Source organism: Streptomyces sp. NPDC007917, from assembly GCF_042959105.1.
Lineage (GTDB): Bacteria > Actinomycetota > Actinomycetes > Streptomycetales > Streptomycetaceae > Streptomyces.
Genome location: NZ_JBIBKK010000019.1, coordinates 1 through 56,029, shown reverse-complemented (window position 1 = coordinate 56,029; position 56,029 = coordinate 1). Strand labels below are relative to the sequence as shown.

General features: G+C 68.8%; 56 protein-coding genes, 1 tRNA gene and 1 pseudogene (1 of these 58 cut by a window edge). 23 read left to right on the top strand and 35 right to left on the bottom strand.

What is annotated here, in order from left to right; genetic code table 11:
* Positions 1–433, top strand: the 3' portion of a protein-coding gene (locus tag ACFZDL_RS31225) for a hypothetical protein (RefSeq protein WP_353593976.1). The gene continues 761 nt to the left of window position 1, outside the view; 433 of the gene's 1,194 nt are visible here — the last part of the coding sequence; its start codon lies beyond the left edge, outside the window; its stop codon occupies positions 431–433.
* A gap of 59 nt (positions 434–492) precedes the next feature.
* Here ACFZDL_RS31225 and ACFZDL_RS31220 read toward each other — a convergent pair whose 3' ends face one another.
* On the bottom strand, positions 493–1,029 hold the full coding sequence (locus tag ACFZDL_RS31220) for a YbjN domain-containing protein (RefSeq protein WP_311729158.1): 537 nt from the start codon (positions 1,027–1,029) through the stop codon (positions 493–495).
* Between the two features lie 168 nt (positions 1,030–1,197).
* Entirely contained in the window at positions 1,198–3,789 is a 2,592-nt protein-coding gene (clpB, locus tag ACFZDL_RS31215) for an ATP-dependent chaperone ClpB (RefSeq protein WP_353593977.1), read from the bottom strand.
* A gap of 146 nt (positions 3,790–3,935) precedes the next feature.
* Here clpB and ACFZDL_RS31210 point away from each other — a divergent pair, with 146 nt between their 5' ends.
* Positions 3,936–4,340 (top strand): TIGR03618 family F420-dependent PPOX class oxidoreductase, encoded by a 405-nt coding sequence (locus ACFZDL_RS31210; protein ID WP_353593978.1) that lies wholly within the window; start codon positions 3,936–3,938, stop codon positions 4,338–4,340.
* A gap of 55 nt (positions 4,341–4,395) precedes the next feature.
* Here ACFZDL_RS31210 and ACFZDL_RS31205 read toward each other — a convergent pair whose 3' ends face one another.
* Entirely contained in the window at positions 4,396–4,764 is a 369-nt protein-coding gene (locus ACFZDL_RS31205; RefSeq protein ID WP_353593979.1) for a cupin domain-containing protein, read from the bottom strand.
* 78 nt (positions 4,765–4,842) lie between these two features.
* Positions 4,843–6,375, bottom strand: coding sequence for a glycine betaine/L-proline transporter ProP (proP, locus tag ACFZDL_RS31200; protein WP_353594023.1), 1,533 nt, complete (start codon positions 6,373–6,375; stop codon positions 4,843–4,845).
* 268 nt (positions 6,376–6,643) lie between these two features.
* Between proP and ACFZDL_RS31195 the strand changes: the two genes are divergently transcribed.
* Positions 6,644–7,000 (top strand): YciI family protein, encoded by a 357-nt coding sequence (locus tag ACFZDL_RS31195; protein ID WP_352141886.1) that lies wholly within the window; start codon positions 6,644–6,646, stop codon positions 6,998–7,000.
* Between the two features lie 47 nt (positions 7,001–7,047).
* A complete protein-coding gene (locus ACFZDL_RS31190; protein ID WP_353593980.1) occupies positions 7,048–8,313 on the top strand; it encodes an RNA polymerase sigma factor in 1,266 nt (421 codons plus the stop codon).
* Here ACFZDL_RS31190 and ACFZDL_RS31185 read toward each other — a convergent pair whose 3' ends face one another.
* The 6 genes from ACFZDL_RS31185 to ACFZDL_RS31160 form a co-directional block, all read right to left on the bottom strand.
* Positions 8,314–9,204 (bottom strand): RNA polymerase sigma-70 factor, encoded by an 891-nt coding sequence (locus ACFZDL_RS31185; protein WP_353593981.1) that lies wholly within the window; start codon positions 9,202–9,204, stop codon positions 8,314–8,316. It lies immediately after the preceding gene.
* Between the two features lie 13 nt (positions 9,205–9,217).
* The gene (locus ACFZDL_RS31180) at positions 9,218–10,429 is read right to left on the bottom strand and encodes an FAD-dependent oxidoreductase (protein WP_353593982.1); all 1,212 of its coding nucleotides are present in this window, start codon (positions 10,427–10,429) and stop codon (positions 9,218–9,220) included.
* 192 nt (positions 10,430–10,621) lie between these two features.
* Complete coding sequence (locus tag ACFZDL_RS31175) at positions 10,622–11,290, bottom strand: class I SAM-dependent methyltransferase (protein ID WP_353593983.1); 669 nt, start codon at positions 11,288–11,290, stop codon at positions 10,622–10,624.
* Positions 11,291–11,511: 221 nt separating this feature from the next.
* Positions 11,512–12,474 carry a type IV toxin-antitoxin system AbiEi family antitoxin domain-containing protein gene (locus tag ACFZDL_RS31170; RefSeq protein WP_353593984.1) on the bottom strand — a complete coding sequence of 321 codons (963 nt, stop codon included), beginning with the start codon at positions 12,472–12,474 and terminating at the stop codon, positions 11,512–11,514.
* 115 nt (positions 12,475–12,589) lie between these two features.
* The gene (locus tag ACFZDL_RS31165; RefSeq protein ID WP_353593985.1) at positions 12,590–12,784 is read right to left on the bottom strand and encodes a DUF397 domain-containing protein; all 195 of its coding nucleotides are present in this window, start codon (positions 12,782–12,784) and stop codon (positions 12,590–12,592) included.
* Between the two features lie 10 nt (positions 12,785–12,794).
* Positions 12,795–13,643 (bottom strand): helix-turn-helix transcriptional regulator, encoded by an 849-nt coding sequence (locus ACFZDL_RS31160; RefSeq protein WP_353593986.1) that lies wholly within the window; start codon positions 13,641–13,643, stop codon positions 12,795–12,797.
* A 195-nt stretch (positions 13,644–13,838) separates the two neighbouring features.
* On the opposite strand from ACFZDL_RS31160, the gene ACFZDL_RS31155 reads away from it, so the two are divergent.
* Positions 13,839–14,273, top strand: coding sequence for an ATP-binding protein (locus tag ACFZDL_RS31155; protein WP_353593987.1), 435 nt, complete (start codon positions 13,839–13,841; stop codon positions 14,271–14,273).
* A 6-nt stretch (positions 14,274–14,279) separates the two neighbouring features.
* On the opposite strand, the gene ACFZDL_RS31150 is transcribed toward ACFZDL_RS31155, so the two are convergent.
* The 7 genes from ACFZDL_RS31150 to dnaK all read right to left on the bottom strand — a co-directional run bounded on the left by ACFZDL_RS31150 (position 14,280) and on the right by dnaK (position 23,106).
* Positions 14,280–14,555 carry a hypothetical protein gene (locus ACFZDL_RS31150; RefSeq protein ID WP_353593988.1) on the bottom strand — a complete coding sequence of 92 codons (276 nt, stop codon included), beginning with the start codon at positions 14,553–14,555 and terminating at the stop codon, positions 14,280–14,282.
* A 99-nt stretch (positions 14,556–14,654) separates the two neighbouring features.
* Entirely contained in the window at positions 14,655–15,869 is a 1,215-nt protein-coding gene (locus ACFZDL_RS31145; protein ID WP_353593989.1) for an FAD-dependent monooxygenase, read from the bottom strand.
* A gap of 35 nt (positions 15,870–15,904) precedes the next feature.
* A complete protein-coding gene (locus ACFZDL_RS31140) occupies positions 15,905–18,772 on the bottom strand; it encodes a BTAD domain-containing putative transcriptional regulator (protein WP_353593990.1) in 2,868 nt (955 codons plus the stop codon).
* Between the two features lie 95 nt (positions 18,773–18,867).
* Entirely contained in the window at positions 18,868–19,320 is a 453-nt protein-coding gene (locus ACFZDL_RS31135; protein ID WP_353593991.1) for a heat shock protein transcriptional repressor HspR, read from the bottom strand.
* 46 nt (positions 19,321–19,366) lie between these two features.
* Positions 19,367–20,548 carry a molecular chaperone DnaJ gene (gene dnaJ, locus ACFZDL_RS31130; protein ID WP_353593992.1) on the bottom strand — a complete coding sequence of 394 codons (1,182 nt, stop codon included), beginning with the start codon at positions 20,546–20,548 and terminating at the stop codon, positions 19,367–19,369.
* Between the two features lie 45 nt (positions 20,549–20,593).
* Entirely contained in the window at positions 20,594–21,241 is a 648-nt protein-coding gene (grpE, locus tag ACFZDL_RS31125; RefSeq protein WP_353593993.1) for a nucleotide exchange factor GrpE, read from the bottom strand.
* Positions 21,238–23,106 carry a molecular chaperone DnaK gene (gene dnaK, locus ACFZDL_RS31120; RefSeq protein ID WP_353593994.1) on the bottom strand — a complete coding sequence of 623 codons (1,869 nt, stop codon included), beginning with the start codon at positions 23,104–23,106 and terminating at the stop codon, positions 21,238–21,240. Before dnaK ends, grpE begins: the two co-directional genes overlap by 4 nt.
* A gap of 293 nt (positions 23,107–23,399) precedes the next feature.
* On the opposite strand from dnaK, the gene ACFZDL_RS31115 reads away from it, so the two are divergent.
* Positions 23,400–25,688 carry a (Fe-S)-binding protein gene (locus ACFZDL_RS31115; RefSeq protein WP_353593995.1) on the top strand — a complete coding sequence of 763 codons (2,289 nt, stop codon included), beginning with the start codon at positions 23,400–23,402 and terminating at the stop codon, positions 25,686–25,688.
* A 147-nt stretch (positions 25,689–25,835) separates the two neighbouring features.
* On the opposite strand, the gene ACFZDL_RS31110 is transcribed toward ACFZDL_RS31115, so the two are convergent.
* Complete coding sequence (locus ACFZDL_RS31110; RefSeq protein ID WP_391193129.1) at positions 25,836–28,457, bottom strand: SpoIIE family protein phosphatase; 2,622 nt, start codon at positions 28,455–28,457, stop codon at positions 25,836–25,838.
* Positions 28,458–28,491: 34 nt separating this feature from the next.
* On the opposite strand from ACFZDL_RS31110, the gene ACFZDL_RS31105 reads away from it, so the two are divergent.
* From ACFZDL_RS31105 to ACFZDL_RS31095, 3 genes are all read left to right on the top strand, one after another.
* On the top strand, positions 28,492–28,827 hold the full coding sequence (locus ACFZDL_RS31105; protein WP_391193065.1) for a pentapeptide repeat-containing protein: 336 nt from the start codon (positions 28,492–28,494) through the stop codon (positions 28,825–28,827).
* Between the two features lie 922 nt (positions 28,828–29,749).
* Positions 29,750–31,369 (top strand): VCBS repeat-containing protein, encoded by a 1,620-nt coding sequence (locus tag ACFZDL_RS31100; protein ID WP_353593998.1) that lies wholly within the window; start codon positions 29,750–29,752, stop codon positions 31,367–31,369.
* A gap of 131 nt (positions 31,370–31,500) precedes the next feature.
* Positions 31,501–32,439 (top strand): Yip1 family protein, encoded by a 939-nt coding sequence (locus tag ACFZDL_RS31095; RefSeq protein ID WP_353594024.1) that lies wholly within the window; start codon positions 31,501–31,503, stop codon positions 32,437–32,439.
* 39 nt (positions 32,440–32,478) lie between these two features.
* Here ACFZDL_RS31095 and ACFZDL_RS31090 read toward each other — a convergent pair whose 3' ends face one another.
* From ACFZDL_RS31090 to ACFZDL_RS31075, 4 genes are all read right to left on the bottom strand, one after another.
* On the bottom strand, positions 32,479–33,690 hold the full coding sequence (locus ACFZDL_RS31090; protein ID WP_353593999.1) for a PP2C family protein-serine/threonine phosphatase: 1,212 nt from the start codon (positions 33,688–33,690) through the stop codon (positions 32,479–32,481).
* Between the two features lie 159 nt (positions 33,691–33,849).
* Positions 33,850–34,359 (bottom strand): phosphoribosyltransferase, encoded by a 510-nt coding sequence (locus ACFZDL_RS31085; RefSeq protein WP_353594000.1) that lies wholly within the window; start codon positions 34,357–34,359, stop codon positions 33,850–33,852.
* A 4-nt stretch (positions 34,360–34,363) separates the two neighbouring features.
* Complete coding sequence (dcd, locus tag ACFZDL_RS31080) at positions 34,364–34,939, bottom strand: dCTP deaminase (RefSeq protein ID WP_353594001.1); 576 nt, start codon at positions 34,937–34,939, stop codon at positions 34,364–34,366.
* Positions 34,940–35,051: 112 nt separating this feature from the next.
* Positions 35,052–35,216, bottom strand: coding sequence for a hypothetical protein (locus tag ACFZDL_RS31075; RefSeq protein ID WP_014178225.1), 165 nt, complete (start codon positions 35,214–35,216; stop codon positions 35,052–35,054).
* Between the two features lie 253 nt (positions 35,217–35,469).
* On the opposite strand from ACFZDL_RS31075, the gene ACFZDL_RS31070 reads away from it, so the two are divergent.
* Positions 35,470–35,543, top strand: a tRNA-Gly gene (locus tag ACFZDL_RS31070).
* 51 nt (positions 35,544–35,594) lie between these two features.
* Here ACFZDL_RS31070 and ACFZDL_RS31065 read toward each other — a convergent pair.
* The 11 genes from ACFZDL_RS31065 to ACFZDL_RS31015 all read right to left on the bottom strand — a co-directional run bounded on the left by ACFZDL_RS31065 (position 35,595) and on the right by ACFZDL_RS31015 (position 42,783).
* Positions 35,595–36,752 carry a tyrosine-type recombinase/integrase gene (locus tag ACFZDL_RS31065; protein ID WP_353594002.1) on the bottom strand — a complete coding sequence of 386 codons (1,158 nt, stop codon included), beginning with the start codon at positions 36,750–36,752 and terminating at the stop codon, positions 35,595–35,597.
* Positions 36,752–36,964, bottom strand: coding sequence for an excisionase family DNA-binding protein (locus tag ACFZDL_RS31060; RefSeq protein WP_089504727.1), 213 nt, complete (start codon positions 36,962–36,964; stop codon positions 36,752–36,754). Before ACFZDL_RS31060 ends, ACFZDL_RS31065 begins: the two co-directional genes overlap by 1 nt.
* Positions 36,957–38,249, bottom strand: a complete 1,293-nt coding sequence (locus ACFZDL_RS31055; protein ID WP_353594003.1) for a replication initiator — start codon at positions 38,247–38,249, stop codon at positions 36,957–36,959. The genes ACFZDL_RS31060 and ACFZDL_RS31055 overlap by 8 nt, the downstream gene beginning before the upstream one ends.
* A 161-nt stretch (positions 38,250–38,410) precedes the next feature.
* Positions 38,411–38,707: a hypothetical protein gene (locus tag ACFZDL_RS31050; protein ID WP_353594004.1), complete on the bottom strand. Its 297-nt coding sequence runs from the start codon at positions 38,705–38,707 to the stop codon at positions 38,411–38,413.
* A 39-nt stretch (positions 38,708–38,746) separates the two neighbouring features.
* Positions 38,747–38,932, bottom strand: coding sequence for a hypothetical protein (locus ACFZDL_RS31045; RefSeq protein WP_311729190.1), 186 nt, complete (start codon positions 38,930–38,932; stop codon positions 38,747–38,749).
* Positions 38,933–38,945: 13 nt separating this feature from the next.
* Positions 38,946–39,134 (bottom strand): mobile element transfer protein, encoded by a 189-nt coding sequence (locus tag ACFZDL_RS31040; RefSeq protein WP_353594005.1) that lies wholly within the window; start codon positions 39,132–39,134, stop codon positions 38,946–38,948.
* Positions 39,135–39,144: 10 nt separating this feature from the next.
* Positions 39,145–39,765, bottom strand: coding sequence for a DUF2637 domain-containing protein (locus ACFZDL_RS31035; protein WP_353594006.1), 621 nt, complete (start codon positions 39,763–39,765; stop codon positions 39,145–39,147).
* Between the two features lie 15 nt (positions 39,766–39,780).
* Complete coding sequence (locus tag ACFZDL_RS31030) at positions 39,781–39,990, bottom strand: hypothetical protein (protein WP_353594007.1); 210 nt, start codon at positions 39,988–39,990, stop codon at positions 39,781–39,783.
* A gap of 80 nt (positions 39,991–40,070) precedes the next feature.
* The gene (locus ACFZDL_RS31025; protein ID WP_353594008.1) at positions 40,071–41,447 is read right to left on the bottom strand and encodes an FtsK/SpoIIIE domain-containing protein; all 1,377 of its coding nucleotides are present in this window, start codon (positions 41,445–41,447) and stop codon (positions 40,071–40,073) included.
* Positions 41,448–41,452: 5 nt separating this feature from the next.
* Positions 41,453–41,803, bottom strand: coding sequence for a hypothetical protein (locus ACFZDL_RS31020; protein ID WP_353594009.1), 351 nt, complete (start codon positions 41,801–41,803; stop codon positions 41,453–41,455).
* A 194-nt stretch (positions 41,804–41,997) separates the two neighbouring features.
* On the bottom strand, positions 41,998–42,783 hold the full coding sequence (locus ACFZDL_RS31015; RefSeq protein WP_065962457.1) for a GntR family transcriptional regulator: 786 nt from the start codon (positions 42,781–42,783) through the stop codon (positions 41,998–42,000).
* 112 nt (positions 42,784–42,895) lie between these two features.
* Between ACFZDL_RS31015 and ACFZDL_RS31010 the strand changes: the two genes are divergently transcribed.
* The 3 genes from ACFZDL_RS31010 to ACFZDL_RS31000 are packed head-to-tail and all read left to right on the top strand — an operon-like array spanning position 42,896 to position 44,080.
* On the top strand, positions 42,896–43,303 hold the full coding sequence (locus ACFZDL_RS31010) for an NUDIX hydrolase (protein ID WP_353594025.1): 408 nt from the start codon (positions 42,896–42,898) through the stop codon (positions 43,301–43,303).
* A gap of 46 nt (positions 43,304–43,349) precedes the next feature.
* Positions 43,350–43,790 carry an ATP-binding protein gene (locus tag ACFZDL_RS31005; protein WP_353594026.1) on the top strand — a complete coding sequence of 147 codons (441 nt, stop codon included), beginning with the start codon at positions 43,350–43,352 and terminating at the stop codon, positions 43,788–43,790.
* Positions 43,787–44,080, top strand: a complete 294-nt coding sequence (locus ACFZDL_RS31000) for a hypothetical protein (protein WP_353594010.1) — start codon at positions 43,787–43,789, stop codon at positions 44,078–44,080. The genes ACFZDL_RS31005 and ACFZDL_RS31000 overlap by 4 nt, the downstream gene beginning before the upstream one ends.
* A 437-nt stretch (positions 44,081–44,517) precedes the next feature.
* Here the strand turns inward: ACFZDL_RS31000 and ACFZDL_RS30995 are convergent, their stop codons facing one another.
* Both ACFZDL_RS30995 and ACFZDL_RS30990 read right to left on the bottom strand, forming a co-directional pair.
* The gene (locus ACFZDL_RS30995) at positions 44,518–45,600 is read right to left on the bottom strand and encodes a hypothetical protein (protein ID WP_353594011.1); all 1,083 of its coding nucleotides are present in this window, start codon (positions 45,598–45,600) and stop codon (positions 44,518–44,520) included.
* A 139-nt stretch (positions 45,601–45,739) separates the two neighbouring features.
* Complete coding sequence (locus tag ACFZDL_RS30990; protein WP_245738062.1) at positions 45,740–46,255, bottom strand: DUF4365 domain-containing protein; 516 nt, start codon at positions 46,253–46,255, stop codon at positions 45,740–45,742.
* Positions 46,256–46,717: 462 nt separating this feature from the next.
* On the opposite strand from ACFZDL_RS30990, the gene ACFZDL_RS30985 reads away from it, so the two are divergent.
* The 10 genes and pseudogenes from ACFZDL_RS30985 to ACFZDL_RS30940 all read left to right on the top strand — a co-directional run.
* Positions 46,718–47,011 (top strand): hypothetical protein, encoded by a 294-nt coding sequence (locus ACFZDL_RS30985; protein WP_353594012.1) that lies wholly within the window; start codon positions 46,718–46,720, stop codon positions 47,009–47,011.
* Positions 47,012–47,282: 271 nt separating this feature from the next.
* Positions 47,283–47,702 carry a hypothetical protein gene (locus ACFZDL_RS30980; protein ID WP_353594013.1) on the top strand — a complete coding sequence of 140 codons (420 nt, stop codon included), beginning with the start codon at positions 47,283–47,285 and terminating at the stop codon, positions 47,700–47,702.
* Positions 47,699–50,188 (top strand): tetratricopeptide repeat protein, encoded by a 2,490-nt coding sequence (locus tag ACFZDL_RS30975; protein ID WP_353594014.1) that lies wholly within the window; start codon positions 47,699–47,701, stop codon positions 50,186–50,188. Before ACFZDL_RS30980 ends, ACFZDL_RS30975 begins: the two co-directional genes overlap by 4 nt.
* Before the next feature lie 643 nt (positions 50,189–50,831).
* Positions 50,832–51,455: a hypothetical protein gene (locus ACFZDL_RS30970; RefSeq protein WP_353594015.1), complete on the top strand. Its 624-nt coding sequence runs from the start codon at positions 50,832–50,834 to the stop codon at positions 51,453–51,455.
* A gap of 126 nt (positions 51,456–51,581) precedes the next feature.
* Complete coding sequence (locus tag ACFZDL_RS30965) at positions 51,582–53,003, top strand: DUF234 domain-containing protein (protein ID WP_353594027.1); 1,422 nt, start codon at positions 51,582–51,584, stop codon at positions 53,001–53,003.
* 516 nt (positions 53,004–53,519) lie between these two features.
* The gene (locus ACFZDL_RS30960; protein WP_346174583.1) at positions 53,520–53,873 is read left to right on the top strand and encodes a DUF6247 family protein; all 354 of its coding nucleotides are present in this window, start codon (positions 53,520–53,522) and stop codon (positions 53,871–53,873) included.
* 250 nt (positions 53,874–54,123) lie between these two features.
* A complete protein-coding gene (locus ACFZDL_RS30955; RefSeq protein ID WP_353594016.1) occupies positions 54,124–54,453 on the top strand; it encodes a hypothetical protein in 330 nt (109 codons plus the stop codon).
* Positions 54,454–54,678: 225 nt separating this feature from the next.
* Positions 54,679–55,080, top strand: a complete 402-nt coding sequence (locus ACFZDL_RS30950) for a DUF6247 family protein (protein WP_353594017.1) — start codon at positions 54,679–54,681, stop codon at positions 55,078–55,080.
* Complete coding sequence (locus ACFZDL_RS30945; RefSeq protein ID WP_089504746.1) at positions 55,077–55,367, top strand: hypothetical protein; 291 nt, start codon at positions 55,077–55,079, stop codon at positions 55,365–55,367. The genes ACFZDL_RS30950 and ACFZDL_RS30945 overlap by 4 nt, the downstream gene beginning before the upstream one ends.
* A 434-nt stretch (positions 55,368–55,801) precedes the next feature.
* Positions 55,802–56,029, top strand: a pseudogene (locus tag ACFZDL_RS30940) (hypothetical protein); the annotation flags it as partial.

Sequence of the window (56,029 nt, the reverse complement as noted above, 5' to 3'; positions counted from 1 at the left end):
GGTGGGCTACCGGCGCGGCAGCTGGCGCGGTTACTTCGCCGTCCAGGACGAGTGGGGGTCCCGGTTCGACTTCGGCGCGAATGCCCTCCGGTTCGTCCGGCACCTGCTCATCGGCAGGGCGGCGTTCGCGTACTTCGTGGCGCTGGCGATCCTGGGGGTCGCGCTCCTGCTCTTCGCGCTGCTCACGGCCGACCGGCCACCGCTGCCCCTGCTGGTCTACACGCTGGTGCTGCTCGTCATCACCCTCGGCGGCAGCGGCTACTTCGCCTCCAAGCCGCGCTTCCTGCTGCCCGCCTTCCCGCTGCTGCTCCCGCTGGCGGTGGGGATGGCGAGAGCCCGGCCGCGCACCGCCGTACTGACCGGCGGCGCGCTGGCCGGGCTCTCCTTCGTCTATGGGACGTATCTGCTGACCGTGGCCCGCATCCCGATGTGAGCAGCGCTCAGCCAGGCCACGACGGGCTGGCTCGGCCAGGCCGGGACGGCCCAGGGCCGTCAGGCCTCGTCGTCGCCCGGCTTCTCGTCGCCGTCGGACTCGATGTCGGCCTCCAGGCCCAGCTGCTCGACCAGCCACTTGTCGAACTCGATCGAGGCCCGCACCCAGCTGACCGTGCTGGAGACAAAGTGCTCCAGGCTGACGCCGGTGCCGATCAGCATCTGCGCCTCACCGATCAGCCGGACCGTGCCGTCGTCGTTGGTGTGGCTGTAGACCTTCGGCCACAGCGTGCGACGGTTCCAGTCGTCGATCGCTTCGAGCAGGCGCGGCTTCTCGTCGATCTCATGCGGCCGGTCGTAGAAGGTCCGGACCGAGAAGACCTGCTGCTCCTCCTCACCACGGAACATGAAGTAGGTGCGGAACTGCTCCCACGGCGCGGCGAGGTCACCCTCCTCGTCGACGACGTACTTCAGCTCCATCTGCTCCAGCAGCTGCTTGACCAGGTCCTGGTCGGGCAGCACGGGGCCCGTCGGACCCGTCGGTTGCGGCTCGGGCTGGCCCCCGAAATTCGGAATCGAGGACGGGTCGATGCTCACCGTGGATTTCCCTTCGTCTGGATACCGCCATCCTCCCTCACACCCGCCCCCGGCGTGCAAGCCCGGGCGGACTGTTCCCGCATCCAATCCGCGGCGGCCCGCCGGAAGCGTGCGGGCGGCCCGCGGCGGGATCACCGCCGCGGGCCGCCCGGAGGCCGTCTGCCGCCGTTACTGCGCCGGGCCCACCAGCAGGTCGTCGCCGACCCGGTCCACCCGGACCGTGTCGCCGTCCCTGACCTCGCCCGCCAGGATCTCCTTGGCCAGCCGGTCGCCGATCGCCGTCTGGACCAGCCGGCGCAGCGGCCGCGCCCCGTACGCCGGGTCGTTGCCCTCCTCCGCGAGCCAGGCCAGCGCGGCCGACGTGACGTCCAGCTTCAGCTGCCGCTCGGCCAGCCGCTCGGCGAGCCGGTCGATCTGCAGCTCGGCGATGCGGGCCAGCTCGGGGCCGCTGAGCGCGGTGAAGACCACCAGGTCGTCCAGCCGGTTCAGGAACTCCGGCTTGAAGGAGGTCCGCACGGTCTCCAGCACGCTCTGCTTCTTCTCCTCCTCGCTGAGCAGCGGGTCCACCAGGTACTGGCTGCCGAGGTTGGAGGTGAGGACCAGGATGGTGTTCCGGAAGTCCACGGTCCGGCCCTGGCCGTCGGTGAGCCGCCCGTCGTCGAGGACCTGCAGCAGGATGTCGAAGACCTCGGGGTGGGCCTTCTCGACCTCGTCCAGCAGCACCACGCTGTACGGGCGGCGGCGCACCGCCTCGGTCAGCTGGCCGCCCTCCTCGTAGCCGACGTAGCCGGGGGGCGCGCCGACCAGCCGGGCGACGCTGTGCTTCTCGCCGTACTCGCTCATGTCGATGCGGACCATGGCCCGCTCGTCGTCGAAGAGGAAGTCGGCGAGCGCCTTGGCCAGCTCGGTCTTGCCGACACCGGTCGGGCCGAGGAAGAGGAACGATCCGGTCGGCCGGTCCGGGTCGGCGATGCCGGCCCGGGTGCGGCGCACCGCGTCGGAGACGGCCCGTACGGCCTCGGTCTGGCCGATCAGCCGCTTGCCGAGCTCGTCCTCCATGCGCAGCAGCTTCTGCGTCTCGCCCTCCAGCAGCCGCCCGGCGGGAATCCCGGTCCAGGACGCGACCACATCGGCGACGTCGTCGGGGCCGACCTCCTCCTTGACCATCGTGCCGCGGCCCTCCTGGACCTCGGCCTCGGCCTCGGAGGCCTCGTCCAGCTCCCGCTCCAGCGCCGGGATCTCCCCGTACAGCAGCTTGGACGCGGTGTCGAAGTCCCCGTCGCGCTGGGCCCGCTCGGCCTGGCCGCGCAGCTCGTCGAGGGTCTCCTTCAGCTCACCGACCCGGTTGAGGCCCTGCTTCTCCTTCTCCCAGCGCGCGGTCAGCCCGCGCAGCTCCTCCTCCTTGTCGGCGAGGTCGCGGCGCAGCTTCTCCAGCCGCTGCCTGCTGGCCTCGTCGGTCTCCCGGGCGAGCGCCATCTCCTCCATCTTCATCCGGTCGACCGAGCGCTGGAGCTCGTCGATCTCGACGGGCGAGGAGTCGATCTCCATGCGCAGCCGGGAGGCCGCCTCGTCGACCAGGTCGATGGCCTTGTCGGGGAGGAAGCGGGAGGTGATGTAGCGGTCGGACAGGGTCGCGGCGGCGACCAGCGCGCCGTCAGCGATCTGCACCTTGTGGTGGGCCTCGTAGCGGCCCTTGAGCCCGCGCAGGATGGCGACGGTGTCCTCGACGGTCGGCTCGGCGACCAGCACCTGCTGGAAGCGGCGCTCCAGCGCGGCGTCCTTCTCGATCCGCTCGCGGTACTCGTCGAGCGTGGTGGCGCCCACCATGCGCAGCTCGCCGCGGGCCAGCATCGGCTTGAGCATGTTGCCCGCGTCCATCGCCGAGTCGCCGCCGGCGCCCGCGCCGACCACGGTGTGCAGCTCGTCGATGAAGGTGATGATCTGCCCGTCGCTGGACTTGATCTCGGCCAGGACGGTCTTCAGCCGCTCCTCGAACTCACCGCGGTACTTGGCGCCCGCGACCATCGCGCCCAGGTCCAGCGCCACCAGCCGCTTGTTCCGCAGGCTCTCGGGCACATCGCCCTTGACGATCCGCTGCGCCAGGCCCTCGACGACGGCCGTCTTGCCGACGCCGGGCTCGCCGATCAGCACCGGGTTGTTCTTGGTGCGCCGCGACAGCACCTGCACGACGCGGCGGATCTCCTGGTCCCGGCCGATGACCGGGTCGAGCTTGCCGTCGCGCGCGGCGGCGGTGAAGTCGGTGCCGAACTTCTCCAGGGCCTTGTACGTGCCCTCCGGGTCCGGGTTGGTCACCCGCGCTCCGCCCCTCGCCTTCTCGAACGCGGCGAGCAGCTTCTTGGCGCTCGCCCCCTGCTCCGCCAGCAGCTCCCCGGCCCGGCCGCCCTTGGCGGCGATGCCGATCAGCAGGTGCTCGGTGGAGACGTAGTCGTCGCCCAGGTCCTTGGCGCGCTGCCCGGCGTCCGCGAGCACCGCCAGCAGCTCGCGGTTCGGCTGCGGCGGGGCGACGGTCGACCCGCGCACACTGGCCAGCCCGGCCAGCAGCCGCTCCGCGCCGTCGCGCACGACGGCCAGGTCGGCGTCCACGGCGGCCAGCAGGTCCATCAGATTCTCGTTGTCCTGGCCCTGCAGCAGGGCCAGCAGCAGATGCGCGGGCGTCAGGTCCGCGTGCCCCGCGGAGACGGCCCGGTCATTGGCGGCGCTCACCGCCGCCCGGCTCTTGTTGGTCAGCTCGGCGTCCACGTCCCCGTGCTCCTCCTCATCGCGCTTGGCGGCACTCAATCCCTGCCGTGCCCAACATCCGTAAAGTTGAGTCTATTCCACTCAAGTGTGAAGGGTCGAGAGAGGGAGCCGTCGCGGCCCGCCGCACAGTCGATAGATTGGCCGTCATGGCCCTCGACCCCCGCCACCCCGACCCCGCCTACCTCGCCTTCTGGCGCGAGCGCCATGTGTGCACGCTGACCACACCGCGCCCCGACGGCACGCCGCACGTGGTCCCCGTCGGTGTCACATACGACCCGGCGGCCGGAATCGCTCGCATCATCACCAACAAGCACAGCCGCAAGGTCGCCCACATCCAGGCGGCCGGCCCCTCCGGCGCGCCCGTCGCCGTCTGCCAGTTCGCCGGGAAGCGGTGGGCGACGCTCGAGGGCCGGGCGGTGATCCGTACCGAGAACGAGCTCATCGAGGACGCGGTGCGGCGCTACGCCGAGCGCTACGAACGCACCCCCTCCCCCAATCCGGACCGGGTCCTGATCGAGATCACGCTCACCAGGGCGCTGGGCCGGGCGTGAGCACGAGAGGCGCCGCCGGGTCTCGCCCGGCGACGCCCGCGTCCCCCATCGCCACTCAGCTCTGACCTTTGGCCTTCGCGTAATCGGTGGCCATCTCGCCGCCGATGTCGTACAGCACGACGGCCTCGTCACCGACCACCCGGGCCTCATGCCCCGGCGAGACGGCGAAGACATCGCCGGGTCCGATCTCGGACTCGGCCCCGTCGTCCATCCGGATGCGCATCCGCCCCCGGACCACGATCCCGCGGTGATCCACCTCGCAGCTGTCCGTCCCGGCTATCTCCTTGACGGATTCCGTCCAGTTCCAGCCGGGCTCGAAGGTGCCGACGGCGAAATCGAGACCGCTCAGGTGCAGGACCTCGATGTGGCCCCGGGGAAAGTCACGCCGCTCGTCGGGCTTTTCGATCGTCTTGACTTCCAACATTGCGGTACCTCCTGTGCCGTACTTCCATCGTGCGCCTTGCGGCCCCGTGCACGCACATCCGGACAAACCCCCCGCGGCTCACCGCTCATCGCCGTCGTCGTGGTGCCGGTGCGCCGCCCGCGGATGACGCAGCCTGATCCACACGTCCCGCGCCCGCCGCCCGGCCCGGGCCCGGCTCACCGCCACCAGCCGCCTGGCCTCCTCGACGGTCTCCACCATGGGCCCCGAGCCGCGCAGCGGCCTGCCCGCCGTCTCGTGCAGGAACAGCGCGGAGACCAGCCCGACCAGGCCCGCGGCCATCAGGTAGTACGCCGGCACCAGCTGGTCGCCGGTGATGGCGACCAGCCAGGAGGCGACCAGCGGGGTGGTGCCGCCGAACAGCGACACCGAGATGTTGAACGAGATCGACAGCGCGCCGTAGCGCAGCCGGGTCGGGAACAGCGCGGGCAGCGTGGCCGCACTGGTCCCCGCGAAGATCACCAGCAGCAGCCCGAGGATCACACAGCCCACCGCGGGCATCAGGATTCCGCCCGCCTGGATCAGCAGCACCGCCGGAATGGCGAGCGCGATCATCCCCACGCTGCCGGCCATGAACATCGGCCGCCGCCCCCACCGGTCGGAGGAGCGGCCCACGAGGGTGATCGTCAGCGCGACGAGGAGCATGGTGGCGAGCACCAGCACCTGGGCCGTGGTGGCGTCCTGGCCCAGCGTGGAGGTCATGTACGTCGGCAGGTAGGACGTGACCATGTAGTTGGTGACGTTGTAGAGCAGCACAAGCCCCATGCAGATCAGCACGGCCTGCCAGTGCCGGGTGAAGATCTCCTTCAGCCTGCCCTTGCCGGACTGGCGCGCCTCCTCCACCGGGTCCACGTCCCCGCGCCCGGCGCCCACCGCCTCGGCCGCCCGCTCCGCCTCCTGCTGGAACGCCGGGGTCTCCTCCAGCCGCAGCCGCATGTACAGCCCGATCAGCCCGAGCGGCCCCGCGATCAGGAACGGCACCCGCCAGCCCCAGTCCACCATCCCCCGCTCGCCGAGCACCGCGGTCAACACTGTGACCACCCCGGACCCCAGCGAGTAGCCGACGAACGTGCCGAAATCCAGCCAGCTGCCCAGGAAGCCGCGGCGCCGGTCCGGGGCGAACTCGGCGATGTACGTGGTCGCCCCCGCGTACTCGCCCCCGGTCGAGAACCCCTGCACCACCCGGCACGCCAGCAACAGCAGGGGGGCCGCGATGCCGACGGACGCGTACCCCGGCAGCAGCCCCACCGCGAAGGTGCCGATCGCCATCATGATCATGGTGGTCGAGAGCACCCGCCGCCGCCCGATACGGTCCCCCAGCGGCCCGAAGACCAGCCCGCCCAGCGGGCGCACCAGGAACGCGACCGCGAAGGTGGCGAAGGTGGAGACCACCTGCGTCGCCGGAGAGTCCGAGGGGAAGAAGACCTTGCCGAGGGTGACCGCGACATACGCGTAGACGCCGAAGTCGAACCACTCCATCGTGTTGCCCACCGCCGTCGCGGCGACCGCCCGGCGCAGCCGCGGCCGGTCGACGACCGTGACGTCCGAGATGGTCAGCGGCTGCTTGCGGCGGCGCAGCAGCGTCCGCAGCATCCGATCCGTGCGCTCGCTCCCGCCGCCGCGCACCGCCCGGCGGGCGCGGCGCAGGGGATGACGGGGTGGTGGGCGACCGGTACTCATCCTCTTCCCTGCCGATCCCTGCCGACGTTCCTCCCATCGTGCGCCCGAGCGCGCGGGGCCGCACGGGCGCAGGGGCGGAAAATTGTTCCAAGATTTTTTGCCGGGGCTGTCGATCCGGCCGTCTCCCGTTCGACGCAGGGGTGACAGCAGGAAACACAAGGCGAGGAACCAAGGAGACACCATGCCGCGCTTCATGACGCTGATCCGCATCGACGAGCAGAACGCCCCCGCCGAGGGCCCCAGCCCCGAGCTCCAGGAGCGCATGGGCGCGCTGCTGGAGGAGATCACCAAGGCCGGGGTGATGCTGGACACCGCCGGGCTCGCCCCGACCTCCGAGGGCACCCGGGTCACCTGGTCCGGCGGCAAGCTCAGCTACACCGACGGGCCCTTCACCGAGAGCAAGGAGGTCATCGGCGGCTACTCGATCGTCCAGGCCAAGGACAAGGCCGAGGCGCTGGAGTGGACCAAGCGGTTCCTGCAGACCCACGAGGACTACTGGACCATCACCGCCGAGGTCCGCGAGATCGCCGAGGGCTGATCGGCCGCGCTTGCCCCGTTGTGGCGCGGCTGCTCTGATGGGTGGACGTGACGGGAGCAAGCTCTGAAACGGTCCAGGCGACCCAGGCGACCCAGGCGATCGAGACGGTCTTCAGAATCGAGTCCGCGCGGATCATCGCTGGTGTCACCCGCATCGTGCGGGACATAGGGCTGGCCGAAGAGCTCGCGCAGGACGCTCTGGTCGCCGCGCTGGAGCAGTGGCCGGAGTCGGGCGTCCCGGACAAGCCGGGCGCCTGGCTCATGGCCACCGCCAAGCACCGCGCGATCGACCTCGTACGCCGCAAGGAGACCTACGCGCGCAAGCTGGCCGAGGTCGGCCGGGCCCTCACGGACACCTCCCCGCCCGAGTACTCCGAGGACGCCGCCGAGGACATCGACGACGACCTGCTGCGGCTGATCTTCACCGCCTGCCACCCCGTGCTGTCGACCGAGGCCCGCGTCGCGCTCACCCTGCGGCTGCTGGGCGGGCTGACCACCCAGGAGATCGCCCGCGCCTTCCTCGCCCCCGAGCCGACCGTCGCCCAGCGGATCGTCCGCGCCAAACGCGCGCTCGCCAAGGCCGACGTCCCCTTCGAGGTCCCGTACGGAGCCGACCGCGCCGCCCGCCTCGCCTCGGTCCTCGAAGTCATCTACCTCGTCTTCAACGAGGGCTACTCCGCCACCGCCGGAGACGACCTGGTCCGCCCCGCCCTGTGCGAGGACGCCCTCCGCCTGGCCCGCGTCCTGGCCGGTCTGATGCCGGGGGAACCCGAGGTCCACGGCCTCGCCGCGCTCCTGGAGTTCCAGGCCTCCCGCATCCCGGCCCGCACCGGCCCCGACGGCGAACCCGTACTCCTCGCCGACCAGAACCGCGCCAAATGGAACCGCCTCCTCATCCACCGCGGCGTCGAAGCCCTCCACCGCGCCGGCCACGGCCCGTACTCCCTCCAGGCCGCCATCGCCGCCTGCCACACCCAGGCGGTCCGCTACGAGGACACCGACTGGGCCACCATCGCCACCCTCTACGGCCGGCTGATGGCCCTGACCCCCTCCCCCGTGGTCGAGCTCAACCGTGCCGTCGCCGTCTCCATGTCCCAGGGCCCCGAGGCCGCCCTCCCCCTGGTCGACGCCCTCGCCGACGACCCGGCCATGAAGGACTACCACCTGCTCCCCAGCGTCCGCGGCGACCTCCTGGAACGCCTGGGCCGCGCCGCGGAGGCCCGCGCCGAGTTCGAGCGGGCCGCCACCCAGACCCACAACGCCCGCGAACGCCACTTGCTGCTGGAACGGGCCGCCCGGTGCGTGTCCGAGTGACTAGCGCAGGGTGAGCGGGGTCTCGGACCCGACGCGGGTCAGCTTCTCGGGGTTGCGGACGTAGTAGAGGCCGACGATCCGGTCGTCCTCGAAACGGATCGCGATGACACCGTCCGTCTCACCGTCCACCCGCAGAACGAGCCCCGGGCTGCCGTTGACCACGGTGGGCTCACCGGTGAGCGTGACTCCGGCCGAGCCGCCGACGATGTAACGGGCCACCTTGTCGGCGCCGACGACCGGCCGCCGCGCGGCCTGCTTGACGCCGCCGCCGTCGGTCATCAGGACGACCTCGGGGGCGAGTACGTCGAGCAGACCCTGGATGTCCCCGGTGGCGAGCGCCCGCTGGAACGACTCCAGAGCCGCCTGAGTCCTGCTCGCGGAGACCGCCGTACGAGGGCGGCGGGCATCCACGTGCCGACGGGCGCGGTGCGCGATCTGGCGCACCGCCGCGGGGCTCTTGTCGACGGCGGCCGCGATCTCGTCGTAGCTGACGTCGAAGACCTCGCGCAGCACGAAGACGGCGCGCTCCGTCGGCGACAGCGTCTCCAGCACGAGCATGAGCGCCATCGACACACTCTCGGCGAGCTCGACGTCCCCGGCCACGTCCGGCGAGGTCAGCAGCGGCTCGGGCAGCCAGGGTCCGACATACGCCTCCTTACGGCGCGTCATGGTGCGCAGCCGGTTGAGCGCCTGGCGGGTCGTCATCCGCACCAGATACGCGCGCTGGTCCTGCACCTGCCCCAGGTCGACCTCGATCCAGCGCAGCCAGGTCTCCTGGAGGACGTCTTCGGCGTCGGCGGCCGAACCGAGCATCTCGTAGGCGACGGTGAAGAGCAGGTTGCGGTAGCCGACGAAGGCCTCGGTGGCTTCGTTGACGGAGTGGTCACTCATATGTTGCTCCTGGTCAGGCTGCCGGTTCGGCGTTCAGGGTGGCCGCCGCCGCACCACGCTTGGCCTGCAGCAGCTGCTGGCGCTTGTCGCCCTTGGGCCAGTGGTGCGAACCGGGCTTGCGCGCCTCGACCGCCAAATGCTTGACGCTGAAGTTGCAGGAGACCTCCTTGAGCTTCGCGCCCGGGCGGCCGCCAATGTAGAGCCTTATCGCGATGTCGTCCTTGTTGGCGAGCTGGAAGACACCGGCGCCACGCCCCAGGCCGACGCACATGGCCGGGAACGACAGGTTGATGGGCGCGGGCCGCTTGTCCGCGATCCGGTTGAGCACCGTGTCGGCGGCGTGTGCGCCCAGACAACCCGCGCCATAGGCGCTCATCCGGAACGGCAGGTCCGACGGCGCCGCCGAATCCCCGGCCGCGACGATGCGCTCGTCGTCGACGCTGGTCAACGTCTCGTCCGTGAGCAGACGTCCCAGGGCATCGGTGCTCAGCCCGCTCCGCGCGGCCAGGTCCGGCACGCCGAATCCGACGGTCCAGACGGTGATCTCACTCGGGAGCTCGCGGCCATCGCCGAGCCGCACGGCATCGCGCGTCACGGCCGTCACCTTCGTGTCCGGTCCGTCGAGCACGGTCACCCCGAGCTTGGCGAGCCGCTTGGCGACCGCGCGTCGCCCCCGAGGGTGCAGATACGGACCGAGCAGACCTCCGCAGACCAGAGTCACCCGGCGCCCCTGCTCCGCCAGCTCCGCGGCGGTCTCGATGCCGCTCGGACCGGCCCCGACAACGGTCACCGCGGCCGAGGCGGAGGCGGCGTCGAGAACCGGCCGCAGCCGCTGCGCCTCCTCCAGGGTGGCGATCGGGTAGCCGAACTCGGCCGCCCCGGGCACGCGCGGGGCAGCGCTGCCACTGCCCACCGCGTAGATCAGGTAGTCGTAGCCGATACTGTCGCCGGTCGCCAAGGTCACGCTGCGCTCGGAAGCGTTGATCTGTGCCACGGTGTCGACGACCAGCCGGATGCCCTTGCCCAGGATGTCCTGGTAGTTGACGACCGCGTCATGGGTCCCGGCCACCCGCTGGTGCAGGCGGAGCCGTGCGACGAAGTTCGGGCGCGGGTTGATCAGGGTCACTGTCACGTCGTCGCGCTGCGTCATGCGGTTGGCCGCCATGACGCCGGCGTATCCGCCGCCGATCACGATCACATTGGTGTTCTCGGTGTTCTCAGCCATGGTGTCTCCTCCGTTGCGAGGGTTCGGCCTCAAGACACCGGGTCATCGATCGCTGTGACAGTTTGTGAGGCAGGTCACTCCCCGCGCCGTCTGATGCTCACCGCACGTGGTCGAACGCTCCGCTGCGCTGCGCGTTGGGCCGGTGGAGCCTGGCCCGGCACGGGATCCTGTGCCGCTTCCGGCGCCGGATTCTCAGCCGGGCCGCTTCGCCATGACGACCAGACCCGGCCCGCTGTACTCCTCCGGCGGGAGCCTGAGTTCGGCGACCGGTTGCAGGCCGGCCTGCTCGATCAGAGCCACGAGCTGTTCCGGCCGCCATTTGTGTGTCGTCCAGCGAACGGGTACGCCTCCGTATGCCTCGGTGCGCACCGCGTCTTCGTCGCCGACGTGTGTTGCGGTGATGAAGTGTCCGCCTGGCTTCAGGGCGCGCGCGAACAGGGCGAGAACCTGAGGAAGGACATCACGGGGGAGGTTGAACAGTGACCACCACCCGAGCACACCGCCAAGGGACCCTTCATCAAGGTCGAGGTCGGTGGCAGAAGCGACGCTGAAGCGGCATTGCGGATGAAGACGGCGCGCGTTCTCGATCATACGAGGGGAGAGATCCACCCCGGACACGTCCAGTCCGCGCTCGGCGAGGTAGGCCGTCACCGTTCCGGGCCCGCAGCCGACATCGAGGACGGGCCCGAGCTCGCCCACGGTGTCGGCGAAGGCATCGATTGAAGCCTTGAGCCATGGATGACGACGGATGTCGCCGACTCCCGTCGTTACCACCATGTCGGCGTAGTTGTCGGCCACACGGTCATAGGACTCACGAACCACGTCCAGATCAGCCGGGCGATCGATAGGGTGCGCGCGCATCCGCCGATGATAGGACTGCGCAACGGCCTACAGACTGGCTTGCGCCATCAGCTCTCACCAGCCCTCCGCAGGGTCCAGCCTGTTGATGCCCACCAGTGGTCCCCGGACGCCTGTCGGCCCCAGCTGCCTACAGCCCGCTTTGCGGGCGGCCGGCCTGGCCCCGACCAGTTCCGTGGCCTCGTCCTGGAGGGCCGCCAGGCCGCCCCGCAAGTCCGTAGCCGCTACGAAACTGGCTGACCGCCGGACAGGTCGGCCAAGGCGCCCCGGATATCGCGGATCATCTTTCGGGGCCACCGGTACACGTCACTTGCCGTGAATCTCAACAGCCGTCGGACCTCAGGGCAGGCCAGCACCTCGTTGAAGCGGGCTGCGTCCCTTTGGTGCTGGGCCCTGCTGCCGTGCCACCGGTAGCCCTCGATCTCCACGGCCAGCCCCTGCTCCCGGAACAGGAAGTCAGGGAAGACCCGCCGCCCCGAAGGGGTGATGAGCGGGACCTGTGACTCCGGATAAAGCCCCGCGTCGTTCATCCGCAGCCGGGCGATCGTCTCCGCAGGCGACCCGGCCTTCGGATCTGCCATCGCCAGCCATTCGCGTGCCACCCTCGTGCCCTGAAGCGCGGCGCCGCTTTCCAATGCGCGGGCGATCTCCGCAAGCGTGGTGCACGGCCCCCGCCGCCCCGCCGCGTCCGGGGACCGGCCGGGACGTCGGCTCACGGCGGACTCCACCGCCACCAGGGCCTCGTCCCGCTCCCCAGCCCGCAGCAGGTCCGCCATCGTGCGCGCCACGGTCGTGGTCCTCAGCCCGGCCACGGTGGTGATCTCATCCGTGCCCAACGACAGCTGATGCAGCACTCCGCTGTGCACCGTGGGTGTACATCCACGAGGCGCGATGAACTCCACGCGCTCCGCCCGCGTTTCGATGTCGTGCAGAACAGCAGCTGCCGTGTGGCTCACCACCAACTGTGGGTGCGCCAGCTGGTTTGCCCACAGCAGCGTCATCCCATCCACCACCTGCCCCGGCTCGGCCCAGACCCCCCGGCCGATCCGTGTCCACCCCTCGCTCAGCAGGCGTCTATTCAGCTGCCGCCGATCCCACCCGCCGACCAGAGCCTGAGCCGTCAGCACCACACCGCCCTGGGCGCCGGCCAGCCCGGTCAGCGAGACCGCGTCCCCCGTCCTCGTCATCCCCTCAGGGTGCCGCCTACCTCCGGCGGCCGCCTGGGCCTGTGGACAACCCGGTTTGTAGTGAGTATGAGACAGCGACACGCCGACGGCATGGTGTGTCGCTGTCTCATACTCACTACAAGTTGTCGAGCTCCCCCGCCTTGGCCGCCCGGATGAAGGCCGCGAGCGGGCGCGGGTCGGTGCGTATGGCTGTGCCCGGGGTCTCGCTCTCGCGGAGGTGTATCGCGCCGTCGAAGGCGGCGAGTTCCAGGCATTCGTTGTTCACCCCGTTGCCGGAGAAGCTTGACTTGCGCCAGGGGATGTCGTGCATCTTCAACCCTTCAGAGTTCTCGTGCGATGTGGTGGATAAAGTCTCGCGATTCCTCGGAGCTGAGCGCCACGCGCTCTGCGACGCTCAAGCGGTGTCGGTAATGCTCGAGTTGCGCTTCCCCATCCAGGAAGGCGCTGCCATGCACCTGGTCGATCTGCACCGTGTCCAGTCGGGGCAGTGGCCCCGTCGCGTAGAGCACGGAGTCCCCCATGCCCGCAAAGCCCTCAGCAGCGAAGGGAATCACTCGCACGGTGACACTGGGGAGTTCGGACCTCTCCAGGATGTACTCCAGCTGCTCCCTCGCAACCCCCCGGTCGCCAACCTGCATGCGCAGCGCCGCCTCATGGATGATCGCCGCGTACTCCGGCGGATCGTCACGGTCGAGCACTTCTCGGCGCCGCAGCCGGAAGTCGATCAGCTCCTCGATGTGATCGGAGACCGCCGATCGCGCGTAGGTGAACAGTGCCCGCATATGCGATTCCACCTGCAGCAGCCCAGGGATATGGACGACTCGCAGTGTCCGCATCCCATGGGCGTGCCACTCCAGGGCAGCGATGTCCAACAATTCCGATCCGAGCAAGCCCCGGTGCTTCTCCCACCACCCCCGTACCCGCTCTACCGCCATAGCGATCAGTGCGTCGATCAGCTCGGCGTCCGTGCAGCGGTAGTTGTCGGCCAGCCGTCGCAGCCGTTCCTCGCTGACCCCGATGCGCCCTGCCTCGATATGGCTGATCTGGATGGGGCCGGTGCCCAGCAGCTCACCCGCCTCGCGCACGGTCATGCCCGCGCGCTCCCGCATCTTGCGTAGCTCGGCGGCCAACCGCATCTGGCGCGCCGTGGGGTTGGTTCTCGGCGGCATGCGCTTTCCCTCTCCTGACGGCTTGTCATAGCAACGATGGCACGACTCACCCCGATGGAGCGAATCTCGGGATAAGGGTTGCAACGTATCAGGGATGCACCCTACGTTGAGTATCGCGCCGCTCACCGAGCGAAGCCATCGGGCAGCCGGAAGCGCGTTGCTGTCGCACACCCCACCGCGCCACAGGAGGCCCGTATGCCCCTCGTCACCCCTGCCGTCGCGCCCTTCGAGTACTGCCTGCACGTGCCGCACGACCCCCGTGCCGTCCGCGTCGCCCGGGCCTCCCTCCGTACCGCCCTCACCGCGCACGAGCTGCCCGAATTGGTCGAGCGAGCCGAGCTGCTGGCCAGCGAGATGCTCACCAACGCGATCGTGCACGCCGGAGGGGAGGCCGACCTGCGGGTGAAGTGGTGCGCCGAGAGGTTGCGCATGACGGTTTGGGACATCAGCGCGACGCCTCCCAGTCGGCGGGAGATCCACGGGGACAGCGAATGCGGGCGGGGGCTGCAGCTGCTGGAACTGCTCGCCGACAGCTGGAGTCACTTCGCACTCTCCGGCGAGCTGTGGAGCCCCGCGTCCAAGGTGGTGTGGTGCGAGATCGGCCGGACGCCGCCCGCGTCGTGGGGGTGAAGTCCGTCAGGGCACGGCGACGGCCACGCGGCGGAACTCGACGGACTCGATGGTGACGCCGGGGGCCGTCCACTCGGCGGCGGGTGGGGTGGCCGCGCGGGCCTGCTCCTCGGTCTCGAAGACGATCATCGAGAAGCCACGGCTGTCGACAGGCTCCAGCCAGTGCCCGGAGAGGAAGCCGGGCGCCGAGCAGATCCTCGGCAGGATGTCGTCCATCAGCGCGGCTGCGGCAGCGGGGGCCTGGGCCGGGTCGATGGTCAGGGTCACGAGGGCTGCGTGCACGGGGTCCTCCCTGCTGGTTGTGGATTGTCCTGTCAGCCAGGTAGGACGTCGCGACGGCGCGGAAGTCATCGGTCGCGGCGAGGGTCGGCCTCCGGTCGCCTAGCACCTGACGAGCGCTTCGTAGTCGCGCAGCGTGATGTTCTCGGCGGTCTTGCGGGCGATCTTGGCGGCCATGTTCTTCCCCGGCAGGTAGGGGATGAGCTTGTAGTAGCCGTTGAGGAGCCTGGCGAGGGTCTGGCTACGGGGGACCATGAGCTTGGCGACGCCGTCGCCCATCTTCTGGCAGCCCGTCGCGTACTCGCGCATCTCCTCCTCGTAGCGGGCGAACGCGACGCGGTGGTCGCCGTGCGCGGCGGCCAGTTCGCCGGCGAGGACGTACGCGCCGACCAGGGCGAGGCCCGAGCCCATGCCGGAGAGGGAGGAGGGGCAGTAGGCGGCGTCGCCGATGAGGGCGACCCGGCCGCGGGTCCAGCTGTCCATGTGGACCTGGCCTACGGAGTCGAAGTAGAAGTCGGGCGCGTGGCGCATGTCCTGCAGCAGCCGCTCGCTCTGCCAGCCGTTGCCGGTGAAGTGCTCGGTGAGGGCGGCTTGTTGCCGCGCCACGTCGCGGCGGTCGAGGTCCTGCTTCGGTGAGGCGAAGTAGAAGACCGCCTTGGCCTCGGTGTTGTGGCGGGCGCTGTACATCGCGACCAGCCTGCCCGCGGTGCGGTAGGCGTGTCCGGTGTGGTCGAGGCCGAGGTGGTTGGCCGTGGTGAAGATCGCGCAGTGCACGCCGAGGTGCTTGACGTACTGCTCCTCGGGGCCGAAGGTCAGGCGGCGGGTGGTGGAGTGCAGCCCGTCGGCCCCGATGACCAGGTCGAATCTGCGCGGCGCGGAGCGTTCGAAGGTGACGGTCACGCCGTCGGGGTCCTCGGTGAGCGAGGTGATGGAGTCACCGAAGACGTATTCGGTGTGCTCCTTGGTGGCGTCGTAGAGGATGCGGGCCAGGTCGCCGCGGAGGACTTCGAGGTCTCCGGCGAACAGGTCGGCCGGCATGTCGGCCACCGGCTTTCCCGCGCTGTTGACGTACGACATGTGACCCATGCCGGTGCGGGCCCGCTCGAGCTCGTCCAGGATGCCCATGCGGCGGAGGATCGACAGGTGGGCCTCGCCCCGGAAGTCGACGGCGTAGCCGCCGTCGCGCAGGGCCGGGGCGCGCTCCACGATGGTGGGGTTGAAGCCGTGCCGGTGGAGCCAGTAGGCGAGGGCGGGGCCCGCGATGGAGGCGCCGGAGATGAGTACGTTGCGGGTCTTCGGTGCGCTGTGGTTCGTCATGGCAGAGAGCTTGGCCGGGAGGGCTCACCGCACGCTCACCGCCGGCTCACCGCCTCGACGACGGGCTCGGGGAGGCCCATCAGGGGGAGCCGGTCCGGGCCTCCCGCCGCCTCGGCCGCCTCCTCGTAGCGCTTGTGGGCCGCCGGACGGTCGCCGCGCGCCTCGGCGAGGAGGCCGAGTCCGGCGAGGGTCCGCACCCGGTTGCCGAGGCTCTTGACCCAGTGCGGGTCGATGCGTTCCAGGGCCTCCTCGTAGAGCCGTTCCGCCGCGTCCAGGTCTCCGTCCCGCAGGGCGATGTCCCCGAGTCCGCGCAGGGCCGCCCCCAGGCAGGTCGAACTGCCGGCGCGGCGGGCCAGTTCGGCGGCTTTCGTGTAGTCGGCGCGGGCCGCCACCGGGTCGTCGAGGTGATCACCCCGGTTGACCAGCAGGTCGGCGCTGTCTTCCAAGGCCCCCAGCTCCCCGGTGAGCGCGAGGGCCTGGTCGGTGAGCGCGATCGCCCGCGCGCCGTCGCCGCGCCCGCCCGCGAGGCCGGCCAGCACGTCCAGGGCCAGCGCGGTGCCCCAGCGGTCGCCGAGCGCGCGGAACCCCTCGGCGGCCGTGGCCAGGGCGCGCTCACCCGCTTCGGCGTCCCCCTCGCCGAGCGACCCGAACCCCGTCACGTACCAGGCGGCCGCCCGCGCCCACGGTTCCGGGCAGTCGCGCTGGGACGACACGAGCGCGAACGCGCTCCGCGGGTCGGTCCCGCTCGCGTTCCGCATCATCCACAGGAGCAGGGTGGCCGGGTACCGGCCCGCGCGGGTGCCCGGCCAGGCAGCGGACAGCGCCTTCTCGGCCGCCGCGCGGTGCCGCTGCCAGACCGGTCGCCCGGCGCTGCCGGACGCCGCGAGCAGCAGGCAGGTCGCGTACTCCTCGCCGAGCCCGTCCGGGGGCGTGTCGCCGACGGCGCCCAGCAGCGTGATCGCGTACGGGGCGACCGAGGCGGACGCGCCGCGGATCCACAGGTACGTCGAGGCCGAGGCGAGCAGTTCCAGGGCCGTCGCGAGGTCCGGAGCCTCGACCGCCCAGCGCAGGGCCGCCAGCAGATTGTCGTGCTCGGCCGCCAGGACCCGCAGCCACTCCAGCTGTTCGGCCCGGCGCAGACGCGGATCGGCGGTCCGCACCAGGTCCAGGAAATGGCGGGCGTGGGCGCCCCGTGCCGACGCGCGTTCGCCCGCCTCGTCCAACCGCTCGGCGCCGTACGCGCGGATCGTCTCCAGCATCCGGTAACGCCCGCCGCCCGCGGGCTCCAGCAGCGACTTGTCGGCCAGCGACTCCAGCGTCTCGCCGTCCGTGCCGCACACCCGCAGCGCGGCCTCGGCCGTCGCGCCGCCGGCGAAGACCGTGAAACGGCGCGCGGCCCGCTGCTCGGACTCCGAGAGCAGGTCCCAGCTCCAGGCGACCACCGAGCGCAGCGTGCGATGGCGCCCGTCGGCCGTACGGCTGCCGCGGGCCGCGACCCCGAGCCGGTCGTCCAGCCGGCCCACGAGGTCGTCGAGGTCCAGCGTGCGCAGCCGCGCCGCCACCAGCTCGATGGCCAGCGGCAGATCGTCCAGGGCGGCGCAGACGCGCCGTACGAGCCCGGGATCGGCGGTGAAGCCGCGCCGCACCGCGCCGGCCCGGTCGGTGAACAGCCGCACCGCCGCCTCGTCGTCGAGCGGCCGCACCTGCCACACGTTCTCGCCGATGATGCCCAGCGGCTCCCGGCTGGTCGCCAGGACCCGCAGCCGCGGACAGGTCGCCAGCAGCCGCGCCACCAGCGCGGCGGCCTCCTCGACGACGTGCTCGCAGTTGTCCAGGACGAGCAGGAGCATCCGGCCCGACAGCGCGGCGATCAGACGGTCGACCGGCGTGTGGGAGCCGCCTTGCGGCTGGAGCCCGTCCCCGCGCAGACCGAGCGCTCCCAGCAGCGTCTGGGACAGGCCCGCGCCGTCGCGCAGCGGAGCGAGCTCCACGAAGCACACCTCGTCGTCGGCGGCCCCCGCGACCTCCACCGACAGCCGGGTCTTGCCGACACCGCCCGGCCCGATCAGCGTCACCAGCCGGGCCACCCGCAGCAGCTCGGCGACATCGGCCACCTCCTGCTCGCGGCCCACGAAGGACGTCAGCTGGGCGGGCGGTGCGACGGGCGACGGCGACGGGTCGGCGCTCAGCAGCTCCCGGTGCAGCGCGGCGAGTTCGGCCGAGGGGTCGGCGCCCAGCTCCTCGGCCAGGTGGCTCCTGGTCTCCTCGAACACCACCAGCGCCTCGGCCTGCCCGCCCTCCGCGAACAGCGCGCGCATCAGCAGCCCCGCCAGCCGCTCCCTGAGCGGATGGCGTCCGACCAGCTCACGCAACTCCGCTACGGCCGCGCCCTGCTCGCCGAGCCGCAGCTCGGCCTCGATCCGGTCCTCCAGCGCCCCGAGCCGGAGCTCCTCCAGCCGCACGGCGGCGGCCCGGGCCGTCTCGCTGCCGTCGAGCCCGTCCAACGCGGGCCCTCGCCACAGGCCCAGCGCCTCGCGCAGCGCCACGACCGCCCGCCCGGGGTCGCCGTCGCCCAGCGCGGCGCGGCCCTCCCGGGCCAGCCGCTCGAACCGGCAGGCGTCCACGTCCTCGGCCGCGGCCGCGATCCGGTAGCCCGCCCCGGTCCGCTCGATCGCCGCCGCCGGGCCCAGGGCGGTGCGCAGCCTGGACACCTGGGACTGCAGCGCATGCGCCGACACCGCGCCGCCCGGGTCCAGTTCCTCGGCCAGCCGGTCGGCCGACATGACCTCTCCGGGGCGGATCAGCAGCAGCGCCAGCAGCGCCCGCCGGGCCGGGCCGCCCAGCGGAACCTCTGCCCCGTCGTCGCGCCACGCCCGGGTCTCGCCGAGGATTCCGAACCGCATGCCGGCGATTATGCACACGCCAAAGTGGCCCGGTGACCGACGGATCGGTCACCGGGCCACTTTGGCGTACGGCGAGGCCCGGGCGGGGCCGGGGGTTACTCCGGCCGCTTGGGCTTGGGCCGCCACACCACCAGCGCGCTGGTCTGCCGCACCTGGTCGTAGGGGACCAGGTCGCGGCGGTAGGAGGCGTGGACCGCGGCCTCGCGCTGCTGCATCGCCGCGGCCGCGCCCTCGACCGCGGACTGGAGTTCGGCGACGCGCTCCTGCAGGGCCGCGACCTGGTTCTCCAGTTCGATGATGCGCTTGATGCCGGCGAGGTTGATGCCCTCGTCCTGCGAGAGCTGCTGCACCTGGCGGAGCAGCTGGATGTCGCGGGCCGAGTAGCGGCGCCCGCGGCCCGCCGTGCGGCCGGGGGAGACCAGGCCCAGCCGGTCGTACTGGCGCAGGGTCTGCGGGTGCAGCCCGGAGAGCTGGGCGGCGACCGAGATGACGTACACCGGCGACTCGTCCGTCAGCTCGTACGGGTTGCGGCTCCTGGGCCCGCCCATGCCGCCATTCCTGCCTCCGACCCCTCGGCCAGACGTCTCCATCGGGTCACGCTCCCTTCGCGGACTGGAACAGCTCCGCCCGCGGGTCCTCTCCCGCGGTCGCCTCCCGGTACGACTCCAGCGCCTCGCGCGCCTTGTCGCTGAGGTCCTTGGGGACGGTGACCTCGACGGTGACCAGGAGGTCGCCGCGGGTGCCGTCCTTGCGCACCGCGCCCTTGCCGCGGGCGCGCATCGTACGGCCGTTGGGCGTGCCGGCCGGCAGCTTGAGGGTGACCGGAGGGCCGCCGAGCGTGGGGACCTTGATCTCGCCGCCGAGCGCCGCCTCCGGGAGGGTCACGGGCACGGTGACGGTGAGGTTGTCGCCCTTGCGGCCGAAGACCGGGTGGGGGTCCACATGGACCACCACGTACAGGTCGCCGGCGGGGCCGCCGGTCTCGCCCGGGGCGCCCTTGCCGCGCAGCCGGATCCGCTGGCTGTCGCTGACGCCCGCGGGTATCCGGACCTGCATGGTGCGGGCGCTGCGGGCACGGCCGCTGCCCTTGCACACGTCGCAGGGGTTCTGCGCGATCAGGCCGCGGCCGCGGCAGTCCACGCACGGGTCGGTGAGCGAGAAGCCGCCCCCGCCGCCGCGGCTGACCTGGCCGGTGCCGACGCAGGTCGGGCACACGCGCGGGGTGCCGTTCTTGTCGCCGGTGCCCGAGCACGCCTTGCACGGCGCCTGGCTGGACATCCGCAGCGGGACCGTGGCCCCCTCCACCGCCTCGGTGAAGCTCAGCGTCACCTCGGACTCGATGTCCTGGCCGCGGCGCGGCTGGGCACGGGTGGAGGTGCCGCGGTTGAAGAGTCCGCCGAAGACGTCCCCGAGGCCGCCGCCGAAGCCGCCGCCCGCGCCGCCGCCCTGGGGGCCGCCGGCGCCGCCGAAGAGGTCGCCGAGGTCGAAGTTGAAGCCGCCGGGGCCGCCCGCGCCCGGCCCCGGGCGGAATCCGCCGTTGCCGAACAGGGCGCGGGCCTCGTCGTACTCCTTGCGCCGCTTGGGGTCGCCGAGGACGTCGTTCGCCTCGGAGATCTCCTTGAAGCGCTCCTCCGCCTTGGCGTCGCCCTTGTTGGCGTCCGGGTGGAACTCGCGGGCGAGCTTCCGGTACGCCTTCTTGATCTCCGCCTCGGTGGCGTCCTTGGGGACGCCGAGGACTTTGTAGTAGTCCTTCTCGACGAAGTCCTTGGTGCTCATCCTCGACGTCCCTCCTCTCCTGCCACCGCTGTCACATCAGCCACGTCAGCCCTCTTCCGGGCCACCGCTCTCCTCGTCCGGCGTCTCGTCCCCCTTGGGCTGGGCGCCCGGCTGGGGCTCGGCGACCGCGACCCGCGCCGGGCGGATCGTACGCTCGCCGATTCGATACCCCGGCTGCAGAATCTGCACGCACGTGGTTTCGGTGACGTCCGGCGCGTACGCGTGCATCAGCGCCTCGTGCACCAGCGGGTCGAAGGGCTCGCCCTCCTTGCCGAACTGCTGCAGCCCCATCTTCGCCGCGACCGTCTCCAGCGACTCGGCGACGGACTTGAAGCCGCCGACGAGCTCGCCGTGCTCACGGGCGCGGCCGATGTCGTCGAGCACGGGCAGCAGCTCGGACAGGAGGTTCGCCACGGCGATCTCCTTGACCGTGACCCGGTCCCGCTCGACCCGGCGCCGGTAGTTCTGGTACTCCGCCTGGAGCCGCTGGAGGTCGGCCGTCCGCTCGTTGAGCGCGGTACGGACCTGGTCCAGCTGGGCCTGGATGGCCACCTGCTCGAGGTCCCCTGCCGGGGACGCCGGGCCCGCCTTGTCGGCGGACCCGGCACCACCCTTGGCCGCATCGTCAGGGGTCTGTGCGGCCTCGGAGGGGACGTCGGGCTGCTCCTCGAAGCCCGGGGTCTCCTCCGTCACGCGGCACCACCCTGGCCCTTGTTGTCAGCCTTCTCGTCGTCCACGATCTCGGCGTCCACGACGTCGTCGTCGGCCTTGGCCTGGCCGTCACCGGCCGCGCCCGCTCCGGCCGCCGCGCCCGCGCCGTCCGTCTGGGCGTTGGCGTACAGCGCCTGGCCCAGCTTCTGGCTGACGGCCGCGACCTTCTCGGTGGCGGTGCGGATCTCGGCGGTGTCGTCGCCCTTGAGCTTCTCCTTCAGCTCGCCGACCGCGGTCTCGACCTCGGTCTTGACGTCGCCGGGGACCTTGTCCTCGTTGTCCTTGAGGAACTTCTCGGTCTGGTAGACCAGCTGCTCGGCCTGGTTGCGGGTCTCGGCGGCCTCGCGGCGCTTGTGGTCCTCCTCCGCGTACTGCTCGGCCTCGCGCATCATGCGGTCGATGTCGTCCTTCGGCAGCGCGGAGCCACCGGTGACGGTCATCTTCTGCTCCTTGCCGGTGCCGAGGTCCTTGGCGCCGACGTGCATGATCCCGTTGGCGTCGATGTCGAAGGTGACCTCGATCTGCGGCACGCCGCGCGGGGCCGGCGGCAGGCCGGTCAGCTCGAACATGCCGAGCTTCTTGTTGTACGCCGCGATCTCGCGCTCGCCCTGGTAGACCTGGATCTGCACGGACGGCTGGTTGTCCTCGGCCGTGGTGAAGATCTCCGAGCGCTTGGTCGGAATGGTCGTGTTGCGCTCGATCAGCTTGGTCATGATGCCGCCCTTGGTCTCGATGCCGAGGGACAGCGGGGTGACGTCCAGCAGCAGGACGTCCTTGACCTCACCCTTGAGGACACCGGCCTGGAGCGAGGCGCCGATGGCGACGACCTCGTCCGGGTTGACGCCCTTGTTGGCCTCCTTGCCGCCGGTCAGCTCCTTGACGAGCTCGGCGACGGCGGGCATCCGGGTCGAGCCGCCGACCAGGACCACGTGGTCGATCTCGGAGAGGGCGATGCCCGCGTCCTTGATCACGTTGTGGAAGGGGACCTTGCAGCGCTCGAGCAGGTCGCTGGTCAGCTGCTGGAACTGGGCGCGGGTGAGCTTCTCGTCCAGGTGCAGCGGGCCCTCGGCGGACGCCGTGATGTAGGGCAGGTTGATGGTGGTCTCGGTCGAGCTGGAGAGCTCGATCTTCGCCTTCTCAGCGGCCTCCCGGAGGCGCTGCAGGGCCATCTTGTCCTTGGACAGGTCGACGCCGTGGCCGTTGTTGAACTGCTTGACCAGGTAGTCGACGACGCGCTGGTCCCAGTCGTCACCACCGAGGTGGTTGTCACCGTTGGTGGCCTTGACCTCCACCACGCCGTCGCCGATCTCCAGCAGCGAGACGTCGAAGGTGCCGCCGCCGAGGTCGAAGACCAGGATGGTCTGGTCGTCCTTCTCCAGCCCGTAGGCGAGGGCGGCGGCGGTAGGCTCGTTGACGATACGCAGGACGTTGAGACCCGCGATCTCACCGGCCTCCTTGGTGGCCTGGCGCTCGGCGTCGTTGAAGTACGCCGGGACGGTGATGACCGCGTCCGCGACCTTCTCGCCCAGGTAGGCCTCGGCGTCCCGCTTGAGCTTCTGCAGAATGAAGGCGCTCATCTGCTGCGGGTTGAAGTTCTTGCCGTCGAGGTTGATCTGCCAGTCGGTGCCCATGTGGCGCTTGACCGACCGGATGGTCCGGTCCACGTTGGTCACGGCCTGGCGCTTGGCGACCTCACCGACCAGGACCTCGCCGTTCTTGGCGAAGGCGACGACGGACGGCGTGGTCCTGGCGCCCTCGGCGTTGGTGATGACGGTGGGCTCACCGCCTTCGAGCACACTGACGACGGAGTTCGTCGTACCCAGGTCGATGCCGACCGCACGAGCCATTTCGCAATCCTCCAGCTACACAGCATTGAGTGGAACAGGCTCAAGAGTGCATGATCAACTTTCCGGTGTCAACAGACCTGAGTCCGGCCGACTCAACTTTTATATGGCGCTTATGGACAGGACACGACAAGAGGAGGGGAGGGGGTCGGGGGCATGGCACCCACAGACGCGACCAAGCGACACAGATCACCGGCCGGTCGGCTACATAGGCTGCCGCTTCCCCGGGTAATCTCGGTCAAGACCAGATAAGTTACTGCTTAGTAATTCCGCTCTCGCAGGTTCGAGGAGCCCCCATGCAACTCGCCGCGATCATCGTGTCGCTGGTCCTCACCGCGGTCGGCGTTGCCCTGCTCGGCCGCGCCGTCGCGCAGTTCGTGCGCTTCTTCAAACTCGGCGCGCCGGTGCCGGCGGGCACCCGGACCGACAACCCCTACCAGCGCAGCGTGACGCTGGTGAAGGAGTTCCTGGCGCACACCAGGATGAACAAGTGGGGCATCGTCGGCGTCGCCCACTGGTTCGTCGCGATCGGCTTCCTGACCCTGCCGCCGACCATCATCAACGCCTACGGCCAGCTCTTCCAGGCGGACTGGACCCTGCCGATCCTCGGCGGCTTCCTCCCCTACGAGCTGTACATCGAGTTCATCGGCACGATGACCACGCTCGGCATCGCGACCCTGATCGTGATCCGGCTGCTCAACCTGCCCGGCCGGGCCGGCCGCAAGTCGCGGTTCGCCGGCTCCACGGCCTGGCAGGCGTACTTCGTCGAGTACGTCATCCTCATCATCGGCCTGGCGATCATGGCGCTGCGCGGCACGGAAGGCGCGCTGCACCACGTCGACTCCTACGAACCGGAGTACTTCGCCTCGTATCCGCTGGTGCTGCTCTTCAAGAGCCTCAGCGTCGGCACGGTGCAGAACCTGACCTACCTGTTCGCGATGGTCAAGCTCGGCACCACGATGGTCTGGATGATCACGGTCTCCACGAACATCGACATGAGCATCGCCTGGCACCGCTTCCTCGCCTTCCCCAACATCTGGTTCAAGCGCGAGTCGAGCGGGGACGTCGCGCTGGGCGCGCTGCAGCCGATGACCTCGGGCGGCAAGCCGATCGACTTCGAGGACCCGGGCGAGGACGACCAGTTCGGCGTCTCGCAGATCGAGCACTTCTCCTGGAAGGGCCTGCTCGACTTCTCCACCTGCACGGAGTGCGGCCGCTGCCAGTCGCAGTGCCCCGCCTGGAACACCGGCAAGCCGCTCTCGCCGAAGCTGCTGGTCATGGCGTTGCGCGACCACTCGCACGCCAAGGCGCCGTATCTGCTCGCAGGCGGCGGGAAGGACGCCGAGGGCGAGGAGAAGGCGTCCGAGGAACAGCTCGCCTCCGTGCCCGCCTCGGCGCTGGCCGAGGCCGAGCGGCCGCTGATCGGCACGCTGGCGGAGAGCGGCGTCATCGACCCGGATGTGCTGTGGTCCTGCACCACCTGCGGCGCCTGCGTCGAGCAGTGCCCGGTCGACATCGAGCACGTCGACCACATCGTGGACATGCGCCGCTACCAGGTGATGATCGAGTCCTCGTTCCCGTCGGAGGCGGGCACGATGCTCAAGAACCTGGAGAAGAAGGGCAACCCCTGGGGGCTCGCCAAGAAGCAGCGGCTGGCATGGACCAAGGAAGTCGAATTCGAGGTCCCGGTCGTCGGCAAGGACATCGAGGACCTGTCCGAGGTCGACTACCTCTACTGGGTCGGCTGCGCGGGCGCCCTTGAGGACCGCGCGAAGAAGACCACCAAGGCCTTCGCGGAGCTGCTGCACATCGCGGGAGTCAAGTTCGCGATCATGGGCGGCGACGAGGCGTGCACCGGTGACTCCGCCCGCCGCCTGGGCAACGAGTTCCTCTTCCAGCAGCTCGGCCAGCAGAACGTCGAGATGCTGAACATGGCCTTCGGCGAAGATGCGGATGAGGGCGTCGTCGTCGAGAAGTCCAAGAAGAAGATCGTCGCGACCTGCCCGCACTGCTTCAACACCATCGCGAACGAGTATCCGCAGCTCGGCGGCCACTACGAGGTCATCCACCACACCCAGCTGCTGCAACACCTCATCGACGAGGGCAAGCTGATCCCGGTCACCCCGGTCGAGGGCCTGATCACCTACCACGACCCCTGCTACCTGGGCCGGCACAACAAGGTCTACACCCCGCCGCGCGAGATCATCGCCAAGGTGCCGGGGCTGCGCAACGAGGAGATGCACCGCCACAAGGAGCGCGGCTTCTGCTGCGGCGCGGGCGGCGCCCGGATGTGGATGGAAGAGCGCATCGGCAAGCGCATCAACGACGAGCGCGTCGACGAGGCGCTGTCCCTCAACCCGGACATCGTCTCCACCGCCTGCCCGTTCTGCCTCGTCATGCTGACCGACTCCGTCAACGGCAAGAAAGCGTCTAATAGCGGCTCCGCCGCGGGCTCTGGAAAGGCGAAGGAGTCGCTGCAGGTCGTGGACGTCGCGCAGCTGCTGCTCGACTCCGTCAAGACGCCGGCCGAGCCGGAGGACGACGGCGAGACGGCGGAGGAGCCGGAGCCGCAGCCGGTGAAGTAGCGGCCACCTGCTGGACGTACTGCCGTGCGTTTGGCCGTGCGTTTGGCCGTGCGTTCTGCTGGACGTTCTGCTGGACGTTCTGCTGGACGTTCTGCTGGGGACCTTCCCGAGGGGCTTGATCCGGCCGGATCAAGCCCCTCGGGCGTGTCAGCGCTGCCGCTTGCCGCGCTCCGGCAGGTTCTGCTCCGTCCAGATGACCTTGCCCTCCGCCGTGTACCGCGTCCCCCACCGGTCGGCGAACCGCGAGACGAGGAACAGCCCGCGCCCGCCCTCGTCCTCCGTCGCCGCGTACCGCAGATGCGGCGAGGTGCTGCTGGTGTCGGACACCTCGCAGATCAGGCTGCGGTCGCACAGCAGCCGCACCCGGATCGGCCCGGTCGCGTACCGGATCGCGTTGGTGATCAGCTCGCTGAGGATGAGCTCGGTGGTGAACGCCACCTCGCCCAGATCCCACTCGGCCAGCCGCCCCGCCACCGCGGCGCGCACCGCGGAGACCAGCGCCGGTTCCGACGGCACCTCCCAGTCCGCGATCCGCTCCGGCTCCAGCACCCGCGTATTCGCGACGATCAGCGCGATGTCGTCGCCGGGGGTGTCGGGCAGCATCTCGGCGAGGACCGCCGTACAGGTCTCCTCCGGCGTCCGCCCGGCGTGGGAGAGGGAGGCGCGCAGCAGCTCCAGGCCCTCCTCGATGTCGCGGTCGCGCTTCTCGACCAGACCGTCGGTGTAGAGGACGAGATGGCTGCCCTCGGGCAGCTGCAGCTCCACCGTCTCGAAGGGCAGGCTGCCCAGGCCCAGCGGCGGCCCGGCGGGCACCTCGGGGAACTCCACCGAGCCGTCGGGGGCGACCACCGCGGGCGGCGGATGCCCGGCCCGGGCCATCGTGCAGCGCCGGGACACCGGGTCGTAGATCGCGTACAGACAGGTGGCGCCGATGATCACACCGCCGCCCTCCAGGCTCTCCGAGGTCTCGTCCTGGTCGATCCGGTCGATCAGATCGTCCAGGTGGGAGAGGATCTCGTCGGGCGGCAGGTCGAGGGTGGAGAAGTTGTGCACCGCGGTGCGCAGCCGCCCCATCGTGGCCGCGGCGTGCAGCCCGTGACCGACCACATCTCCCACCACCAGCGCCACCCGCGCCCCCGGCAGCGGAATCACATCGAACCAGTCCCCGCCCACCCCCGACTCCGCCGGCAGATACCGGTACGCCACATCCAGCGCGCTCTGCTCGGGCAGCACCCGCGGCAGCAGGCTGCGCTGCAGCGTCACCGCCATCGTGTGCTCGCGCGTGTACCGCCGCGCGTTGTCGATGGACACCGCGGCCCGGGCGACCAGCTCCTCCGCGAGGGAGACATCGTCCTCCTCGAAGGGCTCGGGCTTCTCCGAGCGCATGAACGTGGCCATGCCCAGGATGACGCCCCGGGCGCGCAACGGGACCGCGATCATGGAATGGATGCCGCGGTCGACGATCGCCCGCGCCCGCTCCGGATCGTGCTCCTGCCACCCGGCGAAGTCCGGAAGCACGGCCTCCACCGTCGTCTCACCGCTGGCGTAGCCCTTGGCCTGCGGCGTGGCCGGCCCGTAGCGGATCATCCCGCCCAGCGGATAGAGCGGTACGTCCTCGCGGATGCCGCTGAGGGCGGTGCGGCGCAGCGAGGTGCGCGCCGTGGCGCCGCTGCCCGTCGCCGCGCCCGTCGGCTCCTCGCCGCGCAGCACCGGGTCCACCAGATCCACCGCGACATAGTCGGCGAACCGTTCCACCGCGTACTCGGTCAGCTCCTGGGCCGTACGCACCACATCCAGCGTGGTGCCGATCCGCAGGCCCGCGTCGTACAGCAGCTTCAGCCGCTTGCGCGCCAGGTCGACCTTGCCGGACAGCGCGCGCAGCTCGGTGGTGTCCCGGAGCGTCGCCACGCTGCCGGGCGGGCCGCCGTTGCGGTCGGTCGGCCGGTGGCTGACGGTCAGCAGCCGCTCCCCCGCCTTGTGCACCTCGTCGGTGGCGGCGCGGCCCGACACCAGCAGCTCGGCCGTGCTCGCGTCGAAGCCGAGGTCGGCGACGGGGCGCCCCTCGGCGTCCGGCGGCAGGTCGAACAGCCGGCGCGCCTCGTCGTTTGCCAGCATCAGCCGCCGGTCGCCGTCGACGATCAGCACGCCCTCCCGTACGGAGTGCAGCACCGCGTCATGGTGCTCGTACATCCGGGTCATCTCGCCCGGGTCCAGGCCGTGGGTCTGCCGCCGCAGCCGCCTGCTGACCAGCGCCGTACCGCCCGTGGCCAGGGCGAGGGCGGCGGCGACACCGCCGAGGAGGATCGGCAGCTGCCGGTCGACCGCGCCGCTCACCTTCTTCACGGTGATCCCGGCGGCGACCAGGCCGACGACCTTGCCCCGGCTGTCGGTGACGGGCACCACGGCGCGTACGGAGGGGCCGAGGACGCCCGTGGACGTCTCCATGACGGTGCCGCCCTCCGCGGCCTTGCGGTAGCTCCCGAGGAAGTGCCGACCGATCTCCTTCGCTTTGGGGTGCGTGTAGCGGATCCCGTCCGTCGTCAGGACGACGATGAAGTCGACGCCGGCCCTGTTGCGGGCGCGCTCGGTGCGCGGCTGCAGGATCGCGGTCGGGTCGGGGGAGCGCAGCGCCTCGACCAGCCCCGGGGCGTTCGCGAAGGCCTCGGCGACCGCCAGCGAGCGGTGACGGGCCTCCTGGTCGGTGTCGTGCCTGGACTGCAGCACGAGGGCCGCCCCGGCGGCGACGGCGAGCAGCAGCACGACCGCCACCTGCAGGAAGAACACCTGACTCGCGACCGTACGGGTGAGGCGGAGCACGCCGCGCCGCACGGACCGGGTGGGGCGGGCGGGGCGGGCGGGGCGGGTTGGGCGGCCCGGCTGGGGGGAGGGGGCCTGGGTAGGCGGGGTGGCGCGGCCACCGGGCTCGCGGGTCTCCGGGACGCGGGTCTCCGGGACGCGGGTCTCCGGGACGGAGCTTTCGGGGGCACGGCTTACCGAGTCACGGCTTACCGCGTCGCGGCTTTCGGGAGCACGGCCTTCCGGGACAGAGCTTTCGGCAGCATTGCCTCCCGGAGAACGGCCTTCCGCGGCACGGCCTCCCGAGGCATGCCCCTCCAGGACGCGGCCTTCCGAGTCGTAGCCGTCCGGGCCGAAGCCATCCAAGTCGTAGCCCTCGCGCTCCAGGGGCCGTTCGGGGCAGCCGTCGGGCGGCGGTAACGGCGGCTGCGGAACCGCTTCGCCGTGGTGCGGAACCGCTTCGCCGTGGTGCTCACCGACCCCCACCTCGCGCTGCTCGCCGACCCCCACCTCGGCCTCCGCGCGCGGGCGCGCTCGTCGCCCGCCCTGCCGACGGTCGGTCAGCGCGCGGGTCGGCGGAACCCGGGACAGACCGAAGGATTCGGCCATGTCACCGCTTCTGTCGCTCTCGTCCTCCGGCGGGCGAGCGGCATCCGCCGCGGCCGGCCGACCACTTGTGTCCGACATCTGATTACGCTCCACCCACCCCCCTCCCCCACGTCCTTTTCACCCGCTCAAAAACCACCCGCATGCCGTGCAGTACGACCATGGCCGCCCCCGCCTCAACCGCTCCGAACATGACTCGATCCTGACCGCGAAATGACCCTTCTCACAACAAGGTTGCGGATCTCTACAGGATCATGCCCCAAACCTCCGCACGGGAATGTCCTGAACAGCCCTTCTGCACCAAAAGTCATCTCTACAGCCAACCAGATCTTCCGAAACTGAAACGTTCGGAAGACGCCGAAATACACCCCCTGTCCCGCCGCCCCGGAGAGCGCTTCGGCTCCACTCCCCTCAACCCGGAACAACGACAACTGACCCACGTGCCCCGTCAGTTCACCTTCACAACACCCCCGCACCATGGACGCGCAACCCTTCGAACGCCCCACGAGTCACACCCGCCAGGAGTTCCGCGTTCCGCGCGAGGCCGGCCCCGGAAGGCCGTACCGTACGCGCTCCCCCGTCCGTCCCGTACGCCCCCTCGGCGACGCCATCACGAGAAGCACAGCAGCACGAACCAAAACGCCCCCAGGAGCCCGCCCATGCACCGCCGCAGCAGCAGCCGCCGCAGCCGAACGACCCCGCACGCCCGCCGCCCCGGCGCTGCCCTGGCCTGCGCCGCGGCGACTCTGGCGGCGGCGCTGCTCGCCGCCTGCGGCTCCGGCGACGACGGCCCGCAGGACGGCCCGCAGGACTCCAAGGGCCCGCAGGACTCCAAGGGCGCGCAGGACTCCAAGGGCCGGCAGGGGAGCGAGCGGGCGGCGCCCGGTGGCGCAGGCTCCCGCGCCCCGGTCATCACGCCCACCGCGACCGCGCCCGTCCCCCGGGGCAAGGGCAGCGAACTGCCGGACGACCTCAACGGCGACGGCTACCCCGAGCTGGTGCTCCCGCTCGTCGAAAGCAAGGAGGAGGTCCAGCCCACCCGGCTGGCCTTCGTCCACGGCTCGTCCCGGGGCCTCAACCCCGCCACCCGCAGCGTGCTCACCCGCGACGACCTCGGCCTGCCCGCCCGCGGCGCGGACGTGACGCCCGTGGACTCGACCAGGATCGCCACGGCCGACCTCGACGGCGACGGCTACGCCGACCTGGTCACCCCCCTCGCCGAGCGGCTCAGCGAGGCCGATTCCGACCGCCTCCACACCAACGCACGAACGGTCCCGTACATCACCTGGGGCGGCGCCGACGGCCCGCGGCGCGGCGCCGCCGCCACCCGCGCCGGGCTGACCGGTCCCGACGACAGCGTGGAGCTCCAGCGGCCGACGGTGGGCGACTTCGACGGGGACGGCCACCACGACCTGGCGATGGTGCGCGCGGACCGCGCGTCCTTCCTCGTGCTGTACGGGCCGTTCGGCCGGGACGGCAGGGCGGCCAGGGCGGTGCCGTACCAGAGCCCGCTCGACAGCGGCGGCCAGGTCGGCGAGCTGGTGGCGGACGCGATCGACGCCAAGAGGCCCGCAGACGACGGCGGCCGCCCCACCGACCTGGTGGTACACGCCATGAACGACGACGACCAATCCGCCTCCGTACTCCTGACCGCGGGCCCGGACGGCCTCGCCCGCACCGGCCACAAGCTGCGCGAGGGCAACGCGATCGCCTTCGGCGACTTCGACGGGGACGGTCTGCGGGACGTGGCAGTCGGCGACAGCGGCACCCGCAACAACGAGCCGGGCTACGAGACGGAGGCGCCGGAGGTGGACCACACGCTGAGCGTCTACACCAGGAAGGCGCTCAAGGACGCAGCACCGGCCACCCGGGACGCCTCCCCCCAGCCCATCAAGATCGTGAACATGACGGGCGGCCTGGCCGCCGCCGACACCGACGGTGACGGCACCGACGAGCTGGCCGTGGCGCTCGAGGCGGGCGGCGCCGAGATCATCACCATCCGGCCGGACTCCCCGGGCGACATCGCGCACCGCCACACCCTGACCCGTACCGCCCCCGCCCGCGTGGACGGCGAGAAGATACGGAAGCCCCGCCGCGCCGCCCGGCTCCACGGCGCCCACGACTTCGACCAGGACGGCAAGGACGAGGTCGTCCTCGCCTGGGGCCGCGACGCCGTCTTCGCCCTGTACGGCGACCGGCCGGAGTGGTGGTGGATCACCGACGGCACGGCCGACAGGACGGCGTTCAGCGGCAAGCCCTTCACCACGGACACCCACTGACCGGCAGGCCCCCCGTCCCCCACGGGGGAAAACCCCTCAGGGTCCCCCTAGGGGATGTCACAGCTCGGCCGCAATGCCGGACCTGTTATGAGAGGTCCGGCCCCCCAATCCCTACGACCGGGTACGTTCGAATCGTGGCTGGATTCAGGATCGGACGCGGACGGGACCCCCGCTCCGCGCAACAGGGGCAGCAGCAACCACCGCAGCAGCAGCCGTACGGCCGGCAAGCGCCGCCATACGGCGGGCAGCAGCCGCAGTGGCAGCAGCCCCCATCACAGGGAGAGCCGGAGTACTTCGGCGGCCAGGACCCGTACTACGGCCCCCCGCAGGGCCAGGCCCCGGGCTATGGCCAGGGCGGCTCGTACAGCAACAACGATCCGGGCCATACCCAGCAGTTCAGCGTCGGCGAGGCGCCCGACGCCTACGACCCGTACGGCCAGGACCCCGGCTACGGCCCCGGCCCCGGCTCGTACGACGACGGCTACGGCAACACCTACCGCGCCGGCGCCTCCACCGCCCCGCCCGCCGGCCCCCGCCTGCCCTGGAAGCAGCTGCTGAGCGGCATCGTGCTCCGCCCGTCGGCCACCTTCTGGCAGATGCGCGACTACGCGGTGTGGGGCCCGGCCCTGATCGTGACGTTCGTCTACGGCCTGCTCGTGGTCTTCGGCTTCGACCAGGCCCGCGAGGACGTGCTGAACGCCTCGATGGGCAACAGCATCCCGTGGATCCTCGTCACCGGCGTCGCCGTCGTGATCAGCGGCCTGATCCTGGGCGCGGTCACCCACACCCTGGCCCGACAGCTCGGCGGCGACGGCTCGTACGCCCCGACCATCGGCCTGTCGATGCTGATCATGTCCATCACGGACGCGCCACGGCTGCTGTTCGCGCTGTTCCTGGGCGGGGACAGCCCGACGGTGCAGGTTCTGGGGTGGGCGACCTGGCTGGCGGCGGGCGCGCTGTTCACCTCGATGGTGAGCAAGTCGCACGACCTGCCGTGGCAAAAAGCGCTGGGGGCCTCGGCGATCCAGCTGATCGCGCTGCTGTCGCTGCTGAAGCTGGGCACGCTCTAGAACCGGACCAGGGGAACGCGAAGAGGGGCCCACCACTTGTCACGCCTCGGGGTGGCTCCGAGTCTGAGGGAAGGGGTGCCACTCCGTGAGCACGATGGTTGCGTCATCGTCGAGCTCGCCACCATGGTGTTCCAGGATCGTGTGAATGAGGCGGCGCAGGGCTTCGGGTGCGGGGTCCCCGGCGGCCATGGCGCGGATGATGAAGTCGGCGAAGCGCTCCTCGCCGAAGCGGACCCCGCTCGGCGAGCGGGCTTCGGTGACCCCGTCGGTGTACAGCAGGACGCTGTCACCAGGCTCCATCTGGAAGCGCCCCACCTGGCAGCTCTTGCGTGGCTGCATGTTTCTCAAGCCGAGCGGCGGTTGCGGCTCCCGCACGAGTGCTTCGCGCAGCACCTCCTTGTCGCGGATGAGCAAGGGTGTCGGGTGCCCGCAGTTGAGCCACTCGAGGCTGCCCGTGCCGGTCTGCATGCTCGCCAGCACCGCGGTGACGTACCGGTCGGGAAAGACCTCGTGAACCGCCTCATCGATGCTGACCGCGACCTCCTCGAGCCCTGCCCCGCTGCGGCGAGACGCCCGGCAGGCCGCGAGGGCCACGGAGGCGACAAGGCCGGCGGCCAGATCGTGGCCCATGGAATCGAAGATGCCGAGGTGGACCGTGTGATCGAGGGTGGAGTGGTCGAAGGCGTCGCCGCCGAGATCGTAGGCGGGTTCCAGCACGGCGCTGGAGGTGAACCGATCGGTACCGACGGTCCGCGGCGCGAGAAAGGCCCAGACCAGCTCTGAGGGGATCCGCATGGCCCCGAGGCGCTGTCGCGCGATGTAGGCGTCGCTGTATCCGCCCTTGTCGATCACGATCAGAGCGATCAAGGACACCAGGGCGCGGCAGGTCTCCATCGTGGTGGCATCCATTGCCGGCGCCTGGATGGCAACGACGCCCAAGCGCTCCACTCCATCGAGCAAGGGCATCCACAACACCAGCCCGCGCCCCATGGCGTCCTCGGTGATACGGGGCGAGGCCGTCCGGTACGCCCAACCGGCGAGTGTCCCGTCGATGGGCACGCTGCGCGGCGCCTCGACCCGGGAATCCGGCACCGACACCAGCAGCTTCTGCTGCAGGTCGGCGAGGTAGATGGTCAGGTGGCTGATCTGCAGCGATTCGTACTCACGCCGTAGTACCTCGGGCAGATCGGTGGGCGCTATGGTCGCGTATTCCCTCAACAAGCGAAGCACTGCCTGGGCCCGCTCAGGCATCGCACTCACCAGCTTCCCGACCGGCTCCGGCCTCTCTCCCCACGCTACGCCCGGTTGAGGGATCGGCGGAGAGGCAAACGGTCGTGCCTCACTGCTGGGTCGTGCCTCACTTTGCGAAGTGCGGCACGACCCATTGCGCAAGACCACGAAGCGACCGGATCAGAGCGCTTCCTTGTTCTCCTTCGGCGCCTCTCCCAACCTCCGTACCGGAGGCAAGACGCTCCAGGGGAAGTTGATCCAGTCCTCGGTGCGCTTCCAGACGTACTCGCACTTCACAAGCGACTGCGACTTCTCGTAGATCACCGCGCTGCGCACCTCGGCGACCGTGCCGACGCAGAAGTCGCGGACGAGCTTGAGCGTCTTGCCGGTGTCGGCGACATCGTCCGCGATCAGGACCTTCTTCCGGGAGAAGTCGATCGCGTTGGGCACGGGCGCCAGCATCACCGGCATGTCGAGGGTCGTCCCCACGCCGGTGTAGAACTCCACATTCACCAGATGGATGTTCTTGCAGTCCAGCGCATACGCCAGCCCACCGGCCACAAACACCCCGCCGCGCGCTATGGACAGCACGATGTCCGGCTCGTACCCGTCATCCGCGATCGACTGCGCCAGCTCCCGCACCGCCGCGCCGAAGCGCTCGTACGTCAGGTTCTCCCGCTGCTCACTCACCGGCTCACACCTTCGTCCGGTGGAAGTTCTGGTACGACCGCGACGGCGTCGGCCCGCGCTGCCCCTGATAGCGGGAACCGTAACGCTCCGACCCGTACGGATGCTCGGCCGGCGAGGTCAGCCGGAACATGCACAGCTGCCCGATCTTCATCCCCGGCCACAGCTTGATCGGCAACGTGGCCACATTCGACAACTCCAGGGTCACATGCCCCGAGAACCCGGGGTCGATGAAACCCGCGGTGGAGTGCGTCAGCAGCCCCAGCCGCCCCAGGCTCGACTTCCCCTCAAGCCGCGAGGCGATGTCATCCGGCAGCGAGACCACCTCGTACGTCGAGGCGAGCACGAACTCCCCGGGGTGCAGGATGAACGCCTCATCCCCCTCCGGCTCCACCAGCCGCGTCAGATCCGGCTGCTCCACCGCCGGGTCGATATGCGGATAACGGTGGTTCTCGAACACCCGGAAGAAGCGGTCCAGCCGCACATCAATACTCGACGGCTGCACCATCGCCGGATCGAACGGATCGACCCGTACCCGCCCGGCGTCGATCTCGGTCCGGATGTCCTTGTCTGAGAGAAGCACGCAACGAGGATACGCAAACACAACCCATGACCTGGGCCCGGCCCGACCGGACCGGGCCCGTCACCATGATCAGAACCCGCGGGCGATCACAAAGCGGCAACCCCTACCGCTTCTACCGCTTCCCACCCGCCACCGGCACCGCCTGCCGCAACCGCGCACAACGCGGACAGCGCAGCAGCCGACCGGGGCCGATCCGGTCGACGGTGAGGTGCTGCATCGGGAACGAAGCGGTGCTGAACACATGCCCTTCAGCACAACGGACGACGGTGCGCTCCATTGAGTCCCTTCCCTATAAACGTGGACAACAAAAGCCACATTAGGGGATCAACCACCCGCCACTCCACGCGGCACTCCGCCCCACCGTACGCCCCAACTCCCCCACCCTTATAGCCGCTTCCCACCCACCCCACCCCACCCGCACCCTCCCGGCAAACCCTCCCGAAAAGCACAAATACCCCACGACGAATGCGCCGGGGGTCAGGCATGGGGTACAGTGTGCGACGATGCGACACCGACGGATGGTGTCTCTCGCGGGTGTAGTTTAATGGTAGAACATGAGCTTCCCAAGCTCAGAGCGCGGGTTCGATTCCCGTCACCCGCTCCACGACGAAGGCCCAGGTCAGAGACCCGGGCCTTGTTTGTTGTCTAGACCTCTTTATGCCTCCCGTGCCCGTTGCGTGCCCGATGGAGTTTGGGCCGCCTCACGGTGTGCCCGTACGCGAGCGTCCAAGGCGGCGGCGATCTCCTTCTGACGGTCAAGGTTGGAGTGCTGGTAGATCAGCGCGGCCCGCTCAGAGGACTGGCCGGCACGGACCATGGTGTCCTTGAGCGTCGCTCCGGATTGCGTCGAGAGCGTGTGTCCGGTGTGACGAAGATCGTAGAAACGGAAGTCGTCGGGAAGTCCGACTTTGCCCCGCGCCCGTCGCCACTTCCGCCCAAAGGAGGACCGCCGGAACGGCGCCCCCTTCTCCCCGACGAACAGCAGCCCGTTGGGCTCCTTCTCGGCGAACCACTTCAGGTGGCGCTCCAGGTCCTTCCGGAGGAAGCCGGGCAGGACGATGAACCGCTTTCCTGCTTCGGATTTGGTGTCACCGACGACGCGCCGCCCGGTCGTCAGCTCGGGAGCGGCCCGCCGAACCCAGACGCCCACCGTTTCGAGGTCCACGTCAGGCCGCCGCAGCTCGGCTTGCTCCTCCGGCCGCGCAGGCCCGTACGCCGCGATGTAGACCATGAGACGCCAGCGGGGACCGATAGCGTCCGCGAGGGCGTCCACCTGGTCCACGGTGGCGATGGGCCGCTCGGGAGCCGACTCCTGGCCCGCCCCTCGAATCCGGCACGGGTTGCGGCGAATCAACTCGTCCTCAACCGCGGTTTCCAGGATCGCTTTCAGCAGCCGGTAGGACTTGGCGACTGTCGTGGCCCCAGTCGCCTTCAGCCGCTCAGTGCGCCATGTACGCACCCGGGGAGGCGTTATCTCGTCCAGGTCCCAGGCCCGGAAGGTGGGAAGGATGTGGAGCCGCAGGAGGCGCCGGTACAGCTCCTCCGTGGTGGCGGAGAGGTCCCGCTCATCGACCCACTGCAGGGCGTACTCACCGAGGTTCACCGCGCCTGTGTCGGGGTCCTGCCAGTCGCCCTTGCGTACCTCCGTCTGCTTCTCGGCCAGCCAGTCATCTGCCTCCCTGGTCGTGGCGAAGGTGACGGGCGCCGGATGGTCGACGCCATCGGGACCGAGGTAGCGCGCCTGATAGCGGCCGGAGGGGAGCTTGCGAATTCGGCCGAAGTTCCGCTTCTTCGCTGGCTTCTTCTTCGGCATCAGGCAGCCCTTCCGAGACGGCGCCTCCGAGGCTGTACCGGTCGCACGGTGTTGGCGTCGATGTACTCGCGGATGACGCTTTCCGGGATGCGTACATGCCGCCCGACCTTGACGTAAGCGATGCGCCTCTCGGCGACCAGACGCCGGGGGAAACGATCGGTGGTGCCCAGCAGCTCGGCGACCTCTCTGACGCTGAGGTACCGGTCACGCATGTGTCGGATCTCCTTCCGTTCCAGGGGCGGGGGCGACGGTGGCGGCAAGCCATTCCTCAGCAGAGGTGAGGCCGGTACCGGCGTAGACCCAGTGGGCGAGGACGAGAGTGGTTTCTTCCTGCTCCAGCTCGGCGGCGACTTGGGCCCGACGCCAAGCGGCACGGGCGTCACGGAGCGCACCGAGGGTGGTTGAGTAGCGGCGGGACTTGGTGGAGAAGTGGCCCCGGAAGCCGAGCATGTGAGCCCAGGCGCGGAGCCGGAGGTGTTCCAGGTCCTTGCGGGCGCCAAGGGCCCAAGCTGTGCGGATGAGGCGGCTGATGTGCTCGGGAACGTCGATCTGAGCGAGTTCGGCGATAAGCCGTATCGGCCGGTCGAGGGCCCCGGTCGCCGTCTCGGCGCCTTTGGTGGCGTACTTGGCGATGTACGCGGCGACCGCCCGATCGGTCAGCGCTGTGCCGCCGTCCAGCTCGGGCCCACGGATGGGCCGCACGTCGAGTTCACGCCCAAAGGCGAAGCGGTGGGACCGGCCAGCGATCACCGGCCCCTTCACCTCAGCCTTTGCTGAGGCAGCGCGGATCGCGTCGGTCAGCAGCTCGGTGGTGGCCCAGGCCGGCGGCGGTGTGTCACCTCCCTCCCGGCCGTCCAACCGAATCACGGCATGGAAGTGAACGGCACCGCGCTTCTGGTACTCGGCGACTTTGGCGAAGGACAACCGAGCATGGTCACGGAAAGCCCGTTGCGTGAGCCCGGCCCGCTTGGCGACCTCCCGCCGCAGGTAGATCGAGAACCGCCGCCACAAGGGCCCGGCGTGGGCGTTCCAGAGCACCGCGGATTCGTAGTCGTACGTGTCCGGGTTCAGCGGAGCGCCAAGCGCGTCGTCGTCCTGGTCGTGGCGGACGCCGCAGCGGCAGCGGCGGACCGTGCCGCCGGGGCCGGTGGGTCGGTTGTGCACCGGGCCGAAGCTGGGGGCGGTGAAGGTGGCGAAGACGCGCGGGTGCGTGGCTACCTCCTCGGGGGTGCCTTTGCCGCCGCGTAGTCCGGCGGTGATCAGTTGGAAGGTGTCACGGCGGTAGGTCTCGGCGCAGGCCGGACAGCGCGTGACGCGGCGGTTGTTGCAGCGGACCAGCAGATGCCCGGCGGGCAGCTCGGCGGAGTCCAGGTGATGCAGGACGCGGCCTATCTCGCCGGTCTGCCGGTCGACCTGGTGCTCGGTGCGGTGGCCGTCGAGGCGGATCGGATGGGTGCAGCCGCCGAGGCCGGAGAGTTGGCGGAGCAGGGCGGGCATGGTGCCGAGTGCTGCCAGGGTGCCGAGTTCGGGCAGCGGTGGCGGGGTGGTGCGGGTGATGATGGGGTCTCCTCTTTCGGCTCTTGGGTCGGGAGGGGTTGGGCTGCCGGGGCGGCGGATGCTTGGCGGTATCGAGGCCGCCCCGGCAGTCGTGTTGCGGTTCAGCGGCGCCGCTGGTTGCTGAGCAGTGAGCGCATGACGACGGCGGCGACCGCGACGGAGATGGCCGTGACGGCGACGGCGGCGAGCAGGGCCGTCAGGACGATGCCGACCGTGACCACGGCGGCGACGGTCCCAGCGCTGAACCCGGATGCCACCCGGCGGGCGGGCGCAGGCGCGGGGGCGGTGTGCTGACAGGGGCAGGCCGGGGCGTGCCCGTGCTGGACGGCCGGGACGCTTGGGCTGATCACGTGGGTGGAGGGCAGAGTGGGGGCTTCGGGGAACTTGGGTCGGAACACGGTGGATCTCCTCTCAGCTACTCGTCTAGGTGAGTGGTGTTAGCGGTTGACGACGTCCACGCCGGAGCGCGTGCCGGATTCGATGACCGGGGCGAGGACGGTGTGGGAGAGCCAGAAGCCGAACAGGGCGATCACGACGACGACCCAAACGCGGACGCCGAGGAACTTGATGGCGAACCAGGTGATGCCCCCGAGGACGAAGACCAGAGGCAGGCTGACAGTCACGGACGGATCTCCTTCAGCGGACGGGGCAGCGGTGGGTACGGGCGGCCAGCTCGGCGGCGGCCCGGGTGTCGTAGTCGGCGGAGAAGTCGCAGCGCGGTGCGATGCATACGGCGGCGTGCTTCTCGCGGCCCCGCTGGTCGTAGGCGGTGCCGACCCGGACGGGGCCGATGCGGGCGATGTTGCGGAAGCGGCGGAGCGACATGGGACTCCTCTCAGAGACGGGCGGCGATGGCGTCGGCGAGCGGCGCGGGGACGTTGAGACGGGCGCGCAGGGTGCCGGGGTCGATGGGTGAACCGGTGCGGGCGTGGTGTTCGTCGGCGAGCTTGCGCGCGTGGGTGACGAGCGCGGCCGGAACGTGTGGGACAGGTAGCTGCGGCTTTTCACGTTCCGGTTCGGCGGGTGGCCCCGCGGTTTCCTGTTCGGCCGGGACCGACTCGGGTTCAGCCGGTGCCGATGCGGGTTCGGCCACTGGTGCCGTGTGTGCGAGCAGGGTTCCGCCGAGGAAGGCGACAGCGGGCCATCCAGCGACGAGGATGCGCAGCCACGCCGGTACGTCGTCCAGGTCGAGCAGCCCAGCAGTGGCGACGTTCGCCCCGAGCGATGCGACCAGGGCAACGACGAACCAGCACCACCCAGCCGCCTTAGATGATCCGGACCGCAACCGCCGCCAGGCCGCCACGAGCAGCAGGTCCACGGAGACCGGATAGGCCCACGCCTTCCACCCGGCTTGACCGGCCGCCGAGGCGAGGTCATGCAGGTGTGCGAAGGACAGCGCGGCGGCGATGACCGCTTGCACAAGCACCGCGTCGACACGCGCCAGATGAGCGCGCATAGTCTTCCTTCCCGGTCAGTTGGCGCCCTTGAGCGCGTCGGCCCTGTTGCGGGCGATGGCAGCGACCTCAGCGGCGTCGGTGTCACCGGGGCTGTCGGCGGCGATGCGTTCCAACAGGTCTGCCTTGCGGCTCATGAGGTCGGCGAGGTCGCCGTTTCGGTGTTTGCGGTAGTTGGCCAGGTCGGCGATGAGGACGGAGACCTCAGAGATCGAGGGTCGGGACATGGTCGATTCCTTCCGCGTTCAGGCATGGCGGGGGTAGGGACTTGGCGCGATACGGTCGCGCCGACCGTGCGACGAGGGGGTTACTCGGCAGCCGGAACCGGCTTGACCAGCGAGACGGGTGCGCTCGCCGGGGTGGCCGGCACGGCGGGCCGGAACGGCTTGAGCGCGGGCAGGTCCGGCACCAGGTGCGCGGTGCTGCGGCAAGCGGCGGCAGCGTCGGCGAGGGACAGGTAGGGGGTGCGGATGCGGGACCAGCCGCCGGACGTGTCCCCGGCGACCGCGAGGCCGGGCCGCTCGGGTGCGATGGCACAGGCCGCGCCGACCGCTTCCGGGGCGATGTCGCCGAGCGCCATCTTGGCGGAGGCTTCATCGTTCACGCGGTGGCAGACCCGCCCGGTCAGCTGAGCCCGGAGCATCGTCGCGCCCTTGCCCAGCTCGGCGCCGAACCTCTGCCCGCACACCTCCAGGTAGATGCCTGCCGCGCGGCCGAGTTGGGCGAGCCGGATGAGCTGGGTGACCATCTCGTCCCGCCGTTCCTCGTCCTTCCTTGTGGCGATCAGGAACAGTTCGGCCACCTCGTCCACGAGCAGCACCACCGGCACCGGCCGCTCACCTTCCGGGAGCCCCCAGATGTCGGAGGTGATCTCCTCATCCGGAGTGCTCGGGGCGATGCCCTGCCGAGCCTTGATCAGGTCGTACCGGTTCTCCATCAGTTCAACGAGCACCGGCAACAGCTCGGCCGCCTGCTCAGGATCGGTGGCCAGCGCCGACAGTCGCGGAGCGACCGGCGCCAGTTCCACACCCCGTTTGCAGTCGATGCCGACCAGCGCGACAGGTTGCCGTGCCAGGCCGGTGATCAGGTGCCGCAGGAACATCGACTTCCCCGACAACGTGGCCCCGAGGGTGAGTTGATGTGGGATGGCCCGGTAGTCCCGTACGAACGGCGTCGCGTCCTCCCGCAGCGCCACCGGCACCTTGAGGAAGCCACCCGCCATCTTGCGAGGCATCCTGACCTTCCGCAGGACATCGAAGCCGATCAGCCGCAGCTCCACGACGCCCGGCTTGATCTCCTCGACGTATACGCCGTGGACGCCCCAGGCGTGCCGGAGCCGTTCGGCCGAGGCCGCCACGTCGGCGGGTTCCTGTCCCGGGGCCAGCCGGAGCCGGACCCGAAGCCCGGTCGACGTCGGCCGGATGATCCCGCGTCGCGGCGGGACCGGCCGGACCTCCCTGTGGGTGAGCGCGTGTACGGCCCAGGCCCGGAGCCGGGACGGTGGCACGGTCAGCCCGCAGGCATCCATGACCGCCCCGTACGAGCCGAGCAGCTTCACGGTGGAGACTGGCAGACCAACGGTCGACCAGTAGGCGGCCGGGTGCTTGGCCCGGAGGTAGGCGGCCCCGCCAACCGTCGCGGCAACGGGCCCACCCACCTCCAGCAGTGTCGTCACATCGGTCATCAGGCTCAGGCCCCCGCACCCACAGGTATGGCGGCCGGGGCGATGGCGTCGGCCCGGAAGGCGATGCCGTGCCGCTGCTGCCCGTTGAACACGCTCTCCCAGGGCCGCGCGACCAGACCGATCAGCGTGACCGGCGAGCCGAGAGCCAGCCCGTCGGTCACCCCGCTCTCCGGCACGGTCACCTGAATCAGGGAGGACTCCCCGCCGTCGATGTAGACGACGCCCAGGCGCATCAGGGCCTCACCGCTCTGGGCATCCTTGGCGATCTCGCCGGTCTGCCGGTCCTTCACCTTCGGCTCCGGCGCCTCGGTCAGCAGGATCGTCGCGGTAGACGTCTCAACACGGATGGAACGCAACTTCTTCTCCTTCTCTCACTCTTCAACCATCTAGTCATCTAGATGAGTTGCTGTCCTCCGACCCGAACGGGCGGGAACGGGGACCACCATGCCACACAACTTACCCACTCGTCTATACGAGTATGTGTCTTGGTGTGTACGAGTTGAGAGAAGCGGCCCACGACGGCCGCGCAGCGCGCCATCCGGCGAGCCCGTCAGGTGGCAGGCAGCTGGTAGGAGAGGACGTACGCGTCAGCGGCCATCACGGTGTCGCAGACTTCCACCGCCCGCCCCTCAGCGTCGAAGGCTGTACGGATCAGATGGATCACCGGGACACCCGAGGCCAGATGCAGGGTCCGCACCTCGGCAGGCGAGGGCATCCGGGCGCGGATCTCCTCGTCAAAGTGGTCCAGGCGGTGACCCATCTCCTCCAGCCGGGCGTAGATACCGCCCGGGCCAGGGTTGGGCTGGGCAATCGGGGTGTCACGGGCCAGGTCGAGCGGCAGGTAAGAGGTAGCGAACTCCACCGGCCGCCCATCGAGCAGATACCGGCGCCGCCGGGCGAGCACCTTCCGGGGTGAACCGAGCCGGGCGGCGATGTCCTGCGAGGGCCGCTCCTCCTTGACCTCCAGGCTGTCCACCTCGGGACGGCTTCCCGCGGCTTCCGCCTCCACCGTGAACGCCGACTTCCCCTGATCACGATGACGCCGCGCGAACCGGTCCGAGGCCAGACGCCGCACCGGTGGCCGGGGCCGGACGAAGACCCCCTTGCCGTGCTCGGAGACGGCGAGCCCTTCTTGCTGGAGCAGGGCCAGCGCGTTGCGGACGGTCATCCGTGAGACGCCGAAGTGCTCGACCAGCTCAGTCTCCGAGGGCAGCTTGTCACCCTCCTTGAAGCGTCCCTTGTCGATCGCTTCGCGAAGCCGGTCGGCGATCTGCCGGAACACAGCCCGATCGCTGGTCGGGTCCAGCGCGCCCAGGACGGAAGTCAGAGAAGGCATGATGTTTGTACTCCTTTAGGTGTCTAGACGAGCGGCTGACCCTGGTTGCTACGGTGGAGAGCCTAGCCAGCCGAGAGGGCAGAGGAACGTGAGCACTGATCGCCCGCACTCCGTGAGCGTCGCCGGGGTCATCGTCGACGACGCTGGCCGCGCGTTGCTGATCAAGCGGCGGGACAACGGTAAGTGGGAACCGCCCGGCGGCGTGCTGGAACCCGGAGAAACCATCCCCGACGCTCTGCAACGGGAAGTCCTTGAAGAGACCGGCATCAAGATCGCGCTTCCCGCGACCCTCACCGGCGTCTACAAGAACATGACCCGTCTGATCGTCTCCATGGTCTTCCGCTGCGAGGCGATCGACGGCACCCCGACCACCGGAGCGGAGACCCGCGCCTTGCGCTGGGCTACCCGCGAAGAGGTCATCGAACTGGCCGACGAGGCGTACGCGATCCGCGTCCTGGACGCGCTCGACAACACCAGCCCGCCGGCCGTCCGCGCCCACGACGGCGTTCGACTCATCTAGCACGAACCCATAGCCCATGGCCGCCTACCAGCACAGAGGAACTTGTATGCACGAGTATATGAGTAGCGTTCGTGCCTGGGGACTGACTTGCCCAGGATTCCCAGAAGAGATCGGCCGCGCCCGTCGCTGGACCCGCGACATCCTCAGTGACCACCCATGCGCCGAGATCGCGACGCTCATCGTCAGCGAACTGAGCACCAACGCCGTGACCCACACCGCCAGCGGCAAGCCCATGGGCACCTTCCACGTCGCACTCGCCCTGTCCGCACAAGTCGTCGCGATCTCCGTGACCGACGACGGAGGCCAGCCGGGGAAGCCTCACCCAATCGAGCCGGACCAGGACGCCACCCACGGCCGGGGCCTGAGCATCGTCATGGCCCTCGCCAACCACCTCGGCATCACAGGCGACGAACACGGCCGCACAGTCACCGCCGAACTCCTCGCACCGGCCGCAGCAGCACTCACCCCAGAAGGGGAGGCCCGATGACCACGCCACCGACCTCAGGCCGCAACGACGGCTGGGAGATGGACCAACTCCACCGCGACGAAATCACCGTGGCGATGAACTGGGTCATCCGAACCTGTCAGCAGATCGTCCGCGAACGCAGCCACAAGACCTTCTGGGCCCCGGCCGGCACCACCGATGGCATCCCATCCCCGGAACAGCTCATGCAGACAGCCCGCCAGGACGTACTCGACAAGCTGCAACGCATCATCGACGGCGCCCAGTTCGTCATGAAGGACATCGAGCACCAACGTGCCAAGCGCAAGCAGTGAGTTACAACCTTCTCTACGGGTTCAAGGCGCCGCGCAAGCGCGGCGCGGCACCCACCCGGCCCGCGCGCCGCCGCTCCTGCCTGCGTCCCGCTCCGGCGCCCGGCCCGCCCGGGTGCCGCGTGCGACAAGCGGCGGCGATAACCGTCAAAGACGGTGCCTCCGGCGGGGGCGCTCAGGCTCCGGGATGGATGAAGCGCCATACGCGGGTGCCGCCCCGTAGTGGCGTGCGTGGGGAGCTTCCATACCGTCTGCCGTCGACCCAGGCAGAGCCGAGCAGACGCGGCCCCTGGCGTCCAGGTCGTTCGTACAGTGGCGCGCTCCACCTGGACGCCAGGGACCACGCCCGCTCCACGGTGTGTGGGTCGACGGCAGACGGGATGGAAGCTAGGGCCAGCTGGTGTGGGAGCTAGAACCAGACGCAGACGTTGTGACGCGATTCATTCGTTGTCTCGTTCAGCAAAGAGAGAGATCTGCCCTTCAATTGGCGCACGAGAAGGACGCACGAAATCGGAAATCGGCCCCAAAGTGCGTACAACCGTCGCGTCATACAGCCAGCTCAAGTTTCCTTCTTTTTCGAGCCGCCCACTAACCTCTAGCGCTAGATCCTCTTCGTGAGCCCTAACAGCCTCATGATACTCATCCTCGTCTGACAGGCGAACGCGAACCTTCTTGGTCCGCCCGCTCGACAAAGAATCGAGACCAAAAACGCCAGGGCTTCCCGCTTGCTTCTTCGCTAGCAGGTGAACTCTACCTATCAAGGTTGACACCTCAGAGGAAGCATCGGCAGCCAACCTCGTTGCCGCCTTGCTCAAAGGATCAACGTCAGACCCCCGGAACTCAAAGCGGGAATCAAGCCCGCCTGGAGGAGGCGTAACAGGATCCCAATCAACACTAATATCTGCGCCATCGGAATTTTCTGCAATTCCGAGGATTGCACTAGCCATCTCGTAGGAGATTCCCTGAGTGACTCCGGCTTCGAACCCCGAAAGTGACCCACTGGCGCGGTAGTGTTCCAGCGCCTCCGCAGTCGCTTGCACAGCCCTCACCACCGCTTGGCTCACGTCCCTGACGCTGGCCAGCCCCAGCTCAGGAACTGCGAAGGCGGGCGTGTCCGCAGATCCGGAAAGCGGAACTCCAGCATTCGGCGGCGCGTAAGCGGTGATGATGTAACTACCGGGAGCCGACTGCCCCATGAGCACTTGATCGAGATATCTATGAGCAAAACGGCCGTGCTTATTCACGAAATGACGGCCAGGGCCCATGTAAGACTTAGCCCCTGCAATAAGCGTCCGGCGCGCAGATTCAACAAGACGCTCTCCACTCTTCCAGGCGATAAATCCACTCGGCGCCGAAGATTCCTTTCGGAATTTAAACTCGTCCGAAGCGTCCACAATCAAACGAGGGTAGATCGACCTGATCCAGAAATCTCGATCCTGGGACAGTTGCAGCAGGGCCGATCTCATGGCGTCGACGAATTCGGGTGCGCCCTCATCAAGGGGAAGCATCAGGCTGGTGTTCAACCATGCATCCGTCAACTTTGGAGGTGTATAGCGAGAATAGATCCCCCGCCTGCCGCCAATACGCTGCCAGCCGGCTTCCTCTAGCAGGGCGCTCAGCTTTCCTGGGTCAACCCGCGCAGGGAGCGTGACGCTCGACGTATCAGTCATTCAGCGGTTCACCCCTGTCGACTTTATCCAGGATCTCCGAGAGAGATTGCGCATCCACCCTATTTTTGGTCGGGATATGCACCGTCGGCTTCTTTACCAACGGGTCAACATGGACCCCTTCCAAAGATACCCAGAAGCAAGATCGTCTAGTCCACAGGCCGTCGTGCGTAACCTCGGTCCACTCTGCCTGACGAGGCGGCGCAGTCATAACGACCAAAATCGCCTTTGGGTACTTACGCGGCTTCACCAAGTGATCGAAGTACTGACGCTTGGTGAACTGGTAGCTGAAGTACTCCCGTGACTGGTCAGGGACAATCCGGGTGGTGCACTTGAGCTGCGCCAGGACCGCAGACTCCTCATCCAGGGGGTCGCTCGGCGGGCGAATTAAACGAACGTCGTAGCCATAGACGTCAACCGGCACGATCTCGACCGCAAGACCAGCCGTCGCTGCCACGGACTTGATGTACCCCTGCTGGAGCTGCTCCATCATCTGAGTGACGTAGCGCATGTCCACGGCCTCGATGTGGCTAGCGCGCGGCTTCCTGCCGTCCGCAGGCTCCGTTGCCCTCACCACGCCGCAGTGCCCCTCCCCCGACGGTTGAGGTTTTAGGCTAAATCACCGGAGGGCCCCGGGCCAGGGACTGTCTGAAAGTCATGCCCAAACAGTAGAACGAGGCACTGACAGCGGCTAGTTGATGACACGAAGGCGCCGCAGTGAGCTCGATGGGGATGTCCAGGGCATCACGGTGCTGGCGTGGCCCGTAGGCCCGTCTCATTCAGCCCCGTTCGCGGCCGTTCAGGCGAGGCCCGGAGCCGTCACCGCGCGGACAGCAGCCGTCCATGAACGCAGGTGAACGGCCCTGTACACGGCCCCATGAGGTACCAACAGACTTGGAAAGCGTGTGGACCAGCCCCTGTACGGCCCAGACATCGACCCGTCGGGGTCCCATCGACGGACTACGTTGTCGTCGTGGACGAGGAACCAATCACCATCAAGCTCAGTCGCGATCAAGCATTCGTACTGTCGGACTGGCTGTACAAGGTCATGTTCAAGTCCGACGAACTCAGCGCCATCGTCAAGGACCCAGCCGTGTGGTCTCCGATCCACGCCATCTCGGGCTCTCTCGACAAGGCGCTGGTGGAAATCTTCATGCCCGACTACGAGGCCCGTCTCTCCGCAGCCAAGCGACGCCTCCTCGACTCCATGGGAAGCGAGGACGACGAGCTCAGGGGGGTCAACGACCCGGACCCTGCTTCTGCGTAGTCCTCTTCACACTTCGCGTCGGTCCCATGCCCTGTGGGCTTGGCTGCCCGCTGATCCCACACGGTCAAGGTCCGCTGCGCAAGGTTGTCGCCGTATGGGCCCCTCCCTAGCGCGAACCTCTACCCCGCCCTTGCCCCGAACTGGCACCCGTTCCGGGAGCAATCGCGAATCCTCCAGGTCACGGTCCTTCGCGTGTCACTCCGGCCCAGGGTTTCGTACACGAGCCCCCACTCTTAGAGTTACCTCCACGAAGGTGTACCGGAGGGATGGAATGGACCCGATCGTCTTAGCAGCAGGGGGCGCGCTGGTCAGCGCGATGGCCACGGACGGGTGGCAACATGCCCGTGCTGCCGTGGTGGCATGGTTCCGCCGGCACAACCCGGAGCAAGCAGACAACATCTACGCTGACCTGGAAGTATTGCGTGGCCAGGTAGCGGCCGCTCGGGCCGAGGCAGACCAAACCACCGAACAGACGCTGGTGCGCGCCTGGCGCGCGCGATTGCAACAGCTCCTCGATGGCGACCCTGAGCTGGCGGTCGAGCTGCGGCGGCTACTGGAAGAGCACATCAACCCGGGCCCGTCTCTGGAAGAGCGAGCTCAGGTCCGTTCCGTCGTCATGCGGGCAGAAGCCCACGACAACTCGCGGGTCTACATGGCTGGGCGCGACCAGTACATCACCGAGGGCTCGTGAACACCCCGGGGCACGACAGCGGCCGCGCCCCGGACCATATCGAGGTACATGCCCACGACCACTCTCGGGTATATGTGGCCAATCGCGACTTGCACCAGACGATTGTCTCGGTACCGACACCGGTAACCACGCTGCGCACACTGCCGCGGAAGCTCGCCTACTTCACCGGCCGAGGCAGTGAACTGCACCGGCTTCTGCAAGCCGTCGGCCCACACCCCGGCCAGACAGTAGCAATCCATACCATCAGCGGAATGCCCGGCGTTGGAAAAACTGCGCTCGCCACGCACGTCGCCCATCTGCTTTCCAACCGCTACCCCGACGGACAGCTATTCGTACAGTTAAATGCCCATACCCCTGGCCAGCGTCAAGCTGACCCCGCCAATATCCTAGCCACACTCCTGACAAGCAGCGGTATTGCCCCGCGACATCTCCCCGACGGAATCGATGCACGCGCCGCACTATGGCGCAACCACCTGGCCACCCGGCGCATTTTGCTTGTGCTGGACGATGCGGCCGACTCCGCCCAGATCGAGCCCCTGTTGCCTGCCAACGAGGAGTGTCTAGTCCTAGTCACCAGCCGCAAACGTCTACTCGGCCTAGACGGCGCTGTTCCTCTATCGTTGGAATGTTTGCAACCCGACCAAGCGGCGTTATTATTCGGTCGCCTGGCCAATCGCAATCCCACTTCTTTGGAAGGCAAGGCGATAGCTAGCACGGTCCGACTGTGTGGCTACCTACCCTTGGCAATCACGCTGCTCGCTGCCCAGCTCGCCCATCACCCTCTTTGGGATATCAACACGTTTGCAGACAACTTCGCCACTGCCCAGGATCGGCTTGGTGAACTTGAGGCTGGCGACCGAGCCGTGACTGCCGCCTTCCGTCTGTCCTACAAGGCGCTGGACCCACATCAGAAGAATCTCTTCCGATGCCTTGGCCTACACCCTGGTCCTGAAATTGACGCTTATGCCACCGCCGCCCTCGCAGATATTTCAGTTAATCTGGCCCGCCGTCGCCTGAACGCCCTCTACAAAGATCATCTCGTCGATGAATCCACCGCTGGCCGCTACCGCCTCCATGACCTTCTTCGCACCTACGCCCGCGACCTTGCCGTGCAAGTCCCGGCTAGGGACCGTGCACTCGCCACCGATCGTTTGCTGGCTTACTACCAACACGCTGCCGAGGCTGCTGACCTCTACCTCGCTGACACCGCCCGCCCAGGCACGCCTACCCCAACCCCAGCCTGCCCCACAGTGCCCCGCCTGACTACCCGGGAAGATGCTCTGCTCTGGATGCGCACAGAACGCCCAAACCTGTTTGCCTGCGTCGAGTACGCCACCACACGCGCGCAGCCCTCTCGGGTGATCCGTCTCGTCGCCGCCATGGCCGCCTTCCTCCGCCGCGAAGGACCCTGGCCGCAAGCCATCGCTCTCCATGAGACGGCTATTCACACATCAAACGAGAGCGGTGCACGCCTTAGCAAGGCCAACGCCATGTGGGATTTAGGGCGCGTGCAGTACTTGGTCGGGGCATACGATGCGGCAGCCAAACTACTAGAAGAGTCACATAGTCAATACAGCGTACTCTGCAGTCGCCTCGGTGAAGCCAACGCCCTATGGGATCTCGGACTCCTGCATCGCCTAACCGGGAGATACGACCTGGCGATCAAGCTACTAGAAAAAGCACGGATCCAATATCACTTCATTGGCGACCAGATCGCCGAGGCAAATGCCCTGCGTGACCTCGGTCGCGCCCAATGCATGGTCGGGAAATATGAGCCAGCCATCGCTCTTATGGAGAAGGCACTAACCTTATACCAGACTGGTGGCGATCGGTTCGGCGAAGCCAACACGCTACGGGCTCTAGGCCGCGCACTGTGTTCAATCGGGGACCATGATAGGGCGATCAGCCTACTCGAGAAGGCGCGAGCCATTTACAAAGATCTCGATAACTCATTTGGCGAGGCCAATGCTCTAAGGGGAATGGGGTTGGCGCAGCGCGAGGCGAAAAATTATGAGACAGCAATCGACCTGGCGGAGCAGGCGCGAAGCCTGTACAAAACCCTCAGTAATCAGCTTGGTGAAACAAATACGCTTCATGATCTCGGCCGGGCGCAATACTTGGTCGGAGATGTCGACAGGGCAGTGACCCTAATGAAACAAGCATTGGACCTGTACGAAATCCTGGGAAACCAATTAGGTAAAGCGGAAGTTCTAAACGGGTTGGGGAAAATCCTGTCTGACTCCTCCCAGCCTGAGAAGGGTATCGCTCTACACCGGGAAGCCCTCCAACTCGCACGCAAACTCACCCACCCCTTAGAGGAAGCACACGCGCTTGAAGGCGCAGCTCGCTGCGCGGCACGCACTGGATCGAGACAGACGGCTCTCGTCGATCTTCAAAGTGCAGTGGAAATCTACAAGCGAATCGGTGCAGCCGAAGCATCAGCCGCCATGGCATTCCACAAGGCCCTACAGATCGATACCTCGTGACATACGACAAGCGTGCCCGATACGTGCCCGATCGGGCGGTGAACCACGGTCAACCAGGGTCTTCTACGAGCTCAGCTACGCCTGGAGGAGCCGCTCATTTCTGCAGGTCAAAGTAGGTTCCTGGCTCGCGAGGCCCTGTGATTCCCAAGCTCAGAGCGCGGGTTCGATTCCCGTCACCCGCTCCACGACGAAGGCCCAGGTCAGCGACCCAGGGCCTTGTTTGTTGTCTAGCCCTCCCCGTCCCCACGCGCCAGCTCCGCACCAGAAGCGCTGCCAGCGACCCTCGCTCGGTCCGCCCGCACCCGAGCGTCCAAGGCAGCGGTCAGATGGTGTTCCAGGTTCCTCTTCATGAAGCCCAACAAGACAATGAAGCGCTTCCCTCCCTCGGCCTCGTGTCCCGGCCCCATGGCGTCAGCCAGCGTGTCCACGTGGCCCACCGCCGCTGTGGGACACCCCGGAGCGCTTTCCTTCCTCGCCCCACGGATGCGGCCACGGGTTACGGCGGATCAGCTCGCCTTCGGTCGCCGTCTCCAGGATGGCCTCAGCAGCCGGTACGACGTGGCGACCGTCGTCCCTCCGCGGGCGCGAACGGTTGTCTGCGAGATCGTCCCGGAGACCCATGACACTCCGGGAAACTGGCCCCATGACACAGTCGCCGTATGAGCACGTGATCCCACCACCTGTCACACCATTACGCGGGGACGAACCGATCATCGGGGTGCCAGGTATCGCCGTCGCCGACTTCTGGCGCTTCGCCATGCCCGACCTCAAGGTCAACAACACCCGCGGCTTGTTCGCCGAGTTCCTCGTCCACCATGCGGTTGGGTCCCGCCAGCCCCGAGTGGAATGGGCAAGCCATGACGTGGAAACTGACGACGGACTGCGCATCGAAGTCAAGACCAGTGCCTACATGCAAGCATGGGAACAATGCCGCCACTCCGACATCCGCTTCAGCGGACTGCGAGCCCGCACCTGGACACCCATGGCCGGATACTCCGGCACGAAGTCCTACAACGCCGACGTCTACGTGTTCGCCGTCCAGACGGCACGCGACCACGCCGCCTACGACCCGCTCGACACCGCCCAGTGGGAGTTCTACGTCGTCGCCCGCCCCACCCTGGAAAAGCTTGACGTAGACAGCCTGGGACTGGCAGCCGTCCGCACGGCGGCAGGCGAACCGGTCGACGTTCACGCTCTCGGCGACCGCATCCGGGGCCTCGACCCACGCCCCAGCAGGAACGCTGGGGCCTCCGACCATGGGCGATGAGTCGCTCGAATGGGCAGGGGTCCAGGCCAGCGGCCCTCAATATTGATTTCATTTGCGCAACTTTCATGAATGAAAGTATCCTCAGGGCAAGTGTCCATCTCAGCTGAGCCGGGAGGCGAGATCGCCATGGACGGATTTGTGGGGCGCCGAGCCGAACTCAACCTCCTGGACGAACTGTTGGCCCCCGTGCGCACCGGAGGGCGCGGTGGGCGAAGAGGCCGCGCCGTGCTCATCCGGGGGCGTCGGCGCGTCGGCAAGTCCCGCCTGGTGGAGGAATTCCTGGAGCGGACCGGACTTCCGCACGTCTTCTTCACCGCCGTCGGCGGCTCCAGGAAGGAAGACCTCGCGGGCTTCACCGCCGAGCTAGCCGCCTCCACCCTCCCCGAGGCCGCGCGCTTCGGGGACTTCGCCAGCCCCCAGACCTGGGACGCCGCCCTGAGCCTGCTCGCCGGCGCGCTGCCCACTGACGCACCGAGCATCGTCGTCCTCGACGAGATGCCTTACCTCGTACGCGAGGACCCCAGCTTCGAGGGCGCGCTGCAGAAGACATTCGACCGGACCCTGTCCAAGCTCCCCGTACTGCTCATCCTCATCGGCTCCGATCTGGCCATGATGGAGCAGCTCAACACCTACGGACGGCCCTTCTACCAGCGCGGAACCGAGATGGTCGTCCCCCCGCTCAATCCGGCCGAGGTCGGCGCCATGCTCGACCTGCCCCCGGCCGATGCCTTCGACGCCTACCTGATCAGCGGCGGACTGCCGCTGATCCTCGAAGAATGGCCACACGGCGCCGGACTGTGGGACTACCTGGGACAGGCCCTGCGCCGCCCGACCTCGGCCCTGCTCGTCAGCGGCGAGCGCACTCTGGCCGCCGAGTTCCCCACCGAGGCGCAAGCCCGTACCGTGCTCGGCGCCATCGGTCACGGGGAACGCACCTTCACCCTGATCGGACGCGCCGCCGGAGACCTCAACCCCGGCTCCGTCAAGCGCTCCCTCGAACTGCTCACCGCACGCCGCATGGTCGCCGCCGACGCACCGCTGTCCACCCGGCCCAGCCGCGAGACCCGCTACCGGATCGACGACCCGTACCTGCGATTCTGGCTCTCCTTCATCGGCCCGGCCATCCCGACGATCGAACGCGGCCGCGGCGATCGCGTCCTCGCGACGATCCGTACCAGCTGGACATCCTGGCGGGGCCGCGCCATCGAGCCCGTGATCCGCGACGCCCTCTGGCGCTTGGCCGACGACCGTCTACCCGAAGGCACCGACGCCATCGGGGGCTACTGGACCCGCACCAACGACCCCGAAATCGACATCGTCGGAGCCGACCGCTCCCCCATCGCCAAGAAGATCACGCTCGTCGGTTCGGTCAAGTGGCTGGAGAGCAAGCCCTTCGACTCTCGCGACCTCGCCCGCCTCATCACCCACCGCTCCCAGCTGCCGGGCGCCGACGACACCACCCCCCTGCTCGCTGTGGCCCGCAGCGGCTGCACCGCCGAAGGCATCCCACACCTGACCCCGGACCAACTCGTCAGAGCCTGGACATGACAACACGGTGGCCCAGGCCAGGGGCTCGCTTCCCTGACCTGGGCCACCGTGTTGTCTAGGCCGATTCAGGAACCGCGCACGGCTTGCACTTCGGATGAAAGGCACCGTGCCAGATGCGTGCCAGAACAAACGGGGAGCCATGGTCAACAGCGGTCGGTCCGCCGTCTCGCCCATGACGGGCTGAACGGCTCTTCCCGCAGGTCATAGCCGACGGCAGGTCGTCCGAGCCGGTGATTCCCAAGCTCGGAGCGCGGGTTCGATTCCCGTCACCCGCTCCAGTAAAAAACCCCAGGTCAGCGACCCGGGGCTTCTTCGTTTCCCGGGGCCGCTGACGTCTCCGTCAGCCCGCGACGACGCGCCGAGATCCGGCCCAACGCGATCACACTTGAGCTAAAGCGATCGAGACGCGTCGGGTGTTGTGTGGGGGACGAGGCGCGGGCGTAGGCTCAGCCCAGCGACCGCAACAACGGCCAGGCTCAGGATGATCACGCAGACCGCCGCCCAGGAGACGTTTCGATGACCGAACAGCCTTCTGCCCCCGACGGGCCCTTGATCCCCATGCCGGCGCTCACTCCGGCAGCGCTCCGCGCAGCGGTCGCCCAGATCGCCCCCGCCCAGCTGCCTTCCTTCGTCGAACACCTCGACCGCGCAGTTGAACAAGCCGCTGCTCAGAGCACGATCGCTCCACTGCGCACCTTCCTGCAGTGGTGGGGCGAATTCGTCGCCATCCAGCGCTACCCGGCCCGCGCTGCACGCCTGCGCGAATTGGAAGCCGTAGCGGAAGAAGCAACGGACCGCGAGGCCCTGCGTTCCGCACTCGCCGAGATGCGACAGATCACAGAGCTGGCGCACCACGAGATCTCCGCGTGAGCGATAACTGGACCTGGGACCAAGCTCAGAGCGCGGGTTCGATTCCCGTCACCCGCTCCACGACGAAGGCCCAGGTCAACGACCTGGGCCTTGTTTGTTGTCTAGACCTCTCTAGGCGTCCCGTGCCCGTTGCGTGCCAGATCAGGCGCCGGGCATGCCGACCGGTCGCCTCGTGTCGGCGTTCAACTCCCTGGTGCCCTCGGCTGTGTGATCAGCGCCGCCGAGAGACCACATCAGCCATGCTGAAATCATGAGCAGGTATACAGCGGCGAAGCCGTACGTACTGCCGGAGTCACTCGCCGAGTTGGACGGGCCGACAACTGGTGGCGTCACGCTGCCGCGCCACATCGACTGGGGACCGCACTACATCTACGACCTGGCCGACGAGGCAGACTTCCGGCTGATGTACGAGCGTGTCATCCGCGAGGCTCAGACTCGTGACGACCTCAACGCGTATCTGAACGCGACATCGCTGCGGCGGGTGTGGTGTGGCCTGTTCCTCCCCGTTGCAGTCAAGACCGCTTGGGGAACCCGATTCCCTGAGCTCCGTGAACACGGCGCGACGGCAGCCGCGGCCTAGTGGGCGAACTGCACCCGGCGGCTGATCCTCCACGATTCGGGCGCGCTGAAACCAGTCACTGGCAAGATCCGCACGTCGGCGGAGGACAGCCACTGGCAACGTCGACGGCGCTCAGCAGCCCGCCGAGTGAACTTAAGCGGACGAGGGCATCTCCATGCGCACGAGCAGGACGGACACGTACCGTAGGACGCACAGCGGACTTGCCGATCCTTCCTGGAGACCGCGATGACCACGCAGCCCGAACATCCGATGCACGACATCGCTGACAGTGATCCGGAAGCCCACCGCATCGCCCAGCCGGCGAGCACGCCTGAGGAACTGCGCACTGCTCTTGCGCTGATCGCCCCGGACGCACTGCCGACATTTGATGCCGAGCGCGCCGCGGCACTCCGGCAGTCCCGGGAGCAGGTGAGCGCGGCGCCCATGCGTCGCTTCGTCGGGCAGTGGGCCGTCTACGTCGCCGTCGAGCGCCACCCGGACCGAGCCGCCCGCCTGCGGGCGCTGGAAGCCCGTGCGGCCGAGACCGACGATATCCACGAGGCTCGCGAACTTGCGGCGGAGATCGGCCGCATCCTTGACGAAGCATGCGCTGAAGCCGGCATCGACCAGGAGCAGGGAGCAGCGTGAGCGACCGGGACCCATGGCGTTGGGAGTACGACCCGGACGCCGAGCACGTCGTGTCCGGTCTGCCCCCGCAAGTGGTCGCCGAGGTCGAACGCCTCGCGGGAGAAATGGTGGCGCTGGCCGAGGTCGGCGTTGACGTCACGGATCTCGGTCAAGGACCGCGACGGGGCGTGCCGGGCGGAGTGCGGCGCATCCCCCTGCTCGTCGACGGCTGGTTCTACGCGCTGCCCCTCCCCCGACTGCGCCTCATCGCGATCACGCGAGTGATCCCCCCATTCTCCGATCTTTAGCGAGGTGAACAGATCTCGCTGCGAGGGACTGGACCTCGGCGCGGACTGGTCGACAGTGCGTCCGTTTCCGCACCAGATGCGCACCAGATAGAGCGGTGAACAGCGGTGAATGACGGGTGCTGCGGCGGGCGCACCAGCCCGCCGTCAGCACTCGTTTACGCTGGTCAGCGGCATGATCAGCGCCGAAGGCCCGGTGATTCCCAAGCTCAGAGCGCGGGTTCGATTCCCGTCACCCGCTCCACGACGAAGGCCCAGGTCAGCGACCCGGGCCTTGCTCATCGTCCAGACCATTCCCTCCTCACCGATGGCAAATTGCCCTTTAGAAGCTGTTGCCTTTCCGGGCTTGAGGACGGCGTTTTCGCTGGTCGGGCATAGGGACGATGATCCTGTGGGAGTGGTGGTCTGTCGTGTCGCCGCTGCTGTGGAGGCCATGGATGCCGTCGGTCGTGGGGCTGCTGGAACAGCGCGAGCTCGTCGCTCGCCGTCGCGTGGACGAACTGCGGGAGGAGGCCGACCGCATCCAGGCTGAACTGGCCGTGGCCGAGCGGGACTGGAAGGAATGGGCCATCGCTCGCTCGCGGGTGGGTGAGGTGCTTGCTCCGGCAGACGAGACCGAGCATGGCCATGACCAGGCCGACCAGGCCGACCGGACAGCACCGACC

Bases quoted from the DNA above. Each gene is read 5' to 3' on its own strand.
- ACFZDL_RS30980 (WP_353594013.1), top strand. From the start codon at position 47,283: ATGGACCCGATCGTCTTAGCAGCAGGGGGCGCGCTGGTCAGCGCGATG.
- ACFZDL_RS31000 (WP_353594010.1), top strand. From the start codon at position 43,787: ATGACCACGCCACCGACCTCAGGCCGCAACGACGGCTGGGAGATGGAC.
- ACFZDL_RS31185 (WP_353593981.1), bottom strand. From the start codon at position 9,204: ATGAGTGACCACTCCGTCAACGAAGCCACCGAGGCCTTCGTCGGCTAC.
- ACFZDL_RS31030 (WP_353594007.1), bottom strand. From the start codon at position 39,990: ATGTCCCGACCCTCGATCTCTGAGGTCTCCGTCCTCATCGCCGACCTG.
- ACFZDL_RS31035 (WP_353594006.1), bottom strand. From the start codon at position 39,765: ATGCGCGCTCATCTGGCGCGTGTCGACGCGGTGCTTGTGCAAGCGGTC.
- dnaJ (WP_353593992.1), bottom strand. From the start codon at position 20,548: ATGAGCACCAAGGACTTCGTCGAGAAGGACTACTACAAAGTCCTCGGC.
- ACFZDL_RS31115 (WP_353593995.1), top strand. From the start codon at position 23,400: ATGCAACTCGCCGCGATCATCGTGTCGCTGGTCCTCACCGCGGTCGGC.
- ACFZDL_RS31040 (WP_353594005.1), bottom strand. From the start codon at position 39,134: ATGTCGCTCCGCCGCTTCCGCAACATCGCCCGCATCGGCCCCGTCCGG.
- ACFZDL_RS31060 (WP_089504727.1), bottom strand. From the start codon at position 36,964: ATGCGTGACCGGTACCTCAGCGTCAGAGAGGTCGCCGAGCTGCTGGGC.
- ACFZDL_RS31175 (WP_353593983.1), bottom strand. From the start codon at position 11,290: ATGCGCGCGCACCCTATCGATCGCCCGGCTGATCTGGACGTGGTTCGT.
- ACFZDL_RS31005 (WP_353594026.1), top strand. From the start codon at position 43,350: ATGCACGAGTATATGAGTAGCGTTCGTGCCTGGGGACTGACTTGCCCA.
- ACFZDL_RS31025 (WP_353594008.1), bottom strand. From the start codon at position 41,447: ATGACCGATGTGACGACACTGCTGGAGGTGGGTGGGCCCGTTGCCGCG.
- ACFZDL_RS31170 (WP_353593984.1), bottom strand. From the start codon at position 12,474: ATGACGAGGACGGGGGACGCGGTCTCGCTGACCGGGCTGGCCGGCGCC.
- ACFZDL_RS31165 (WP_353593985.1), bottom strand. From the start codon at position 12,784: ATGCACGACATCCCCTGGCGCAAGTCAAGCTTCTCCGGCAACGGGGTG.
- ACFZDL_RS31205 (WP_353593979.1), bottom strand. From the start codon at position 4,764: ATGTTGGAAGTCAAGACGATCGAAAAGCCCGACGAGCGGCGTGACTTT.
- ACFZDL_RS31075 (WP_014178225.1), bottom strand. From the start codon at position 35,216: ATGGAGCGCACCGTCGTCCGTTGTGCTGAAGGGCATGTGTTCAGCACC.
- ACFZDL_RS31055 (WP_353594003.1), bottom strand. From the start codon at position 38,249: ATGCCCGCCCTGCTCCGCCAACTCTCCGGCCTCGGCGGCTGCACCCAT.
- ACFZDL_RS31145 (WP_353593989.1), bottom strand. From the start codon at position 15,869: ATGACGAACCACAGCGCACCGAAGACCCGCAACGTACTCATCTCCGGC.
- ACFZDL_RS30990 (WP_245738062.1), bottom strand. From the start codon at position 46,255: ATGCGCTACGTCACTCAGATGATGGAGCAGCTCCAGCAGGGGTACATC.
- ACFZDL_RS30970 (WP_353594015.1), top strand. From the start codon at position 50,832: ATGACACAGTCGCCGTATGAGCACGTGATCCCACCACCTGTCACACCA.
- ACFZDL_RS31065 (WP_353594002.1), bottom strand. From the start codon at position 36,752: ATGCCGAAGAAGAAGCCAGCGAAGAAGCGGAACTTCGGCCGAATTCGC.
- ACFZDL_RS30960 (WP_346174583.1), top strand. From the start codon at position 53,520: ATGACCGAACAGCCTTCTGCCCCCGACGGGCCCTTGATCCCCATGCCG.
- ACFZDL_RS31180 (WP_353593982.1), bottom strand. From the start codon at position 10,429: ATGGCTGAGAACACCGAGAACACCAATGTGATCGTGATCGGCGGCGGA.
- ACFZDL_RS31140 (WP_353593990.1), bottom strand. From the start codon at position 18,772: ATGCGGTTCGGAATCCTCGGCGAGACCCGGGCGTGGCGCGACGACGGG.
- ACFZDL_RS31135 (WP_353593991.1), bottom strand. From the start codon at position 19,320: ATGGGCGGGCCCAGGAGCCGCAACCCGTACGAGCTGACGGACGAGTCG.
- ACFZDL_RS30950 (WP_353594017.1), top strand. From the start codon at position 54,679: ATGACCACGCAGCCCGAACATCCGATGCACGACATCGCTGACAGTGAT.
- ACFZDL_RS30965 (WP_353594027.1), top strand. From the start codon at position 51,582: ATGGACGGATTTGTGGGGCGCCGAGCCGAACTCAACCTCCTGGACGAA.
- ACFZDL_RS31090 (WP_353593999.1), bottom strand. From the start codon at position 33,690: ATGCCTGAGCGGGCCCAGGCAGTGCTTCGCTTGTTGAGGGAATACGCG.
- ACFZDL_RS31155 (WP_353593987.1), top strand. From the start codon at position 13,839: ATGCCCCTCGTCACCCCTGCCGTCGCGCCCTTCGAGTACTGCCTGCAC.
- ACFZDL_RS31015 (WP_065962457.1), bottom strand. From the start codon at position 42,783: ATGCCTTCTCTGACTTCCGTCCTGGGCGCGCTGGACCCGACCAGCGAT.
- dnaK (WP_353593994.1), bottom strand. From the start codon at position 23,106: ATGGCTCGTGCGGTCGGCATCGACCTGGGTACGACGAACTCCGTCGTC.
- ACFZDL_RS31100 (WP_353593998.1), top strand. From the start codon at position 29,750: ATGCACCGCCGCAGCAGCAGCCGCCGCAGCCGAACGACCCCGCACGCC.
- ACFZDL_RS30955 (WP_353594016.1), top strand. From the start codon at position 54,124: ATGAGCAGGTATACAGCGGCGAAGCCGTACGTACTGCCGGAGTCACTC.
- ACFZDL_RS31160 (WP_353593986.1), bottom strand. From the start codon at position 13,643: ATGCCGCCGAGAACCAACCCCACGGCGCGCCAGATGCGGTTGGCCGCC.
- ACFZDL_RS31210 (WP_353593978.1), top strand. From the start codon at position 3,936: ATGGCCCTCGACCCCCGCCACCCCGACCCCGCCTACCTCGCCTTCTGG.
- proP (WP_353594023.1), bottom strand. From the start codon at position 6,375: ATGCTGCGGACGCTGCTGCGCCGCCGCAAGCAGCCGCTGACCATCTCG.
- ACFZDL_RS31195 (WP_352141886.1), top strand. From the start codon at position 6,644: ATGCCGCGCTTCATGACGCTGATCCGCATCGACGAGCAGAACGCCCCC.